Source organism: Azohydromonas lata (assembly GCF_034427735.1).
GTDB classification, from domain to species: Bacteria; Pseudomonadota; Gammaproteobacteria; order Burkholderiales; family Burkholderiaceae_C; genus Azohydromonas; species Azohydromonas lata.
Genome location: NZ_JAXOJX010000016.1, coordinates 55902 through 108730, shown reverse-complemented (window position 1 = coordinate 108730; position 52829 = coordinate 55902). Strand labels below are relative to the sequence as shown.

Below are 52829 nucleotides of genomic sequence, written 5' to 3'. Positions count from 1 at the left end.
ACTGCGCCGTCTGCGCCGCCGCCGGGCCGTTGTTCTGCACCCGCACCAGGAAGTCGAAGCCTTCCAGCGGCTGCGCCGTGGCCTGCGCCGTGGCCGTGCCCGTGGCCACCGCCGCCTTGCTCAGCACCTGCACGTCGGCCGCGGACGCGGCGCCGACGGTGATGCTGCCGCTGCTGAAGTTGTTGCCCGCGGCCGGGTTGCTGCCGCCGTCGGTGTCCGGCGTGCCGGTGGTGACGATGCTGGCCGTGTTGTTGAACGCCGTGCCCGCCGCCGGGCTGCCCGTCAGCCGCACCGGAATGCGCACCGAAGCCGTGCCATTGGCCGGCATGGTGGTGATGGCGCAGGTGAACGCGGTGGCGCCGGCCGTGCCCGTGCACGTGGGCGCCGCCGGCACGAAGGTGCCCGCCGTCACCGTGAACACCGGCGTGCCGGTGAGCTCCATGCCCACGGGCAGCGCGTCGGCGAACTGCACCGTCTGCGCCGCCGCCGGGCCGTTGTTCTTCACCTGCACCAGGAAGTCAAAGCCCGCCAGCGGCTGCGCCGTGGCCTGCGCCGTGGACGTGCCCGTGGCCACCGCCGCCTTGCTCAGCACCTGCACGTCGGCCTGGTTACCCACGGTGATGCTGCCGCTGCTGAAGTTGTTGCCCGCGGCCGGGTTGCTGCCGCCGTTGGTGTCGGGCGTGACGGAGGTGACCAGGCTGGCCGTGTTGGTGATCACGGTTCCACCGGCCGGGCTGCCGCTGAGCGTCACCGGAATGCGCACGCTGGCAGTGGCGCCACTGGGCATGAGCGCGATGGTGCAGCTCACGGAGGTGCCGCCCGCCGCGCCCGTGCACGTGGGCGCCGCAGGCGTGAACGTGCCACCGAGCACGGTGAACACCGCAGGGCCGCTGAGCACCAGGTTGCCGGGCAGGTTGTCGGTGAAGACTGCCGTGTCGGCGTCCGACGGGCCGTTGTTGCGCAACTGCACCAGCCAGTCAAAGCGCTGGGAGGCGGGGACCGTGGTGATGGCGGTGGCGGTGTCGGTGGACACCGCCGTCTTGCTCACCACCTCGAGGTCCGAGCGCAGGCGAACCTTGGTGCTTTCGCTGACGCTGTTGTTGCCCGTCTGGGTTTCGTAGGCGTTGAGCGCGGCGTCGCTGAAACTGACGGCGGCCTGGTTGACGTAATCGCCCTGGGCCGCGGCGCGCAGCTTCACGCGCACCGTGGCGGTGACGGTTTCACCGGTTGCCAGCGCACCTGCCGTGCCCAGCGACGGGATGTTGCAGGTGATGGTGCCGCCGGCCTGGCCCACCGCGACGCCGGCGAGCGTGCAAGTCACGTTGGAGGGCGACTTGGACACGATTTCCACGAAGGTCGGCGACCCCACGGCGCTGGGCAGCGTGTCCACGAGCCGGACGTTTTCCACCGCGGAGGCGCCGTTGTTGGTCACCGTCACCGTGTACGTGATGTTGTCGCCGGGAACGGCCGGGTCGATGTCGTCGCTCTTGTTGACCAGCAGGTCGTAGCTGGGCAGCAGGATGGGCGTGTCGCGGTTGAACGTGTTGTCGGCGGGGTTGGTGTCCGGCAGCGAGCTGGTCACCGTGGCGGTGTTCCTGATGGTGCTGCCGCGCAGGGTGGCCGTCGGCCGCACGGTGAGCGTGACCGTCTGCGTGACGCCCCGGCCCATCGAAGTCCACGTGCACGTCACTTGGCGCGCGGAGGCCGCCCCGCTGGTGGCCACGCCAATCGTGGCCGTGGTGGTGCAACTGCCCGTCGTGGACGGGACACCGGGAGAGTCGAAGATCGTGGGCACGGCCAGCAGCACCACGCCCTCGGGCAAGGTGTCCGTCATCACCACGTTGCTTGCGACGCTGGTGCTCGCAACGGCGTTGGTGACCGTGATGGTGTAGGTCAGCAACTGCCCCGCCGCCACGGACGCGGGGTTGGCCGCCTTGCTCACGCTCAGGTCCACGCCGCCGGACATGTAGGCCGGCGTCGAGGCCACGGTGTTGTTGGTCTTGGCGGGATCGGCGTTGTCCGGCGCCCACGCGGACAAGTTCGAGTTTTGAACCGTGAATTGGGCGGAGGCGTCGGTCTTGTAGTGATAGATCGACACCTGAATGCGCGGACAGGTGCTGCCGGCGGTGCACACGGGCAGCGACGTGATGGTGCAGGCCAGGTTCACGTTGGGGCTGGACGCGAACGGACGCGCCAGCGTGCAGCTGCCCACCGTGGCATTGCCGGCAATGACGTTGACCGTTGCCGGCGCCTCGGCAAACATGGCCGCCTCGAAGGTGTCGGCCACGGCCACGTTGGTGGCCGTGGACGGCCCGGCGTTGGTGACCTCGATCTCCCACAGGATGGGCTTGCCGGCGTCCTGGCGGTTGCCGGTGGTGGCGCCCGCGCCCACGACCTTCTTGGTCACGCCCACGTCGGCCTGGTTCGACGTGTCCTGCGAGGCCACGCCCACGCCGGCGCAGTTGTTGCCGGCCACGGGATCGGCAATCGCGCCGTCCAGCTCCACGCACATGGTGTTCGTGAGCGTGGGGTTGGCGAGGGTGGCCCCGGCGAGCAGCGTGATGGCCGGCGTATCCGCGCCCATGGCGATGGCCGGGGCGGACGCGGTGGACGTGCAGGTGATGACGACGGGGCCCGCGGTCGCGTCCACCGGCGCGGTCTTGTCGCACGTCATGAGCAAGGCGTTGCTGGCGTTGCGCGGCAACTGGATCTGGTCCACGCGCATGCCCATGGGCACCGTGTCCACCAGCCTGAACGTGCTGCCCGCCGGGATGGCTTGCGGGCCCAGGTTCTTGGCCTTGATGTTGTACTGGATGGTCTGGGTGTTGAGGGTCGTGCCGGACCCGTTGGTGGTGATCAGGGGAATGGCACCCTGCTTCTGGCCAACGGTGCCCTTGACGGCCTGGAGATCGGCGCCGGTGTTGCCGGTCACGTTGGCCGTGGCCGTGCCTTCCGCGCTCGCTGCGCCGGTGGCGCTCAGGGTGGCCCGGTTGGTGACGCCGCCCGTCACCGCGATGGCCTTCACCGGCAGCGTGATCGTGCCCAGCAACTGGTTGGCCGTGGTGGTGCCCGACGGCGCCACGTTGTTGCGGGTGCAACTCATGGTGGCGCCCGCCGCGCCGGCGGCGCCGCAAAGGGGCATGGCGCTGCAGGTCCAGCCGCTGGAGGGCGTGGGCTGGCTGACGGCGCAAAAGGTCGACGGCAGCGGGTCCACCAGGGTGGCGTTGAGCGGGAAATCGCCGCTGTAGCGGGCGGTGAAGGTATAGGTGAACTGGTCGTTGAGCTGCAGCGAATTCGTCAGGGGCGTCTTGGCCAGCGAGAGCGTCGTGCCGGGGAGGACATCGACGTTGGTGCTGGCCAGGTTGTTGTCCGTGTAGCCGTCGGCGACGCTGCCTCCGGCGGCCACGTCGGCGGTGTGCGCGATGGAAGAGCCGCCGGCGGCGATGACCAGGCCGGTGATCGTGAACCGGTAGGAGGCCCCGGAAGCCAGTGTTCCGCGCGTGCAGGTCAGCGAGCCGCCTGCCTGCGTGCAGCCCGAGGGCAAGGTGCTGACCACGAAGCGGGGGTGCACGGTGAAGGTCACCGTGGACGACTGGGACGCATCGGGGCCGTTGTTGGTGACGACCACTTCAACGGCTTGCGTGGTGCCGGACGTGACCGTGCTGCCGGCGAGCACTTGCAGGCCCAGGTCCGCCCCGGCGTTGACGGTGGTGAGCTGGCTCACCGCCGTGGTCGGGTCGGAGAGGTCGGTCTGGGCCTGGACCGTCGTGGTGCCCTGCGCCAGCGGCCGCACGTAAAGCTGCAGCGAAGCCACGGTATCGGCGGCGATGTCGAACCCGCTGCAGCTCAGCGTGCCCGGTCCGGCCTGGCCCACCGTCATGCCGCTGCAGCTCGTGTTGGCCGGCACGGAGCCCATGCCCCCATAGGTGGCGCCCGCCGGAATCACGAAGTACACGCCGACGTTGGTGCGCGCCACGCCGGGAAGCGCTTCGGCTACGCGCGCCGTGTAGGTGATGCGCCCGTTGGCCGACGCAGGGTCCGGCGAATCCGTCAGGCCCGCGATGTACAGCGCCGCCTGTGCCGCACCGGTAAACAGCACCCCCACCGTAAACAGCCACAACGCGCGAACCAGGCGGGTGAACGACGTCAAATCGAAGCGGTGCAGAAAACGGCGGGCGAACGGCATCGTGCTATTTCTTCAGGCCAAGACCCTCCCTGCACTCGGAAGAAAGCATTTCAAAAACACAGTTTTGGGAGTGCCTCGGCACACGGCCGTCGCGCGGCCGCGTGATTTCAGTGCAACAAGTTTTTCAAGACAAAACTTTGCACACACGACACAACTTTATGGCCCGGAGGATTAACGCCCGGTGGCACGAAAGGGAAAACTTTCGGACATGCTGCCAAACCTCACGAATTTGCTTCGAAAGTGTTGGGGGCAGGACAAAGCTCTGTTGCGCGCCAGCCGCAAAAAGTTAATAGCCCACGGCTGCGCCGTCGCGGCGCGTATCGCTGGCCGCGACATAGCCGTCGACTGACGGGTCGCCCAAGCGCCAGATGAACTGTCCGGCGCCGAAATCCTGGTAGCTGTCTTCGATGAGCTCGATGCGGTGGCCCCGCGCGACGAGGCCCTGCACGGTGCCCATCGGCATCGAGGACTCGATGTTGAGAGACAGGCCCGAAAAAATTCGCCAGCGCGGCGCGTCGCAGGCGGTTTGGGGGTTCTGGCCGTGGTCGAGCATGCGCACCAGCGTCTGCAACTGGCCCTGCGGCTGCATGTTGGCGCCCATGACGCCAAAGCTCATCACGGGCTGGCCGTCGCGGGTGAGGAAGCCGGGGATGATGGTGTGGAAGGGCCGCTTGCCCGGGGCCACGGCGTTTGGGCTGGCCTCGTCCAGGCTGAAGGCGTGGCCGCGGTTTTGCAGGCTCAAGCCCCACTGCGGCAGCACCACGCCGGAGCCGAAGCCCAGGTAGTTGCTCTGGATGAAGCTGACCATCATCCCCTGCTCGTCCGCGGCCGTGAGGTAGATGGTGCCGCCGCGCATGGGATGGCCGGCGCCGAAGTCCTGCGCGCGCGCCGGATCGATGAGCCGGCTGCGTTCGGCCAGGTAGGCCGGGTCGAGCAGGTGCTCGGCCGTGCACTCCATGCAGTCGGCTTCGGCCACGAAGCGGTAGACGTCGGCGAAGGCCAGCTTCATGGCCTCGATCTGCAGGTGGTGGCCTTCGGCGCTGTCCGCTCCGAGGGCGCGCAGGTCGAAGCGCTGCAGCATGCCCAGCGCCATGAGCGCGGCCAGGCCCTGGCCGTTGGGCGGGATCTGGTGCAGGCGGTGGCCGCGGTAGTCCTGGCCCACCGGCTCCACCCATTGCGGCGCGTAGGCCGCGAGGTCTTGCACCGTCAGCGCGCCGCCGCCCTCGCGCGCCGCGGCGGCCAGGGCCTGCGCGATCTCGCCGCCATAGAGCGCCTGGCCGCCGGTGTCGGCGATGGCGCGCAGCGCGCGCGCGGCGCCGGGCATGGCAAAGCGCTCGCCCACGTTGGGCGCCCTGCCCTGCGGCAGGAAGGTGGCGGCAAAGCCCGGCTGGGAGGTGAGCTCCGGCAATGCCGCGGCGGCCTGCCACTTTTGCTGGACGACCACGGGCACGGCGTAGCCGCGCTCGGCGATGTTCACGGCCGGTGCCAGCACGCGCGAGAGCGGCAGCCGGCCAAAGCGCTGCGACAGCGCCACCCAGGCCGAGACGGCGCCGGGCACGGTGACGCTGTCCCAGCCGCGGCGTGGCGGCGTGGTGGCGTCGGCGCCGTAGCGGGCCTTGAAATAGTCCGGCGTCCAGGCCGCGGGGGCGCGGCCGGAGGCGTTGAGGCCATGAAGCCGCGTGCCGTCCCAGAGGATGCAAAAGGCGTCCGACCCCAGCCCGTTGCTGCAGGGCTCCAGCACCGTCATGGCCGCGGCGGCGGCCACGGCCGCGTCCACCGCGTTGCCGCCGGCGGCCAGCATGCGCAAGCCCGCCTGCGCGGCCAGCGGGTGCGAGGTGGCCACGACGTTGCGCGCGAACACGGGCAGCCGCGGCGTGAGGTAAGGGTTGGCGTAGTCGAACATGGCGCGGCTCCGTCTCTTGGTGGGACTGCAGCGATGGTGGGCAGCGCGCATGCCTTGCCCGGCATGCCCCTTCCCCGGTGTGCAGCGCACAAGCAAAAAGGGCCGCACAAGGCGGCCCGCAAGGGAGAGAAAGAGGAACAGAAGCCGGGTCAGTCGGCGTCCTGGAACGCCACTTCGCGCTTGTTCTTGATGGAGGGCAGCATCACCACCACCACCATCGCCAGCGCGGCCAGCAGCAGGCCGGCGGACAGCGGGCGGGTCATGAAGGTGCCCCACTCGCCGCGCGACAGCAGCAGCGCGCGGCGCAGGTTCTCTTCCATCATGGGGCCCAGGATGAAGCCCAGCAGCAGCGGCGCGGGTTCGCAGCCGAGCTTGTAGAACAGGTAGCCCACCACGCCGAAGATGGCGGCGATGTACACGTCGAAGTTGTTGTTGTTGAGCGTGTACAGGCCGATGGCGCAGAAGGTCATGATGGCCGGGAACAGGAAGCGGTAAGGCACGGTCAGCAGCTTGATCCAGATGCCGATGAGCGGCAGGTTCAGGATCACCAGCAGCAGGTTGCCGATCCACATCGAGGCGATCAGGCCCCAGAACAGCTCGGGGTTGCTGGTCATGACCTGGGGGCCGGGCTGGATGCCCTTGATGGTCATGGCTCCCACCATCAACGCCATCACGGCGTTGGGCGGGATGCCCAGCGTCAGCATGGGGATGAAGCTGGTCTGCGCGCCGGCGTTGTTGGCGGCCTCGGGGCCCGCCACGCCGCGGATGTTGCCTTGGCCAAAGGGCACTTCGCCCTTGCGGCCGCGGGTCTTCTTTTCCACCGTGTAGGCGGCAAAGGAGGCCAGCAGCGCGCCGCCGCCGGGCAGCACGCCCAGGATGGAGCCCAGCGCGGTGCCGCGCAGCACGGCGGGAGCGGCGTCCTTGAAGTCCTGCTTGGTCGGCCACAGGCCGCTCACGCTCTTGGTGAAGACCTCGCGGTGCTCGGCCGGGCGGCCGAGGTTGGAGATGATCTCGCCGAAGCCGAACACGCCCATGGCGATGGCCACGAAGCCGATGCCGTCGGTGAGCTCAGGGATGTCGAAGCTGTAGCGCGGCACGCCCGAGATCACGTCGGTGTTGATCTGGCCCAGCAGCAGGCCCAGCAGGATCATGGCGATGGCCTTGACCAGCGAGCCGGAAGCCAGCACCACGGCGCCGATGAGGCCCAGCACCATGAGCGAGAAGTACTCGGCCGGGCCGAACTTGAAGGCCAGCTCGGTCAGCGGCGGCGCGAAGGCCGCGATGATGATGGTGCCCACGCAACCGGCGAAGAAGGAACCCAGGCCGGCGGCGGCCAGCGCGGGGCCGGCGCGGCCCTTGCGCGCCATGGTGTAGCCGTCGATGGCCGTCACCACGGAGCTGGATTCGCCGGGCACGTTGATCAGGATGGCGGTGGTGGAGCCGCCGTACTGCGCGCCGTAGTAGATGCCGGCCAGCATGATCAGCGCCGGCGTGGCGTCCAGCGAGTAGATGCTGGGCAGCAGCATGGCGATGGTCGCCACGGGGCCCAGGCCCGGCAGCACGCCGATGAGCGTGCCCAGGATGGCGCCGCCCAGCGCCCACATGATGTTGGTGAAGGTGAAGGCGACCTGGAAACCCAGGCCCAAGTTGTTGAGCAGATCCATGTGATCAGCCTCCGGTGGCCGCGCCGAACGTCGGCCACAGCGGGATGGTGAGGTTCAGGCCGTAGATGAAGATGGCCCAGCTGCCCACGGTCAGGATCACCGCGTTGAGCAGCGCCTCCTTGAGCTTGAACTCGTCGCTGGCACTGGCCGACATCACGACCAGGATGGGCAGCGAGATGAACATGCCCAGGCGCGGCAGCAGCACGCCGAACAGCGCCACGGAGCCGATGATGATGAGCAGCGGCCGCCAGGAGAAGGCGCCGATGGGCTCGCCGTCCTCGGTGTCCTTGGTCAACGACTTGAACAGCACCATGCCGCCGAGCACGGCCATGAGCAGGCCCAGGCCGAAGGGGAAATAGCCCGGACCCGGGCGTGCGGACTGGCCGAAGCTGTAATTCGTTGCGCCCCAGGCGAAGCCCAGGCCTACGGCGACGAACATCAGTCCGGACCAGAAGTCCTTCTGACTTTTTATCTTCACGGGTTGTCTCCTGTACCGAAGTGCGGCGGATTCTAGGAATCGCCCCCTGGGTCTTCGCTGTGGATTCCACGTAAGCGCGAGCACGGACGGTGCGCGCCGCGCCGCCACCCCGGTGGAGGCCGTGAAAAATTGCCGCGGCCCTTGCCGCCGCGGCTCAGCCGGGCAGGCGCAGCGGCCGCACCAGGCGCAGCCACTTCGGCGCAGGCAGGCCGAACCGCTCCCGTATGTGCTCGGCGCGCGCGATGAGGGTGTCGCGGTCGGGCACCTCCACGCCGCGCGCGGCCACGACGATGGTGTTGCCCTCCTTGGTGGGCGCCAGGTGCCACACCTGCTCCAGGCCAAAGGCGGCGGCGATGCGCGCGGCGCTGGCGTCGAAGCTGGCGTCGCGGCCGAAGAGGTTGACGGTCATGAGCCCGCCGTCGGCCAGCACGCCGCGGCAGTGGGCGTAGAAGGCCTCGTCGTCGAGCACGGGGGCGGCGGCCTCGTGGTCGTAGAGGTCCACGTTGAGCACCTGCACGGTGCCCAGGTTTTGCGGGTCGGCCACCCAGCGCGCGGCGTCCTCGTGCAGCACGGTCAGCCTCGCGTCGTTGTCGGGCAGGTGGAACCACAGGCGGCAGGCGTCTATGACGGTGGCGTTGAGCTCCACGGCGGTGGTGGGCATCTTGAGCGCCTGGTGGCAAAAGCGCGTGATGGCGCCCGCGCCCAGGCCCAGTTGCACGGCGCTGCCTTCGGTGAGCTCCTGCGTTGGGCGCCAGAGCATCCAGGCCATCATGCGCTGCACGTATTCGAGCTCTATCTGCTGGGGCTTGCGCACGCGCATGGCGCCCTGCACCCACTCCGTGCCCAGGTGCAGGTAACGCACGCCGGCGTATTCGGAGATGGTGGCGCCGGCTTGCGCCTGTCGAGCCGGGGATTTCTTGCTGGCCATGGATCAATGCGCCGGGTCTGCGCCGTTCTGGTGTATGCGGGCCGCGAGTGTGCCCCGGCCGGCCGGGGGCGGCGGCGCCGGCGCGGGCTCAGGCCAACAAATCCGCCAGCCGCGGCAAGGCGGCGCGGGCATTGGCGGCCGTGGCGGCGGCGGTCTCGGCGGCGTCCCAGCCGCGCAGCCCGCCCAACGTGAGCGCGATGCGCGGCAGCTCGGCGGGCTCGTTGCGCGCGCCTGTGGGCTCGCCTTCAGCCCGTCCGTCGGCGCGGCGGTACAGCCACTGCGGCGGGATGTCGGGCGCGTCGGTCTCCAGCACCAGCGCGTCGGCCGGCAGCCCGGCGGCCAGGCGGCGTATCTGCAAGGCGCGCTCGTAGGTCATGGCGCCGCCAAAGCCCAGGCGCACGTCCAGGTCCAGGAAGGCATGGGCCTGCTGCGCGCTGCCGTTGAAGGCGTGGGCGATGCCGCCGCGCACGCCCGCGCGGCGCAGGTGCATCAGCACCCGGTCCACCGAGCGGCGGCTGTGCAGCAGCACGGGCAGCGAAAGCTCGCGCGCCAGCGCCAGTTGCGCGGCGAGCAGGTCCTCCTGCAGCGCGCGGTCCAGCCCGGGGACGAAGAAATCCAGGCCGATCTCGCCCACGGCCACCAGGCGCGCATCGTCGCGGTGGCGGTACAGGCTGTCCCGCAGCGCCTGCACCGCATTCGCGCCGGCGTCGTGCACGTACAGCGGGTGGATACCCAAGGCGTAGGACAAGCCGTGGCGATGTGCCAATTCGCGCACGGTTTCGAAGTTGCCGGGCGCCACGGCCGGGAGCACGATTTGCTTCAGACAAGCATCGCGTGCGCGCTGCACCACCGCGTCGCGATCGGCTTCGAACTCGGCGGCATCCAGATGGCAGTGGGTGTCTATCCACGGCAAAACAGCGTTGGCCATGCGCCGATGATGCCTGAGCGAGGATCGTGCTACTGTGGGGCCGCATTGCTGCACGCAGGGGGCGCAGATGAACGGGCGCAGGTCGAACCGGACACCGCTTTACAGCCACTCCAGCCGGGTTCGCCCGCCTGCAGCGGATTCCCCTCAACCCGCACCGGCCGCCGGGCCCGCCGCCAAGCCGGCACTGGCTGCGCACGGCGCCGCCGCAGCCGGCCGTTCCACCGCCGCCGCATCCACCACGTCTGCCGCTGTGCCGCCCAAGCGCCGCCTGGCGCTGCCGGCCTGGGGCTGGGCGCTGGCAGGCGCGCTGTTCGTGGGCGGCCCGCTGCTGGCCTGGGAAGCCTCGCGGCCCGCGCCGCAGGTGATCACGCAAAAGCACATCGACCTCGCGGTGAAGAAGGCGCTGGAAACCCAGCCGCTGCCCTCCCCGGCGGCCAAGGCCTACGAGAAGATCCGCGGCTCCGTGGTGCGCGTGGTCGGCCTGGATGACGACGGCCCCGTGGCCGACGCTTCCGGCCCGGGAAGCAGCAACGGCAACGGCAACAACGGCGTGGTGAAGCCGGACGCCGGCGGCAAGAAGGCCGTGGCCGGCGACGCGCCCGCGCACGGCGGCCACGAGGTGGGCGTGGGCAGCGGCGTGGTCATCGTGGACAGCGGGCTGATCCTGACCAACCTGCACGTGGTCAGCGGCGCGCGCCGCGTGCAGGTGGTGTTCTCCGACGGCTTGGAGTCCGAGGCCACGGTGGTCAACGTCATGCCGGAAAACGACCTGGCCGTGCTGCGCGCGCAGCGCATCCCCGACGACCTGCAGGCCGCCACGCTGCGCTCCACGGCCGACCTGCATCCGGGCGAGCGCGTGACGGCGGTGGGCTTCCCCTTCGGCATCGGCCCCACGGTGTCCTCCGGCGTGGTGTCGGGGCTCAAGCGCGAGTTCCGCTCGCCGGAAGGCAAGCAGGTGCTGTCCAACCTCATCCAGTTCGACGCCATGGCCAACCCGGGCAGCTCCGGCGGGCCGCTGGTGACGGACGACGGCGAGGTGGTGGGCATCGTCACCGCCATCCTCAACCCGGTGCAGCAGCGCTTCTTCGTGGGCATAGGCTTCGCCGTGCCCATAGAGAACGCCGCCGGCGGCGCGGGGCTGCCACCTTTCTGACGGCAAGAACGCCCGGCCTCGCGCCGGGCGTTTGCCTTTCGTTCACACCAACGTTTCCTCGATTCTTTTTTCCACGGGAGGATTCCGATGCTCGGCAGCAACAGCGAAACCGCAGCCCTGATGGAGCGCGTGCTCTACGAAGTCAAGCGTGTCGTGGTCGGCCAGGACCGCTTCCTGGAGCGCGTGCTGGTGGCCATGCTCTCGCAGGGCCACCTGCTGGTCGAAGGCGTGCCGGGCCTGGCCAAGACGCTCACCATCAAGACGCTGGCGCAGACGCTGCGCGGGCAGTTCAAGCGCATCCAGTTCACGCCGGACCTGGTGCCGGCCGACCTGGTGGGCACGCGCATCTACAACCAGAAGACGGGCGACTTCAGCACCACGCTGGGCCCGGTGTTCACCAACTTGCTGCTGGCCGACGAGATCAACCGCGCGCCGGCCAAGGTACAGAGCGCACTGCTGGAGGTGATGCAGGAGCGGCAGGTCACCATTGCCGGCACCACGCACCGCGTCCCGGAACCCTTCCTGGTGATGGCCACGCAGAACCCGATCGAGACCGAGGGCACCTATCCGCTGCCGGAGGCGCAGGTGGACCGCTTCATGATGAAGGTGCTGGTGGATTACCCGACGGAAGAGGAGGAGTTCGTCATCGTCGAGCGCGTCACCGGCGCGCCGGTGGAGGTGCAGCCGGTGGCCACCACGCTGCAACTGGCGCAACTGCAGCAGGCCTGCCGCGGCTTGTACGTGGACCCGTCGCTGATGCAGTACGCCGTCAAGCTCGTCTCGGCCACGCGCGACCCGGCCCGCGCGGGCCTCTCCGACCTGGGCCGCTACATCACCTTCGGCGCCAGCCCCCGCGCGACCATCAACCTCGTGGAAGGCGCCCGCGCCCTGGCCTTCCTGCGCGGGCGCACCTACGTGCTGCCGGACGACATGGTGGACATCGCCGCCGACGTGCTGCGCCACCGCCTGACGCTGAGCTACGAGGCACTGGCCGAGGGCATCAGCGCCGACGCCATCATCGGCAAGGTCATGCAGAAGCTGCCCGCGCCGGACAAGCCGCTGGAAGCCCGCGCCCAGCTCGCCGCCAATGGCTGATCGCGCGCCTTCAGCCAACAAGGCGCCGGCCGCGGCCCAAGCCGCGCCCGCCCTGCCTGGCGACAACGCCGAGGCGCTGCTGCGCCGCCTGGAGTGGAGCACCATCCGCCGCCTGGACGGCTGGCTGCAGGGCGACTACCGCACGCTCTTCCGCGGCGAGGGGCTGGACCTCGCGGACCTGCGCGAGTACCAGCACCACGACGACGTGCGCCGCATCGACTGGAACGTCACCGCGCGGCTGCAGCAGCCCTACGTGCGCGAGTACACCGAGGACCGCGACATCGCCGCGTGGTTCCTGCTGGACCTGAGCCCCTCGGTGCACTTCGGCTCGCGCCGGCGCAGCAAGGCGCAGGTGGGGATCGAGTTCACCGGCGTGATCGCGCGGCTGCTGGCGCGCCGGGGCAACCGCGTGGGCGCCCTGCTCTACGGCAGCCGCGTGGACACCGTGCTGCCCGCGCGCGGCGGGCGGCTGCAGGTGCTGGAGCTGCTGCAGCGGCTCATGAACCGTCCCGCCCCCGTGGCCATGCCCGGGGGCACGCGGCTGCAGGAGCTGCTGCAAGGCGCGCTGCAGCAGTTGCGCCGGCGCTCGCTGGTGTTCGTGCTGTCCGACTTCTTCAGCGAGCCGGGCTGGAGCGAGCCGCTGGCGTCGCTGGCCATGCGCCACGAGGTCGTCGCGGTGCGCCTCTATGACCCGCTGGAGCTGGATTTGCCCGATATCGGGATGGTTTATATCCAGGACGCCGAGACGGGCGAGCAACTGATGGTGGACACGCATGCCAAAGGCTTTCGCCAGCGCTTTGCCACCGCGGCGCGGCGGCGCGAGGCCGAGCTGCGCACGGGGCTGGCGCAGGCGGGCGTGGACACGCTGGAAATGGCCACCGACGAGGACCTGGCCGAGGCCATCGTCCGCTTCGTTCACCTGCGGCGCCAGCGCAGCCGACTGGCCGCCGGCAGCGTCAAGCCGCGGGCGCATTACTGAATACGACAGGGATAGCCGGGAGTAGCGATGATGAATTTCCTGTGGCCCTCGCTGCTGTGGACGCTGCTGCTGCTGCCGCTGCTGGTGCTGCTGTACCTGTGGCTGCTGCGTCGGCGAAAGCAGGCCGTGCTGCCCTATGCCGACCTGGGGCTGGTGAAGCAGGCGCTTGGGCGCGGCAGCGCCTGGAAGCGCCACGTGCCGCCGCTGCTGCTGCTCGTGTCGCTGGCGGCGCTGCTGCTGGCCTCGGCGCGGCCCACGGCGGTGATGACGCTGCCGCTGGCGGAGCAGACCATTATCCTGGCCATGGACGTTTCCGGCAGCATGCGCGCCGCCGACGTGCAGCCCACGCGGCTGGCGGCGGCGCAAAACGCTGCCAAGGCCTTCCTCACCGACCTGCCGCGCGACGTGCGCGTGGGCGTGGTGGCCTTTGCCGGCACGGCCGCGGTGGTGCAGGCGCCGACCTTCAGCCGCGAGGACGTGGTGGCCGCGATTGACCGCTTCCAGCTCCAGCGCGCCACGGCCATAGGCAGCGGCATCGTGCTGTCGCTGGCCACCATCTTCCCGGACGCGGGCATAGACCTGAGCCAGGTCACCGGGCAGCGGCCCATGCCGCAGGCGCTGGGCGAGAACAACGGCAATGAAGCCAAGCCGCGCGACTTCAAGCCGGTGGAGCCGGGCAGCTACGCGTCGGCCGCCGTCATCCTGCTCACCGACGGGCAGCGCACCACGGGGCCGGACCCGGTGGAGTCCGCCCGCATGGCCGCCGAGCGCGGCGTGCGCGTCTACACCGTGGGCATTGGCACCAAGGAGGGCGACACCATTGGCTTCGAGGGCTGGAGCATGCGGGTGCGGCTGGACGAGGAAACGCTCAAGACCATCGCCGACCTCACCCGCGCCGAGTACTTCTATGCCGGCACCGCGGCCGACCTGAAGAAGGTGTACGAGACGCTGTCCTCGCGCCTGGTGATGGAGAAGAAGGAAACGGAGATCACCGCCCTCTTCGCCGCGCTGGGCGCTGCGCTGGCGCTGGCCGCGGCGGCGCTGTCGCTGTGGTGGTTCGGCCGGGTGATGTAGGCCCGGTTGCGGTTGGCGATCCGTGCGCGGCCGCTCAGCGCGGCAGCCGCTCCCTGTACGCCCTGGCCGCGTCGAAGTAGCGCTGCAGGTAAGTGCGCGTCTGCTCGTCCGACAGCGGCGTGGCGCAGCTCAGCAACTGGCGGCAGTAGTTGCGCCACTCGGGGCCTTGCAGCACTTGCGCCAGCGCCTGGCGCAGCGCCTGCACGCGCTGCGCCGGCATGGCGGCGTGCGCCACCAGGGCGCGAAAGCTCGTGAAGGGCCGCAGGTCAAAACCGAATTCCTGCGCCGCGGGCACCTCCGGGAAGGCCGGGTCGCGCTGCGCGGCCAGCACGGCCAGCGGGCGCAGGCGCCCCTCCTCCAGCAGCTCGGCCACGTCGCCCGGCTCCTCGAACAGCAGCTCCACGCGCTTGTCCAGCACGGCGGCCACGCGCTCGTCGTGCCGCGACACCGGCACGTTGAGCAGCCTCGCCCCGTTCACGCCCAACGCGCGCAAAGCCAGCTCGTCGCGCCCGCCGGCACCGGAGGTGGCCACGCGCAGCCGGTCGGGGTTCTGCTTCGCGTGGTCGAGCACGTCCTGAAGCGTCCGGAAGGGACTGTCGGCCGGGGCGAACAGGAAGGACTCAAAGGTGGACACCACACCCAGCGTCTGGAAGAGCTGCGGACCCACCGTGCCCGTGCCGCCAGCCCACACCCAGACCGTGTTGCCGGCGATGACGGCCAGCGCGTTGGCCGGGTCGGCCGCGGCCAGCAGCCGGGTGAGGCCCGTGTTGCCGGAGGCCCCGGGCACGTTGGCCAGCTCCAGGCTCTGGCCCAGCAGCGGCTCCAGTTGCCGCGCCAGCAGCCGCGCGATGCCGTCGGGGCCGGAGCCGATGCCGTAGGGCACGGTCAGCTCGACGGCGCGGCGCGCATCCGGCGCCCCCGCGGGCGGGCCGAAGAACAGCGCCATCACGTAGCTGATGCTGTCGCGGTAGGCCAGCGGCGCGTTGTCGCGCCAGTTGCGCAGGTAGTCGCTGAAGCTGCCGCCCGGGGCGTCGAGATTGAGGTAGCCCAGCGCTTCCCAGAGCTGCGGGTTCTCCTCGAACAGCGACAGCAGTTGCGTGGCGACGACCTCGTTGCGGTCGCGGTCGTAGGGGCCCTTGCGCAGCACGGGCTCGTTGGCGGCGAACCAGGCGGTCAGGGTCTGGCCCGCCGCCAGGCGGCGGTGCTTCTCGGCCAGGAAGCGGTCAGCGCTGGCCTGCAGCTCCTGGGCGTAGCCCTGCAGCCGCGGGCTGGGCGGCGCGATCTGCCACTCGGCGGCAAAGCGCTGCAGGGTGTAGAGCGAGGCCACCTCGCACAGCGCCTCCTCGAACCACTGGTGGGCACCGGCGGCCTGGAAGTGCGGGTGGCGCTCGTAGTTGGCCATGACGTGGCAGAACTCGTGCGCGAACTCGTAGACGTAGCCGGCCCAGCGGTCGTCGCGCGCGGTGAGCTGCACCTGGTACTCGCCGCGCGGGCCGCGCTCGTAGAGCGAGATGGGCGAGCGCGCGGTGTGCGACACCACGATGGGCGCCAGCGGCCGCCCCGGGATGCGCTGCTGCAGCTCGCGCGCCACGGCCACCAGCACGTCGCGGATGTCGCGCGTGTTGGCGTTGCCCCAGCCGCCTTCGCGCACGGTGATGCGCACGCGCGCGTCCGGCAGCTCGCCGCCGCCGCGCGCGGGCAGCGGCATCACGCGGCCCACGGGCACGGACAGGCCGCGCTCGCGCAGCACGGCCTGCGCGGGCTCGGCCTGCAGCGCCAGCGGCGCCAGGGTGTCCGAGGGCACCTGCCCCGCCTCGTGCAGGTAGGCCATGGTGCCGGCGATGAGGCGGCGTGCGGTGTCGTCGAAGACGAAAGGGAAGGTCATGCGCGGCACGTCCGCCGCGTCCGGCGACGGCACGCCTTGCACGCCCGCCGGGGCGGTGGCGGGCGACGCGGCGGCCACGGGCGCCGGTGCGGGCGTGGGCGCAGGAGCAAGCGCAGGTGCGGAGGCGGCGGCGGAGGCCGGCGCAGCGACGGCCGCGGGTGCCGCGTACAGCGCGTTCCACAGCGTGGCGCCATCAAAACCGGCGGTCTGGGCCTGGGCCATGCGCACCACGTCGGCGGCGTTGGCGGGGTCGGCCAGGAAGCGCTGCGCGTCCAGCTCCGCGCGCAGCCAGGCCTGGGCGACGTCCGGCCGGCGTTGCAGCAAATCGGCGCGCATGAGCAAAAAACCGCCGTCCTCCAGGCCCAGGTCGCGGCCGCTGGCGATGCGCCGCGCCACGCCCTCCTGCACCAGCCGCGTCGCCACGGGCTCCCACACGGCGGCGGCGTCGATGCGGCCCGCGCGCAGGTTGCTGCTGATGATCTCGATGTTCTGGCCCAGGTAGGCCGCGGGCGCCACCTGGCGGGTGCTGAGCAGCTCGCGGGCGAAGCGGTCGGCGCAACTGTCGCGCGGCGCGGCCAGTTGCGCGCCCTGCAGCGCCTGCGGCGTGGCGGGCCCGTCCACGCGCGCCACCAGCACGTTGCACTGGTCCTGGCCCATGCCCAGCGCGGCCACGAGCTGCAGCGCGTCGGCCGTGCCCTCGGTGCGCGTGGCCGCCACCAGGGCCGACACCGGCCCCATGTAGCCGATGTGCTGCACGCCGGCCTGCAGGGCCGCGGCGATCTTGCGGCCCTGCAGCGCGGGTTCGAACTCCACGGTCGAGCCCTTGGGTAAATAGCGCTCGTAAAAACGCTTGCCGCGCATGACCAGCGCGGACCAGGCGGCGGTGAAGTAAGGCTGGTAGCCCACCACCAGCGCCACGGGCTCGCCGGGACTGCCCAGGCCGGGCCCCGGCGACGGCTTGACGGCGGCGGTGCCGGACGGGAACGCGGGCGGCGGCGCGGACTGCAGTGCCGGCAGCGGCTGCGCGGCAGCGGCGCCCAGGCCGGCCAGCCACAGCAGCCAGCCCGCCAGCAAGCGGGCGGGAAAGCGGGACAGGACGGAAACCGGCGGGCGTGGGCCCGGATGGGGCCAGGCGGCGGACGGGCGGCGCGCGGCGCGCCGGGTGCGCGGGTACTGCTTCACGCCCGCATTGTGAAACCCCGCCGGGAGGCGGGGTGGGTCGGGTGGTAACGGTCCCGACAGCGAACCGGCGCGGCGCCCTGCGGTGGCGCCGCGCCGGTGTCGGCTTCACTTGGGCCGGCCCGCTTCACAAGCCGCGGGCCGGCTCAGGCGTTGGGCGCTCAGTAGGCCGAGGCGTCGGCCGGGCCCTTGTAGACGCGGCCTGCGTGGCTGTTCTCGCCCGGGTCGAGGCGGCGCAGGCCGTCGAGGTCGTTGAAGATCCAGCGGTCGCTGCGCATGGCGGCGTCGCGGTCGGCGGCGACTTGGGCACGGGTGGCCGGGCCGCTGGCGGTGCTGCCGTCATAGCTGCGGCCCGCGGCGCCCTGCGACGAGGAGGTGTCGAAGGTGGACGTCGTCCCGACGGCCGTGCCGTAGGCCGGCGCCTGCGCGCCGGTGCCGGAGGAGGACATGTCGCTGCCCATGCCCGTGGTGCTGGAGGACGAGCCCGTGCCCATGGCGCCGGCGGTGGAGGACGCGTCGCTGCCCGTGCCGGTGGTGCCGGAAGTCGTGCCGGCCGCGCCCATGGCGCCCGCGGTGGACGAGGCGTCGCCGCCCATGCCCGTCGTCCCGGAGGACGAGCCGGTGGTGCCCATGGCGCCCGCGCTGGTGGCGGCGTCGCTGCCTGTGCCGGTGGTGCCAGAGGACGCGCCGCTGCCCATGCCGGCAGCCGTGGACGAGGTGTCGGCGCCCATGGTGCCGGCGCTGGTGGCGGCGGCGGGCTCGTTCATGCTGCCGGTGCCTTCATAGCTGCGGCCGGCCGCGCCGCTGTCCGAGGACATGGACGGGCTGCCCGCGGCGACGCCGGAACCGCTGTACGAGGACGACGTGCCGCTGGAAGACGAGCCGTCAGCCACGCTGCTGGTGCTGTCGCTGGTGCCGGCCGGCGGGCCGCTGTAGTTCTTGTCGAAATTCTTGGACGTGGGCGAGCTGGCCCACCAGGTGCCGTAGCTCTGGTCGGTGCGCTCGATCTCGCCGGCGGCCTGGGCGCGTGCCAGCTCGGCCTTGACTTCCGCGCGGGTGAGCGGCTGCTGCGTTTGGGCCATGGCGGAAGTGGCGCCCAAGGCGGCGACGATCAAGGAAGTGAGTACGGAAAGCTTCACGGTTGGACTCCTTGACGGGCCCGCACTGATTGGGGGCCCGCATCTGCACTTTAGGTTTCCCCACTCCCGCTGCCGACCAAGCGGCTGCTGTGAATGGGGGCTAATCCCTAAGGGCAAACTCCGGGCCCGCCGGCCGCAGCCGGCTCGAAGCACCGTGTCAGGAGGGCTGCAGCACGCCTTGCAGCAGCCGCAGCGTGCGGTCGCAGCGCGCGGCCAGGCGCTCGTCGTGCGTGACCAGGACAAAGGCGGTGCCGCGCTCGCGCGCGAGCTCCAGCATGAGGGCGAAGACGGCGTCAGCCGTGTCGCGGTCGAGGTTGCCGGTGGGCTCGTCGGCCAGCACGCAGGCCGGCTGCGACACCAGTGCGCGGGCGATGGCCACGCGCTGGCGCTCGCCGCCGGAGAGCTCGCTGGGCCGGTGCTCCACGCGCGTGGACAGGCCCACGCGGCCCAGCATCTCGCGGGCTTGGGTGCGTGCAACTTCCAGCGCCACGCGGCGCACGCGCAGCGGCATGGCCACGTTGTCCAGCGCGCTGAACTCCGGCAGCAGGTGGTGGAACTGGTAGATGAAGCCCAGGTGCTGGTTGCGCCAGCGGCCCTGCTCGGCGGCGCTCATGGCGGCGAAGTCGCGGCCCAGGAGCTGCACGCGGCCGGCGGTGGGCGCGTCCAGGCCGCCCAACAGGTGCAGCAGCGTGCTCTTGCCGGAGCCCGACGCGCCGACGATGGCCAGGGTGCGCGCGCGCTGGACCTGCAAAGTCACGTCGCGCAGCACCTGCACGTCCAGCGTGCCGTCGTGAAAGCGCTTGGACAGCCCGGTGCAGGAGAGCACCGGCTCGCCGGCATCGCCGAGAGCCGCGGCCGCCGCAGCGTTGGGACGGGAAAGCTCACTCATAGCGCAGCGCCTCCGCCGGGTTGACGCGGCTGGCGCGCCAGCTCGGGTACAGCGTGGCCAGCAGCGCCAGCACCAGCGAGATGAGGACGATGGGCACGATGTCGCCGCGCTGCGGGTCGCTGGGCATGTGGTTGATCACGTAGATGCTGCCGGGCAGGAAATTGACGTTGAGCACCCGCTCGATGGCCGGGACGATGGTGCCCACGTTGAAGGCCACCAGCAGCCCAAGCGCCGTGCCGGCGAAGGTGCCGATGATTCCGGAGGCCGCGCCCTGCACCACGAAGATGCCCATGATGGAGCGCGGGCTTGCGCCCAGGGTGCGCAGGATGGCGATGTCGGCACGCTTGTCCGTGACCGTCATCACCAGCGTGGAGACGAGGTTGAAGGCGGCCACGGCGACGATGAGCGTGAGGATGATGAACATCAGCCGCTTTTCGATCTGCACCGCGTCGAACCAGGCGGCGTTGGTGCGCGTCCAGTCGCGCACGAGCAGGTTGGGCAGGGCGCCGCCGAGCTGCTGCGCCACGTTGCGGGCCTCGTTCACGTCGGCCAGGCGCAGTTGCACGCCGGTAGGGCCCTCCACGCGGAAGAGCTTGGCGGCGTCCTCCACGTGGACCAGGGCCAGCGAGCTGTCGTACTCGTAGTGGCCGGAGGAGAAGACGCCGGCCACCGTGAAGGCGCGAAAGCGCGGCACCACGCCCGCGGGCGTCACCTGCCCGCCCGGGGCCACCAGCGTCACCGTGTCGCCCGGGCCCACGCCCAACTGGCGCGAGAGCTCCAGGCCCAGCACGATCTGCCAGGCGCCGGGCTGCAGCTTGGCCAGCACCGTGTCGCGCAACTGCGCGGCCAGCGGGGTGACGGCGGCCTCCTCGGCCGGGTCTATGCCGCGCACCAGCACGCCGCGCATGGTGTCGCCGCGCGCCAGCAGGGCCTGCGTGGCGATGAAGGGCGCGGCGCCCTGCACCTGCGCGTTGCGCCGCGCCTGGTTGGCCACGGCGCGCCAGTCGGGCAGCGCCGCGCCCGTGGGCTCCAGGATTTCCACGTGCGAGATCACGCTGAGCATGCGTTCGCGCACTTCCTTCTGAAAGCCGTTCATCACCGACAGCACGATGATCAGCGCCGCCACGCCCAGGGCGATGCCCAGCATGGACACGCCGGAAATGAAGGATATGAAGCGGTTTCGCCGCCCGGCCCGGCCCGCGCGCGTGTAGCGCCAGCCGATCTGCCATTCGTAAGGCATTTGCATGGGCCGGCATCGTAGCGGGCGGCATGGGCGGCTCCGGCGCGGCGCGCGGCGGCCCGGATAATTCGGCGCCATGCAACTGCTGATTCCCTTTGCCGCCCCCTTGTCCGACGCCGGGGCGCAAGCCCTGAAGTCGCTGCAGCTGCCTCACCTGGACGCGCTGCTGTCGCACTGGCGCGAGGCCGAACGCGACGCGGGCGACGAAAGCTCCCTCTCCCCGCCGCACGAACGCGCCCTGGCCCGCGCGCTGGGCTGGAGCGTCACCGACGGCTTGATCCCCTGGGCCGCGCGCGACGCCGCGGCGGCCGGGCTGGACGCGAGCCTGCCCTGGGGACGCCTCACGCCCGCGCACCTGCTGCTGGGCAGCGACCACATCGGCCTGACCGACCCGGGCGCCCTGGCCCTGGAGCCCTGGGAGTCGCGCCGCTTCTTCGACGCGCTGCACGAGCTCTTCGCCTCCGAAGGCTTCACCTTGCACTGGGTGAGCGACCTGAACTGGCTGGTGTCGCACCCGCTGTTGAAAGACCTGCCCACGCTGGCGGCCGACCGCGCCATTGGGCACGCGCTGCACAGCGACATGCCGGCGCAGCCGCGGCTGGTGCGGCGGCTGCTCAACGAGGTGCAGATGCTGCTGTTCAACCACCCGCTCAACGAGTCGCGCGAGGCGCGCGGCGAACTGCCCATCAACGCGCTGTGGCTCAGCGGCTGCGGCGCGGCCCAGGCCGAGCGCACCACAGGCGCGCCGCGCGTGGACGAGCGGCTGCGCACGCCCGCGCTCCACGAGGACTGGGACGCCTGGCGCGCCGCCTGGACGGCGCTGGACGAAGCATGCATCGCCCCCCTGGCCACCTACCCCGAAGGCCGCCTGGTGCTGTGCGGCGAGCGCGGCGCGGTGACCCTGGAGGCCCAACCCAAGCGCTGGTGGCAGCGCCTGTCCGGCGGCGCGCGCGCCGGGCGCGCCGCCGCGCTGCTGGAGACGCTATGACCACCCCCATGCTGGAAATGCGCGACGTGCCCCCGCGCGCGGTGCACGCGCTGGAACAGGCGGGCGTGCACCCGCTGCTGGCGCGGCTGTTCGCCGCGCGCGGCGTGAGCTCGCCGCAGGAGCTGGACGACGGGCTCAACCGCCTGCTGCCCCCCGCCTCGCTGCACGGCAGCGCCGAGGCCGCGCGGCTGCTGGCCGACATGATCGACGCGGGCAAGCGCATCTGCGTGGTGGCCGACTACGACTGCGACGGCGCCACCGCCTGCGCCGTGGCGCTGCGCGGGCTGCGCATGTTGGGCGCGGCGCCGCAGGCCGTCTGCTACGTCGTCCCCGACCGCGCCGTGCACGGCTACGGGCTGAGCCCCACCATCGTGGACCTAGCGCTGCCGCTCAGGCCGGACCTGCTGGTCACCGTGGACAACGGCATCGCCAGCATGGCGGGCGTGGCCCATGCGCGCGCGCTGGGCATGGCGGTGCTGGTGACGGACCACCACCTGCCCGCCGTGGAGGACGGTCAGGTGCAGCTGCCGGCGGCCGACGTCATCGTCAACCCCAGCCAGCCGGGCTGCGCCTTCGAAAGCAAGTCGCTGGCGGGCGTGGGCGTGATGTTCTACGTGCTGCTGGCGCTGCGCGCGGAGCTGCGCGCGCGCGGGCGCTTCGACCAAGCCACGCAACCGCGGCTGGACGCGCTGCTGGACCTCGTGGCCCTGGGCACGGTGGCCGACGTGGTCAAGCTGGACGCCAACAACCGCCGCCTGGTCGCCCAGGGCTTGAAGCGCATACGCGCCGGGCGCATGCAGCCGGGCGTGCAGGCGCTGTTCACCGCGGCCGGGCGCGACCCGCAACGCGCCAGCGCCTTCGACTTCGGCTTCGCGCTGGGCCCGCGCGTCAACGCCGCCGGGCGCCTGGCGGACATGACGCTGGGCATCGAATGCCTGCTCACCGACGATCCGGCGCGCGCGCGGGACCTCGCGCAGAAGCTGGACGCCATCAACCGCGAGCGCCGCGAGGTCGAGGCCGGCATGCGCGAGCAGGCCGAGCACCTGCTGGTGCAGCTCGCCCCCGAGGGCGAGGAAGTGGACGCCCCCGCCGCCGTGGCGCTGTACGACCCCGACTTCCACGAGGGCGTGGTGGGCATCGTGGCCGGGCGGCTCAAGGAGCGGCTGAACCGCCCGACCTTCGTGTTCGCGCGCGGGCAGGACGGCCTGCTCAAGGGGTCGGGCCGCTCCATCCCCGGCTTTCACCTGCGCGACGCGCTGGACCTGGTGAGCAAGCGCGCGCCGGGGCTGCTAGTGAAGTTCGGCGGCCACGCCATGGCCGCGGGCTGCACGCTGGCCGAGGCCGACTTCCCCCGCTTTGCCGCGCTGCTGGTGGCCGTGGCGCAGGAGCAGCTCGACGCCGCCGCGCTGCAGCGCCGGCTGCCCGTGGACGGATCGCTGCCGCCGCAGTACTTCGACGCGCCCACCGTCATGGCGCTGGAGGAGCAGGTCTGGGGCCAGGCCTTCGACGCGCCGCTGTTCTGCGACGAGGTGGAGGTCATCGCGCAGCGCCTGGTGGGCGAGCGCCACACCAAGCTGCGCCTGAAGCTGCACGGCGTGCTGCGCGACGCCATCTGGTTCAACCACGTGGACCCGCTGCCCGCCACGGCGCGGCTGGCCTACCGCGTGGCGCTGGAAACCTGGCAGGGCCAGCAGCGGCTGCAAATGGTGGTGCAGGCGCAGGCCTGACGCTTCGAAAGCGCGCAGCGTCGCTGCACAGCCGCAATTGCGCGGCGTACACCAGCGCCACACACGTAAGAGCCTTTGCAAGGCATTGCGCACTCCCGCACAAGCGGGGGTGTTGCCGGGCACACGCCCCATGCTGGGCACATCAACTGCTGAAAACGCATGTCGCCATGCCGCCACAAGAGCGGCCCAAAGGCGATGCAGTTTTTCGAAAAGAACGTCGTTGAGGTGCTTATGCGTGAACAGCAGTGCGCGGGCGAGCCCGCGCGCGCCGCGAATTTGTCGCGGCGCGGGGCCCTAGGCCGGCTGGCCGGCTGGGGTGGTGTGGCGGGCCTGGGTGGCGCGTCGGCGCTGCTGGCGGGCTGCGGCGGGGGCGACGGCGGCATGGCCGAATCGCCCGCGGCGCTGGAGAGCGCGGCGCAAGTGGCCGATACGGCCGCCAGCGCCGAGGCCGCGGCGCTGCCTGCGGCGCGCGTGGTACGCGCGGGGCTCAACCACCCGTGGGGGCTGGACTTCCTGGGCGACGGCAGCCTGCTCGTGACCGAGCGCGCCGGGCGGCTGCGCCGCATCAGCGCCGACGGCAGCAGCATGAGCAGCATCAGCGGGCTGCCGCCGCGCATCTTCGTGGGCGGCCAGGGCGGGCTGCTGGACGTGATCGTGGAGCACTTGGGCGGCGACACCTGGGTGTACCTGAGCTACACCGAGCGCGGCACGGGGCCGCAATACAACACCGCGGGCCTTGCCGTGGCGCGTGCGCGGCTGGTGGCCGGCGCCTTGCGCGACCTGGCCGTGATCTTCCGCGCCAGCCCCAAGGTGGCGGTCAGCAACATGTCCAACTACGGCGGGCGCATGGCGCTGGCCGGCACCAAGCTGTTCGTGTCGTTGGGCGACCACTTCACTGACGCGGAGCGCATCAGGGCGCAGTGGTTGGGCGCGCACCACGGCAAGATCGTCCGCATCAACCGCAACGGCAGCGTGCCGGCGGACAACCCCTTCGTGGGCCAGCCCGGCGCACTGCCGGAGATCTGGAGCCGCGGGCACCGCAACCCGCAGGGGCTGACCTTCAACCCGTTCACGGGCGAGCTGTGGTCCTCGGAGCACGGGCCGCAGGGCGGCGACGAGATCAACGTGATCGAGCGCGGGCAGAACTACGGCTGGCCGCGCATTTCCTACGGCTGCGAGTACGGCACGACGGTAGGCGCGTGCACGGTGGTGGGTGGCAAGCGCGAGCTGACCGGAATGGAGCAGCCGCAGACCTGGTGGGTGCCGACCTCCATCGCGCCCAGCGGCATCAGCTTCTACGACGGCGCCATGTTCCCCGAGTGGCGCGGCAACCTGTTCGTGGCCGCGCTCAAGGACACCTCGCTGTGGCGGCTCACGCTCAGCGGACGCAAGGTGGTGTCGCGCAGCGCCCTCTACCGGGGCCTGGGCAGGCGCATGCGCCACGTGCGCCAGGCGCCTGACGGAGCCCTGCTGGTACTGACCGACGAAGACAACGGGCGCATCTTGCGCATCGCCCGCTGAAAGACGAGGAGCCCACGCCGTGAAACGACGCATTGAAGCCTTGTCCTGCCCGGCCACCCCCGAGGACCGCCCGGCCGGCGCGACCGAAGCCCCCCTTCCTTCATCCCTGCCCCGGCGCCTGCAATGGCTGTGGGGCGCCGCCGTGGCGCTGAGCGTGGCCGTTTCCGGCTGCGGCGGCGGTGGCGGCAGTGGCGCCACCGAGGTGCCGGCCCCAGCGCCCACGCCGGCGCCGGCCCCCAGGCCCGTGCCCTCGCCCAACCCGCCGGCCCCGGCCCCGGCACCCGTGCCTGCCCCGGCTCCGACGCCGGTGCCCGCGCCAGCCCCGACACCGGCGCCAGCCCCTGCTCCGACGCCGGCCCCCGCGCCCGCACCGACGCCGGCGCCAGCCCCCGGCCCGGCGGTCGTTGAGAGCTTCCGCGACGGCCTGGTGCGGCCGTGGGCGCTGGCCTTCCTGCCGGACGGCAGCATGCTGGTGACGGAGCGGCCGGGCCGGCTGCGCCGGCTCAGCGCCGACGGGCTCACGCTGTCGGTGCCCATCACGGGGCTGCCCGCGATCAAGGTCAGCACGCTCGCCGCCGAACCGCCGCTGCAGGCCGGCCTGTTCGACGTGGTGCTGGACCCGGGCTTTGCGACGAACCGCCTCGTCTACCTGAGCTACGTCGAGGCCGGCAGCGGCGACACCGACGGCGTGGCCGTGTGGCGCGCGCAGCTCTCGGCGGACTACACCACGCTCACGGGCGGCACCGTCATCTACCGCCAACTGCCCAAGATAGCCGGCGAGCGCAACTACGGCGGCAAGCTGCTCTTCGACCGCAGCGGGCAGCTGCTGCTGACCTTGGGCGACCGCTTCGATGCCGCCACGCGCGACCAGGCGCAGATCCCGTCCAGCGGACTGGGCAAGATCGTGCGCATCACCACCAGCGGCACCGCCGCGCCGGGCGACCCGGTGGTGGCGGGCGCCGTTGCGGGGCTGTGGAGCTGGGGCCACCGCAACCCGCAGGGCCTGGCCATACACCCCGTCACGGGCGCCCTGTGGGAGGCCGAGCACGGGCCGCAGGGGGGCGACGAGATCAACATCGTGCTGCCCGCCCACAACTACGGCTGGCCGCTGATCTCCTACGGCTGCGAGTACGGCGCCACGCCCGTGGACAGTTGTCCCAAGGTGGGCGGCGCCAGCGCGGCGCCGGGGCTGGACCAGCCGCTGACGTGGTGGGGGCCCACCTCCATCGCGCCCGGGGGCATCAGCTTCTACACGGGCGCCGGCTTCCCGGAATGGCAGGGCAACCTGTTCGTGGCCGCGCTGGCGGACAAGGCGCTGTGGCGTCTTACCGTCAGCACCACCGGCGTGCTGAGCCGCGAGCGGCTGTTCGGCGACCTGGGCAAGCGCATCCGCGACGTGCGCCAGGGCCCCGACGGCTGGCTCTACCTGCTCACCGACGAGGACGCCGGCCAGATCCTGCGCGTGCGGCGCTGAGCGCTGGCGACGCCGGCCTGCCCGCCCACGCGGGCGGGCAGGCGGGCAGGATGGCGGCGTGATGGTCCCGCGTAGGGCATCGATCACGCCGCCATCCTGCGCGAAGGGCCGTTCAAGCTCGGGAAAACCCCCGGCTCCCTACAATTCAGGGGTGATTGATCCCCTTGCACTCAACGCCGACCTGCACTGCCACTCCGACGTGTCCGACGGCACGCTGACCCCGGAGGGCGTCGCGGCCCGCGCCCACGCCAACGGCGTGCAACTGTGGTCGCTGACCGACCACGACGAAACCGGCGGCCAGCACCGCGCCCGCCGGGCCGCGCTGGAGCTGGGCATGCCCTTTCTCAGCGGCGTGGAAATCTCCGTGACCTTCGCGGGCAAGACGGTGCACATCGTCGGCCTGGGCTTTGACATCGACGACGCGGCGCTGCGCTACGGCCTGGCAGCCACGCGCGGCGGGCGCAGCGATCGCGCGCGCGAGATGGGGCAGTCGCTGGAGGCCGCGGGCATTGCCGGCGCCTACGAGGGTGCGCTCAAGTACGCCTCCAACCCCGACCTGGTGTCGCGCACGCACTTCGCGCGCTTCCTGGTGGAAAGCGGCGTGTGCGCCAGCACGCCGGAGGTGTTCCGCCACTACCTGGCCGAGGGCAAGCCGGGCTTCGTCCCGCACCGCTGGGCCACGCTGTCGGACGCGGTGCGCTGGATACGCGGCGCGGGCGGCATGGCCGTCATCGCCCACCCGGGCCGCTACAACTTCTCGCCGGTGGAGGAGTTCGCCTTCTTCACCGAGTTCAAGCAGCTGGGTGGCGAGGGCGTGGAAGTGGTCACCGGCAGCCACCGCCCCGACGAGTACCCCAAGTACGCCGGGCTGGCGCGCGAGTTCGGCTTCTACGCCTCGCGCGGCAGCGACTTTCACAGCCCCGACGAAAGCCACACCGACCTGGGCACGCTGGCGCCGCTGCCGGGCGGTTTGATCCCTGTTTGGGAGCTGCTGGCCGAGCGCGTGCACACGCCCTGAGTGCGGCCCCGGCGCCGCATGGCGCGGGCGGGGTTCTTGCTTTGAACTTGGCATCCGACACGGGGGCGCTTCCCCGAAGGGGGATGCATGCACTGCCTGACCTTGCCCTGGCTGCCGCCCGTGTGGCGTCCGAAGCGGACAATCCTGCCCATGTCCCAGTACTTCGAACTCCATCCCGACGATCCGCAGCCGCGCCTGCTCAAGCAGGCTGCGCAAATCCTGCACGGCGGCGGCATCTGCGCACTACCCACGGACTCCAGCTACGCGCTGGTGTGCCACCTGGACGACAAGTCCGCGGCCGAGAAGCTGCGCCGCATCCGGCAGGTGGATGAAAAACACCACCTGACGCTGCTGTGCCGCGACCTGTCCGAGCTGGCGAGCTACGCCCGCGTGGACAACCAGCAATACCGGCTGCTCAAGCTGGCCACGCCGGGGCCCTTCACCTTCATCCTGGAGGCGACCAAGGAAGTGCCGCGCCGGCTGTCGCACCCCTCGCGCCGCACCATCGGATTGCGCGTGCCCGAGCACCGCGTGGCGCAGGCGCTGCTGGAGCAGTTGGGCCAGCCGCTGCTGGCCACCACGCTGATCCTGCCCGGCGACGACGACCCGCTCAACGACCCGCACGAGATTCGCGAGCGGCTGGAAAAGCAGATCCAGGTGGTGCTGGACGCGGGCGCCTGCCCCATGGAGCCCACCACCGTGCTGGACCTCTCCGGCGACGAGCCGGTGCTGGTGCGCCAGGGGCGCGGGGATGCGTCGGCGCTGGGCCTGGACCTTTAAAGCCATCAGCCGCGGCTTGGGACGCCCCAAACCGGCGCCCGCACGCCGCCCTATCCGGAAGCAAAACGGCCGCCCAACCATGCGTTGGGCGGCCGTTTCACTGTGCACTGCAGCTTTTACAAGGCCGCCGTCGCCACGATTTCCAGCTTCCAGTCCGGGTTGGCCAGGGCGGCCTGCACGGTGGCGCGCGGGGGCGCCTGGATGTCGGCGACCCAGCGGTCCCAGACGGCGTTCATGGCCGGGAACTCGGCCAGGTCCTTGATGAAGATCTGCACCATCAGCAGCCGGCTCTTGTCGGTGTGGGCGCGCGCCAGCAGCGCATCGATCTGGTCCAGCACCTGCTGCGTCTGCCCGGCCATGTCGGCCGTGGCGTCGCTGGGCACCTGGCCGGCCAGGTACACGGTGCCGTTGTGCACGGCCATCTCCGACAGGCGCGCGCCGACGTCAAATCGCTGAACCATTACTTCGCTCCTTTGTGCTTGCGGTGTTGCTTGTGCCCTGCGTGGCTGCCGGCCGCCTGCTTGTGCGCCGCCGCCGCACCACTGTTGGGCGTCGCGGCGGCCGCCTTCTGGCCGATGCGGCTCTCGGTGCCGGCCAGCAGCTTCTTGATGTTGGCGCTGTGGCGCCACACCAGCAGCAGGCCCATGACGGCCACGGCCAGCGCCGCGGGGCTGGCGCCCCAGATCAGCAGCTCATAAAAGGGCGCGAACAGCGCGGCCACGATGGCGGCCAGCGAGGAGTAGCGGAAGAAGTAGGCGATGGCCAGCCAGGTGGCCAGCGTGGCCAGCGCCAGCAGCGGGTTCAGGCCCAGCAGCACGCCCAGCGCCGTGGCCACGCCCTTGCCGCCCTGGAAGCGGAAGAACACCGGCCACAGGTGGCCCAGGAAAGCGGCCAGGCCGACGAAGGCGATGGTGGTGTCCGAGAGGCCCAGGCGCGGCGCCAGGGCTTGGGCGATGAGCACGGCGGCCGTGCCCTTGAAGGCGTCGAAGGCCAGCGTGAGCGCCGCGGCCTTGCGGTTGCCCGACCGCAGGACGTTGGTGGCGCCTGGATTCTTGGAGCCGTAGCTGCGCGGATCGGCCAGGCCCATGAAGCGGCTCACGATCACCGCAAAGGACAGCGACCCCAGCAGGTACGCCCCCAGCAACGCCAGCAGGCCAAACAGCAGCTCCATGTCCCTTGTTCGCGGATCGCAGGCAGTTAGACAGCCCGCCAGTGTAAGCGGCGGGCCAGGTTGTTCCTATTGACAGCCTCGTGCAAGGCGCCGTTACACGCGCCCATTACAGTGTCAACCCTTGGAGGTTTGACGCAGCGCATGAACACCCTCACCGACGACGCCCCGCACGCGGCCGCACCCGCCGTCCCCGTGGCCTGGCTGCCGCGCAGCCACACCGAGCTGCACGGCGAGCTGCACGCCCGCCCGGCGCTGCCGGTACGCACGCCCAGCGTGGTGTCGTCCTGGGCACAGTGGGGCATGAGCGCGGCGCAGGCGGAAAGCGCCTTGACCGAGCTGTGCCGCGCCAGCGGCGAGCCCGAGCCCCCGCCCGGCGCGCGCCACCACGTGCTGCACACGCCGCGCTTCGAGATGCGCTTCGAGCGCCACGGCGAGTTCGTGAGCTGGCAGGTCAACCGCCCGCTGCACCTGCCCGGCGGCACGCCCGCGGACGGCGCGCTGGACGAGCTGCTGGAGCATGCCTCGGCCACCGAGCTGCTGCCCTCGGCGTTCGTGCGCGCCCTGGCGCCGCCGGAAGGCGCGCCCATGATCGCCGCCACCCACGTGCTGCTGCTGCAGGCCGACGAGGACAGCCTGCCGCTGCTGCGCCGGCGCATCTCCACCGCGCTGGGCAGTTGCAGCGGCCACCTGTGCGAGGACGGCGCGCCGCTGCTGGGCGCCGTCATCGCCGACGGCCAGGGCGTGGTCTTCACGGACCTGCGCCTGCGCGGCGACGGTTTCACCCGCTTCGTCCTGCTGGACATGGGGCTGCCAACCGACCAGGCCGCGCGCGAGGCGCAGCGCCTGTGCGAGATAGAGACCTACCGCATGCTGGCCATGCTGGGCTTCCCGGTGGCGCAGAAGGAGGCGCAGTCCCTGGCGCATCTGGAGCGCACGCTGCAGCGCACGGTGGACGCCATGGCCAACGACGACTCGCTCGACGACGCCGCGGCCTTCGAGACGCTGACCAAGCTGGCCGCCGAGATCGAGCACGGCGCCGCGCGCACGCGCTACCGCTTCTCGGCCACGCGGGCCTATCACCAGATCGTCCAGCGCCGCCTCTCGGACCTGCGCGAGCGCCGCATCGAGGGTGTGCAGACGCTGTCGGGCTTCTTCGGCCGCCGCTTCGCGCCGGCCATGGCGCTGTGCGAGAGCACGGACGCGCGGCTCACCGACGTGGCCGACCGCATCAACCGCGCCGTGAGCCTGGCCCGCGTGCGCGTGGAGGTGCAGCGCGAGGCGGGCAACCAGGAGGTGTTCAAGCTCCTGGCCCACCGCCAGCAGCAGCAGCTCCGGCTGCAGCAGACGGTGGAAGGCTTGTCCGTGGTCGCCATCAGCTACTACGCGCTTGGGCTGGTGGGCTACCTGGCCAAGGCGGCCAAGGGCGTGCCGGCACTGGCCGCGGTGATGCCGCCGGCCGACGTGGTGGTGGGCCTGGCCGTGGCGCCGGTGGTGGGCTCGGTGTGGTGGTTCCTCAAGCAACTGCACCGGCGTCTGGGTAACCACTGATTCAAGCGGGCATCACGCATGCTCGGAGGGTTGACATGGTGAAAACAGCCGCCAGCGGAGGCTTGCATCCATGTTCGCTCCCTTGCACAAACGCGCCGGACAGCCATCCGGCACCGCCGCGCTGCGGCGCAACCTGCTGCACCCGGCCTGTGGGCTGACGGTGCTGCTTGGGCTGGTGGTCTCAGGCCTTCAGCCCTACAGCCGCCTGGGCTGGCTGGCCGAGGCCGCGCCCGTGCTGCTGGTGGGCGCGGCGCTGGTGCTGACCTACCGCCGCTACCCCTTGAGCACGCTGACCTACGTGCTGCTGTCGCTGTTCGCGCTGGTGGTGCTGACCGGGGCGGCCTACAGCTTCCAGCGCGTGCCGCTGGGCTTCTGGCTGGAGGACGTGTTCGACCTCTCGCGCAACCCGTATGACCGCGTGGGCCACTTCCTGCAGGGCGTGGTGCCGGCCATGGTGGTGCGCGAGCTGCTGCTGCGCCGCGGCTGGGTGACGCAGCGATTCGTGGCCGGGGTGCTCTCGGCCTGCGTGGCGCTGGCGCTGAGCGCGGGCTACGAAATCCTGCAGTGGCGCCTCACGGTGTTTTTCGACCGCTCGCCGCAGGACTTCCTGGGCTGGCAGGGCGACGTATGGGACAGCCAGGCCGACATGCTGTGCGCGCTGGCGGGCGCGGTGCTGGCGCTGCTGGCCTTGTCGGCCCTGCAGGACCGGCAGATGGCGCGGCTGCGCTGGCCGGTGCGGCGCTGAGCGTGACGGGGTGCCGCGCCGGCGGGCGTGGCGGCTTCACCCCCGCCGCCTGGGGCATGGCCGGCAGGCGGCTTGCCCCATAGGCTGGCCGCGCCGCCGGCGCCTGCACTCGCAGGGCCGCCGCTCATCAACTCCCGCGGCCAGGAGAACAACGATGTCCCAACACGTCTACAAGCTCATCGAGCTGGTGGGTTCGTCCACCACCGGCACCGACGACGCCATACGCAACGCCATCGAGACCGCCGCGCTCACCGTGCGCCACATCGACTGGTTCGAGGTCGTGGAAACGCGAGGCCACGTGGTGGATGGCCGCGTCGGCCACTACCAGGTCACGCTCAAGGTCGGCTTCAGGCTGGCGCCGGATACGCCGGCGGGCGATGGGGACGGCGGCGGCACGCAGTCCGGCGGCGTGAGCGGGATTGGGACGGCCTGACGCCCCGGCGCACACCCCGCGCGAAATGGAAAAAGGCGGTCCGCGGGACCGCCTTTTCCATGGCCGGCACGCGCTCTCAGAGCGCGCAGTGCACCGGCTTGGCATCCACCAGCGTGCTCAGCAGCTTGGGATCGATGCCCACCAAAAACCCGCGCTTGCCGCCGTTGATGCAAATCTTCTCCAGCGCCAGCACCGTCTCCTCCACATACACCGGCATGGCCTTCTTGGTGCCGAACGGGGACGTGCCGCCCACGAGGTAGCCGCTGTGGCGCTGGGCCACTTCCGGCTTGCAGGGCTCCACGCTTTTCACGCCGATCGCGCGCGCCAGCGCCTTGGTGCTGACCTGGCGGTCACCGTGCATGAGGACGATCAGGGGCTGCGCGCGCTCGTCCTGCATCACCAGCGTCTTGACGACCTGGTGCTCGTCCACCCCGAGCTGGCGCGAGGACTCGGCCGTGCCGCCGTGGTCCACGTAGTCGTAAGAGTGCTCGGTGAAAACCACGCCCGCGTGGCGCAGGAACTGGGTGGCGGGCGTCTCGCTGACGTGCTTGTCCTTCTTGGCCATGTCTTTCTTGTTGTCGTGCGGCTTACTGCGCCGGGTCGCGGTGCGTCCAGCGGATGTCGTCGATGACCTTGAGCAGGTTGGGCGAAAGCTCGGTGTCCCAGGCGTCCAGGTTCTCGTCGAGCTGCTCGACGCTGGTGACGCCGATGATGGTGCTGGCCACGCGCCAGTTGCGGTAGCACCAGGCCAGCGCCATGCGCGTGGGCGTGAGGCCGTTGGCGCGCGCCAGGGCGTTGTAGTGGCGCGCGGCCTGCAGCGCCTCCATGCGGCCCCAGCGCTGCTGCTTCATGGACTCGAACTGCGCTAGGCGCCCGGGGTTGTCCACGTCGCCGAAGCCACGCTGGTCGTACTTGCCGGTGAGCAGGCCAAAACCCAGCGGCGAGTAGGCCAGCAGCGACACCTGCGCGTGGTACAGCGCCTCGTCCAGCCCGTTGTCCACCACGCGGTTGACCAGGCAGTACGGGTTCTGCACGGTGGCGATGCGCGGCAGGCCCATCTGCTCGGCAATGCGGACGAACTCGGCCACGCCCCAAGGGGTTTCGTTGGACAGGCCGATGGCGCGCACCTTGCCGTCGCGCACCAGCCGCTCCAGCGCCTGGAGCTGCGACTCGATGCTGCTCACGGGCGCGAGCTTGTTCGGGTCGAAGTACACGCCGCCGAAGGCGGGCACGTGGCGGGCGGGCCAGTGGATCTGGAAGAGGTCGATGCACTCCACGCCCAAGCGCTGCAGGCTGTCGTTGCAGGCCTGGACGATGCGCTCGGGGCGCAGGTCCGGCACGCCGCCGCCGATCCAGTCGTAGCGCGAGGGGCCGGCGACCTTGGAGGCCAGCACCACCTTGTTGCGCGCGCCGGGGCGGGCCTTGAGCCAGGAGCCCAGGATGCGCTCCGTGTCGCCGTAGCGCTCCGCGCTCGGCGGCACGGGGTACATCTCCGCGGTGTCCAGGAAATTGACGCCGCGCTCCAGCGCGCGGTCCAGGATGCGGTGGCTGGTGGCTTCGTCCACCTGCTCGCCGAAGGTCATGGTGCCCAGGCAGATGGGCGTGACGCGCAGCTCGCTGCGGCCCAGGGTGATGGTGTCAAGCATGGACGCAAGTTTGCATCACCACGGGTTCGTGGGGAAAACCACCGGCCTGGGCGACGCGCTCATGAGCCGGCTTCGCTGCCCGCACCGGCGCTGCCCGCCGTCCCGCCGCTCATGCCGCCACCCGGCGCGCCGTCCTGGATGGGAATCTGCCGGCTGCGGTTGTGGCGCACGGGCATGTCGAAGCTCACATCCAGCACGCCGTTGTGGAAGCTGGCCTGCGCCGTGTCGGGGTTGACGCCCTCGGGCAACGGCAGGGCGCGCTTGAAGTGCCCGTAGCTGCGCTCGCTGCGGTAGTAGCCGCCGGGCTGGGCCGAGGTGCTGGTGGTGCGGCGCTCGCCCTGGACGACAAGCTGCCCGTGGTCGAAGTGGACCTGCAGGTCGTCGCGGTGCAGGCCGGGCAGGTCCATGCTGATGTGCAGCCGCCCGCCGCGCTCGCACAGCTCCACCTGCGGCAGCCAGCCGGCGCCCGGCGAGCTGCCCATGGCGGAGGAGGAAGACGCGCCGCCCGGCGCCTCGGCCATGGCGTCGTCCACACCGCCGCTGCTGCCCGCGCCGGAAGAAGGCATGCCCGCCGTGGCGTCCGAGCCGCGGTCGCGCAGCCGGCCGCGCAGCAGCTCGCGGCCGCCGCCTATGAACTGGTGGAAGAGGCGGTCCACGTCCTCGTCCAGCCGCTTCAGCAGCTCCAGGGGACTGCCGCCGCGGCCGCTCAGGAAATCGGTGTAGCGGCCGCCGCCGCGCGGGCCCTGGGGCGATTCGGCGCCGCCGCCGGGCTGCGCGCCCTGCCCGCCCATGCCCTGGCCGCTGCCGCCGCCCTGCTGGCCGGCGTTGGCGCTGAACTGCGATTGCTGGGAGCCGCCCTGTTGGGCCGAGGGGCCGCCCTGCTGCTGGCCTGGCTGCTGGCCTTGCTGCATCTGCGCGCCCTGCGGGGTGGATGGCTGGCCTGGTGCTCCGGAGTGCTGCTGTTGCTCGTCCATGGTGAAACCCTCCGCATCGGAAAAACGCCGGCCGCGCCAGATGCACCCAGGTGCGGCCGGCCGGCATGACGCACCCGGGCAGACGCCATGCCCAAGGGCACGGCGGCCTGTGCCATTCGTTCCCAGCAAGACCTTTGAGTTCTGTGCCGCGCCCGGCTTTACAAACCGCGTCGCCCTTGCCGGACGACGTCAATGCGGTTTCACCGGGGTGCGCGCGGGCGCCGAAGCCGCCCCTTGAGCCGCCCTTTAGAGTGCCGGCCATGACCTCCCCCGCCTACCAGCCGCGCCGTCCCGCCGCCAGCCGGTTCCTCGACCTCCGCAACGTCCGCTACCACCTCCACACCTGGGGCGACGCGTCGCAGGCTACCGATGAGCGCCCGCCTCTCGTGCTGCTGCACGGCTGGATGGACGTGGGCGCCTCCTTCCAGTTCCTGGTGGACGAATTGACTGCGCCGCGCTGGGTGATCGCCCCCGACTGGCGCGGCTTCGGCCGCAGCACCGTCCCCGGCGCGGACGCCTACTGGTTCCCCGACTACCTGGGCGACCTGGACGCGCTGCTGGATGCGCTGAGCCCCGATACGCCAGTGGACCTCGTGGGCCACTCCATGGGCGGCAACGTCGCCATGGCCTATGCCGGCGTGCGCCCGGCGCGGGTGCGGCGCCTGGTGAACCTGGAAGGTTTCGGGATGCCGGACAGCCGCGCCGCGCAGGCGCCTTCGCGGCTGGAGAAGTGGCTGGACGAGCTGAAGAAGCCGGCGCGGCTGATGACTTACGACAGCCTGCAGGCCGTCGCCGTCCGGCTGCAGGCCAACGACCCGTTTCTTGCCGCCGACAAGGCCGCCTGGCTGGCCGCGCATTGGGCCGAACCCGACGGCGACGGCCGCTGGCGGCTGCTGGCCGACCCGGCACACAAGCGCGTCAACCCGGTGCTCTACCGCAAGGAGGAGGCGCTGGCGGCCTGGCAGCGCATCCAGGCGCCGCTGCTGTGGGTGGAGGGCGAGGACACCGAGGTGCTGCGCCGCTGGGGCGCGGCCTACCCGCGCGAGGACTTCGAGGCCCGCATGGCGACGCTGCCGCCCCACCGCCGCGCGGTGCTGCCGCGCTGCGGCCACATGCTGCACCACGACCAGCCCGCGGCCGTGGCGGCTTTGATGGAAGCGTTTCTGGCCGCTTGAGCACCGGGCCGGGCCGCGGCGCGCGGCAAGGAAAGCCGGGAGCGCCGGGAAAGAAGCGTGGCCGCCTTACAGCAAGGCGCTGAACAAAGCCGGCACGCCGATCACCACCAGGCTCACCAGCAGCAGCTCGGCACCGCCCAACCTGTCCACGACCTTGCCCAGCTTCTGCATCGCCGTCTCCAACTGCTTTGTGGCCCTGTTGCCGCACAGCGTAGGCAGCCCCCCGGATGCGGGACTTGATCAATCTCAAGTGCGCCGGGGTCCTTCAGCTCGGTGTTTTCCCGGGGTGGCGCCAGTCGGAGAGCGCGGCCTGCGTCTGCGCCGAGGGTGGCGGCGTCAGCAGGCTCACCACGACGATGGCGACGACGCCCACCGGCACGCCCAACACGCCGGCCGACACCGGGTGCAGCCCCCACCACAGCTCCACCGGCGACTGGATGTGGAAGACGCCGCGCAGCCAGGGCTGCGTCAACACCATGTAGGTGCCGGCGGTGAGCACGCCCGCCACCATGCCGGCGCAGGCGCCCGCGCGCGTGGCGCGCTTCCAGAAGATGCCCAGCACCAGCGCCGGGAAGAAGGCCGAGCCCGCCAGCGAGAAGGTGGCCGACACCAGGAACAGGATGTCCGCCGGCTTGTGCGCCGCCACCGCCGCCGCCGCCAGCGCCACCACCAGCAGCAGCGTCTTGGAGATGGTCACGCGCCGCGCCGTGGAGGAGCCCGGCCGCATGACGCGGTAGTAGGTGTCGTGGCCCAGGGCGTTGGAGATGGTCAGCAGCAGCCCGTCGGCCGTGGACAGCGCCGCGGCCAGGCCGCCGGCGGCCACCATGCCGGCAACGACGTAGGGCAGCCCGGCGATCTCCGGCGTGGCCAGCATGATGATGTCGCCGCCGATCTTCATCTCGCCGAGCTGGAAGATGCCGTCGCCGTTGACGTCCTGCACCGACAGCAGCGCCGGATCGACCTTGGACCAGTTCGAGATCCACGCCGGCAGCCGGTCGAAGGGCGTGCCCACCAGCACGTTGAAAATCTCGTACTTCACCAGCACCGCCAGCGCGGGCGCCGTGACGTAGAGCAGCAGGATGAAGAACAGCGTCCACGCCACCGAGGCGCGCGCCTCGCGCACGTTGGGCGTCGTGTAGTAGCGCGTGAGCACGTGCGGCAGCGCCGCGGAGCCCACCATCAGGCAGAACACCAGCGCCATGAAGTTGCGCCGCGACACCTCGGGGTTGCTGCGCGAGAGCGGGTCGCCGTCGGGCTCCCCGGCAAAGGGCACGGCGTGCTCGGGCATGCCCGCCAGCGGACGGGCGCGCGCCTCGTTGGCCGCCTTCTCGGCCTGCCACGCGCGCCGCGCCTCCTCCTCGTTGTTGGGCAACTGCGCCAGCGCGCGCTCGGCGGCGTGGATTTCGCTTTGCGGCGCGTTGGTGTGCTTCAAACGCGCCACGCGCGCCTTGGCGGCATCGACTTCAGCCTCCAGCGCCGCGGCCACGTTCTCCAGGCGGCGCTCGTAGGCGTCGGCACGGCCCTGGAAGGTGGAGATCACCTCCTTCTCGCGCGGGTCGGCCTTGAGCTGCTGCTCGCGCTCGCTGACCTTTTCAAGCTGCACGCCGTACACCACCAGCGGCAGCGGCACGCCCGTCTGCTTGGCCGCCAGCCAGCACACGGGCACCAGGTAGGCCAGGATCAGCACGATGTACTGCGCCACCTGCGTCCACGTCACCGCGCGCATGCCGCCCAGGAACGAGCACACCAGCACGCCGCCCAGGCCCACGAACACGCCCACCTCGAAGGGCAGCCCGGTCAACCGCGCCGTGATCAGGCCCACGCCGTAAATCTGCGCCACGAGGTAGGTGAAACTGACCAGGATGGCGCAGCCCGCGCCGATGAGCCGTGGCGCGTGGCCCTCGTAGCGCGCGCCCAGGAAGTCGGGAATCGTGTACTGGCCGAACTTGCGCAGGTAGGGCGCCAGCAGCAGCGCCACCAGGCAGTAGCCGCCCGTCCAGCCCATGACGTAGGCCAGGCCGCCGAAACCGCTCAGGTACAGCGTGCCGGCCATGCCGATGAAGGAGGCTGCGCTCATCCAGTCCGCCGCCGTGGCCATGCCGTTGTAGAAGGCCGGCACGCGGCGCCCGGCCACGTAGTACTCGGCCGGGTCGGTGGTGCGGCTGAGGATGCCTATGCCGGCGTACAGCGTGACCGTCAGCAGCAGGAAGGCAAAGCCGATCCAGCGCTTGGACAGCCCCGCCACCTCCTCGGCCACGCCCAGCAGCACCACGAAGACGATGAAGCCCAGCGCAAAGGCCAGGTAGATGCGGTGCAGCCGGCTGCGGAAGTGCCGGTCGGCCGACGGGGAGGCGCCGGGCGCGGTCACCTCAGGGCTCCTCCGCCAGGCCGGCGGCGTCGTCCAGCCGGCCCATGGCCCAGGCGTAGACCACCACCACCGCCAGGAACACCAGCAGCGCCCCCTGGGACGCCATCCAGAAGCCCAGCGGCCAGCCGAAGAAGCGCTGCCGCAGGTCGGCCGCGAAGTAGACGCCCACGAAACCGGCCAGGAACCACACCAGCAGCAGCACCGCGGTGAGCCAGCACGTGCGCCGCCAATGCACGGCCAGCGCCGCCGCGGATGCGGGCGCGGGCGCGGCCTCGGACGGCAGCGCCGTGCCGCGCGGCGGTGCGGCGGCGGGCGATGGGGGGGTGTCGGCCTGTTGTTCTCGGCGGCCTTTGGGCTGCATGTCGTCTCCACGGCACGGCCGGTTTGGACGGCGGCCGCCGGGCGGCATTCTCTTACAACGCCCGCACGCTCCTGAACGGCGCGGTGCGCGTGCGAAAATCCACCCCTTTCACGCATCACAACCGCGGGTCCCCACACATGGACATCGAACGCATCAACGCCATCGGCAGCCTGCTGACCGACCTGAGCGAGCGCACCAGTGCGCTAAGGGGGTATCTTTGACTACGACCGCAAAGCCCTGCGCCTGAACGAAGTCAACGCCGCGCTGGAGAACCCCAGCGTCTGGAACGAACCCAAGCGCGCCCAGGAGCTGGGCCGCGAAAAGAAGACGCTGGAGGTGGTGGTCGACACCATCAACCACCTTGAGCGCAACCTCGGCGACAACCTCGAGCTCTGGGAAATGAGCAAGGCCGACGAGGACGTGGACGCCCTCGAAACCATAGAGGCCGAAGCCCAGCAACTGCAGGCGACGGTGGAACAACTGGAGTTCCGCCGCATGTTCAACAACCCTGCCGACCCCAGCAACTGCTTCATCGACATCCAGGCCGGCGCCGGCGGCACCGAGGCTTGCGACTGGGCCAGCATGCTGCTGCGCCAGTACCTCAAGTACTGCGAGCGCAAGGGCTTCAAGCCCGAGGTCATGGAAGAGACCGAGGGCGACGTCGCGGGCATCCGCAGCGCGACGATCAAGGTGGAAGGCGACTACGCCTTCGGCCACCTGCGCACCGAGACCGGCGTGCACCGCCTGGTGCGCAAGAGCCCGTTCGACAGCTCAGGCGGTCGCCACACCAGCTTCGCGTCGCTGTTCGTCTACCCGGAAGTCGATGACTCCATCGAGATCGACATCAACCCGGCCGACGTGCGCACCGACACCTTCCGCGCCTCCGGCGCGGGCGGCCAGCACATCAACAAGACCGACTCGGCCGTGCGCCTGACGCACATCCCCACCGGCATCGTCGTGCAGTGCCAGAACGACCGTTCGCAGCACCGCAACCGCGACGAGGCCTGGCAGATGCTGCGCTCGCGCCTGTACGAGCACGAGATGCGCAAGAAAATGGCCGAGCAACAGAAGCTCGAAGACGCCAAGACCGACGTGGGCTGGGGACACCAGATCCGCTCCTACGTGCTGGACCAGAGCCGCATCAAGGACTTGCGGACCAACGTCGAAATCTCCAACACCCAGAAGGTGCTGGACGGCGACCTCGACGCCTTCATCGCCGCCAGCCTGAAGCAGGGTTTGTAAAACCCACCGCCGCGAACGGGCCCCGCCGCACTCGGCAAGGGGGCGGGCCCGTTCGTGCCACCACCCAGACACGCCACGGGAGCAGCAATGCGCGAAGGCACCGTCACCCTGGTCCGCCGCGAGGATTACCTCGCGCCGGCCTACCGCATCCGCAGCGTCGAGCTGTGCTTCGACCTCGAACCGGCCAAGACGCTGGTGAGCTCCAAGCTCGCCATCGAACGCAACCCGCAGGCCGCGCCCCAGCCGCTGCGGCTGCACGGCGAGGGCCTCACGCTGCTGCGCGTGCTGGCCAACGGCGAGAGCGTCAGCTTCCGGCACGAGGACGGCCAGCTCGTCATCGACCACCCGCCCGCGGACGAAAGCTTCACGCTGGAAATCCGCAACAGCTGCTGCCCCGAGAAGAACACCGAGCTCTCCGGCCTCTACACCAGCGGCAGCGGCTTCTTCACCCAGTGCGAGGCCGAGGGCTTCCGGCGCATCACCTACTTCCTGGACCGCCCGGACGTGATGGCCGTCTACACGGTGACGCTGCGCGCGGACAAGGCCAAGTACCCGGTGCTGCTGTCGAACGGCAACCTGGTGGAACAGGGCGAGCTGCCCGGCGGCCGGCACTTCGCCAAGTGGCACGACCCCTTCCCCAAACCCAGCTACCTGTTCGCCCTGGTGGCGGCGGACCTGGTGGCGCGTGAACAGAAAATCCGCACCCGCTCCGGCAAGGAGCACCTGCTGCAGGTGTTCGTCCGCCGCGGCGACCTCGACAAGACCGAGCACGCGATGAACTCGCTGGTCGCCTCGGTGGTGTGGGACGAGGCGCGCTTCAAGCTGCCCCTGGACCTCGAACGCTTCATGATCGTGGCGGTCGAGGACTTCAACATGGGGGCCATGGAGAACAAGGGCCTCAACATCTTCAACACCAAGTTCGTCCTGGCCAGCCCCGCCACGGCGACCGACGTGGACTTTTTCGGCGTGGAAAGCGTGGTGGCCCACGAGTACTTCCACAACTGGACGGGCAACCGCATCACCTGCCGCGACTGGTTCCAGCTCAGCCTCAAGGAAGGCCTCACCGTCTACCGCGACCAGGAGTTCTCGATGGACATGAGCGGCGGCGCCAGCGCCCGCGCCGTGCGCCGCATCGAGGACGTGCGCCAGCTGCGCGCGGCCCAGTTCCCGGAAGACGCGGGCCCCATGGCCCACCCGGTGCGCCCGGACAGCTACGCCGAGATCAACAACTTCTACACCGCCACCGTCTACGACAAGGGCGCGGAAGTCGTGCGCATGATGGCCACGCTGGTGGGCCGCGAGGGCTTTGCCAACGGCATGAGCCTGTACTTCGAGCGGCACGACGGGCAGGCAGTCACTTGCGACGACTTCGCGCAGGCCATCGCCGACGCCAACCCGGGCAGCGCGCTGTCGGTGCGGCTGGACGCCTTCAAGCGCTGGTACGCCCAGGCCGGCACGCCCACGGTCACCGCCCGCGGCACCTACGACGCCGAGAACCGCCGCTACACGCTCACGCTGGAGCAGTTCTGCGGCCCCTCGCCCGGCCAGCCTTTCAAATTCCCCTTCGTGATCCCGGTGGCCATGGGGCTGGTGGCGCAGGACGGCAGCTCCTTGCCGCTGCAACTGGCGGGCGAGGAGGCTCCCGGCGGCACCAGCCGCGTGCTGGTGCTGGAGCACCCGCAGCAGCAGTGGGTGTTCGAGAACGTGGACGCCGCCCCCGTGCCCTCGCTGCTGCGCGGCTTCTCCGCGCCCGTGAACCTGGACGACGGCCTGTCCGACGCCGAGCGCATGGTGCTGCTGGCCCACGACAGCGACGCCTTCAACCGCTGGGAATCGGCGCAAAAGCTCGCCCTCTCCCGCCTGTGCGCTGCCGCCCAGGGCCTGGGCCCGGCCGCCCTGGACGCGCCGCTGGTGGAAGCCCTGCGCGCCGTGCTGCGCCACCCGGCGCTGGACGCCTCTTTCAAGGAGCTCGTCCTGCAACTGCCCAGCGAGGGCTACGTCGCCGAACACCTGCCGGTGGTGGACCCGCAGCGCGTGCACGAAGTCCGCGAGGCGATGCGCGCGCAACTGGCCGAGCAGCTCCATGCCGACTGGATCGAAGCCTTCGAGCGCAACGCCACGAACGAGGCCTACGCGCCCACCGTGGCCCAGGCCGGCAAGCGCGCCCTGGTCAACATGGCGCTGTCCATGCTGTGCCTGCAGTCCCAGCGCAGCGGCGACCCGGTGTGGCCCGGCCGCGCGTATCAACGCTTCAAGGACGCGACCAACATGACGGAGCGCTTGGGCGCCCTCTCCGCGCTGGTCGAGTCGCATGCCGGGCTGGCCGAGCCGGCGCTCTCGCGCTTCCACGAGCTGTTCAAGGACGACGCGCTGGTGCTGGACAAGTGGTTCGCCCTGCAGGCCCGCGCGCCTGAGCTGGACGGCCGCGTCTTCGCCCGCGTCAAGGCGCTGCTCAAGCACCCCGACTTCTCTTTGCGCAACCCCAACCGCGCGCGCAGCCTGCTGTTCTCGTTGACCATGTTCAACCCGGCGGCCTTCCACCGCGCCGATGCGGCGGGCTACGTGTTTTGGGCCGACCGCGTCATGGACATCGACGCCATGAACCCGCAGCTCGCCGCCCGCCTGGCGCGCGTGATGGACCGCTGGCGCAAGCTGGCCGAGCCCTACCGCGGCGCGGCGCGCGAGGCCATCGCCCGCGTGGCGGCCAAGCCGGACCTGTCGGGCGACGTGCGCGAGATCGTCACGCGCGCGCTGGCCGAGGACGAGGCCAATGCCAACGCCCAGGCCGCCGCGGCCCAATGAACATTCGATCACCACTGGAGGCAGCACCATGAGCAGCAAGCGAGTCAGTCTCACCCAATACCTGGTCGAGCAGCAGCGCGAGCACGACAACATCCCGGCGCAGCTGCGGCTGCTCATCGAGGTGGTGGCGCGCGCCTGCAAGCGCATCGCCATCGCGGTCAACAAGGGCGCGCTGGGCGAGGTGCTGGGCACGGCCGGCAGCGAGAACGTGCAGGGCGAGGTCCAGAAGAAGCTGGACATCATCTCCAACGAGGTGCTGATCGAGGCCAACGAGTGGGGCGGCCACCTCGCGGCCATGGCCAGCGAGGAGATGGATGAGATCCACATCATCCCCAACCGCTACCCGCAGGGCGAATTCCTGCTGCTGTTCGATCCGCTGGACGGCTCCTCCAACATCGACGTCAACGTCAGCATCGGCACCATCTTCTCGGTGCTCAAGAAGGGCGCCGACCACGAGGGCGTGAGCGAAGCCGACTTCCTGCAGCCCGGCAAGTCGCAGGTGGCCGCGGGCTACTGCGTCTACGGCCCGCAGACCACGCTGGTGCTGACGGTGGGCGCGGGCGTGGTGATGTTCACGTTGGACCGCGAGCTGGGCGGCTGGTTCCTCATCGAGGAGAACGTGCAGATCCCGGCCGACACCAAGGAATTCGCGATCAACATGAGCAACATGCGCCACTGGGACGCGCCGGTGAAGCGCTACATCGACGAATGCCTGGCCGGCACCACCGGCCCCCGCGGCAAGGACTTCAACATGCGCTGGATCGCCTCCATGGTGGCCGACGTGCATCGCATCCTGTGCCGCGGCGGCATCTTCATGTACCCGTGGGACGCGCGCGAGCCGGCCAAGCCCGGCAAGCTGCGCCTGATGTACGAGGCCAACCCGATGGCCTTCCTGGTCGAGCAGGCCGGCGGCGCCGCCACCAACGGCCAGCAGCGCATCATGGACATCCAGCCCTCCAAGCTGCACGAGCGCGTGAGCGTGATCCTGGGCTCCAAGAACGAGGTGGACGTCGTCACGGGCTACCACCTGGAAGCGGCCAAGAAGTAAGGCCCTTTCGTTGAGGCCCGGGCCGGCGGCGACGGACTGATCGCCATCGGCACGGGGCTTGCCGCGATGTGCGCCAACACCAACGCGCACACCGCCCTGCCCCGTGACTTCCCCCCGCCGCCAGCCTCGCAAAAACGGGTTTGAAAAATTTCAAGCGAAACGCTTGCATTCCCCCTTAAACCCGTGCCACAATAGCTGTCTTGACACCGCCGGTGTAGCTCAGTTGGTAGAGCAGCGCATTCGTAATGCGAAGGTCGGGAGTTCGACTCTCTTCACCGGCACCAAACACGAAGGCCCTGGTTTCTTACGGAACCAGGGCCTTTTCGTTGCGCGCTCGCCTTTGGCGTTGCACAACGGTGCGGCGGCGTCTTCGCCCTCCTTGCCGCATGCGATGCTGCGCACCCCTCAAGACTTGATGAGGCCCCGCCATGCAGCCCGCACCTGACACCCTGCGCCTCGTGGGCGACGTGGGCGGCACCAACGCCCGCTTCGCGCTGCTGGACGACTTCGGCCACCTGCAGGCCGCCAGCACCCTCTCCACCACGGGCCACGCCGACCTTGCCGCCGCCGTGCGCGCCTACCTCGCGCCGCTGGGCTCGCCCGTGCTGCGCGAGGCGGCCGTGGCCATCGCCAACCCCATCAGCGGCGACCGGTTGCGCATGACCAACAGCCACTGGTCCTTCTCCATAGAAGCCACGCGCCAGGCGCTGGGCCTCACCCGCCTGTGCATGCTCAACGACTTCGAGGCGCTGGCACTGGCCGTGCCGGGCCTGGCGGGCGAGCAGCTCGACGCCGTGGGCGGCGGCCAGGCCGTCGAGGGCGCACCCAAGGTCGTCATAGGCCCCGGCACGGGGCTGGGCATGGCCGCCATCGTCCGCGAGCGCGACGGCCGCTGGCGCGCCCTGCCCGGCGAGGGCGGCCACGCCTCCATGGCGCCCTGCTGCGAGCGCGAGGCCGACATCCTGCGCGTGCTCTGGCGCGAGTTCGGCCACGTCTCGGCCGAGCGCGTCATCTCCGGCATGGGCCTGGAGAACCTCTATCGCGCCATCGCCACGCTGGACGGCGCTCCGGCGCAGCCGCTGCAAGCCGCCGACATCAGCCACCAGGCGCTGGCCGGCGGCAACGCGCAATGCGTGGAGGCGCTGCAGCGCTTTTGCGCGCTGCTGGGCGGCGCCGCGGGCAACCTGGCGCTCACGCTGGGCGCGCGCGGCGGGGTGTACGTGGGCGGCGGCATCGTCCCCAAGCTGGGCGACTGGTTCGCGTCCTCGCCATTCCGCGCCGCCTTCGAGGCCAAGGGGCGCTTTCGCGACTACTTGGGCGCCATCCCCACTTTCGTCATACGCGCCGAGGAGCCGGCGCTGCTGGGCGCGGCGCGGGCGCTGGAACAGGGCTGAAGGCGCCACCGGAGGTGCGGCATGGGCAGCAAGCTCAACATCCTCGTCGGCACCGCGTCCTGGACGGACAAGTCGCTCATAGACAGCGGCCGCTTCTATCCCAAGGAGGCGACCACCGCCGAGGCCCGGCTGCGCTTTTACGCCTCGCGCTTCGCGCTGGTGGAGGTGGATTCCTCCTACTACGCCATGCCCTCGCCCGCCACGGCGCAACTGTGGGCCGAGCGCACGCCGACGGACTTCACCATGAACGTGAAGGCCTTCCGCCTCTTCACCGGCCACCAGACGCAACCCAAGGTGCTGCACGAAGACCTGCGACGCGCCCTGAACTGGCCGGAAGGCCGCAACCTCTACTGGAAGCACGTGCCGCCTGAGATCCAGGCCGAGTTCTGGCGCCGCTTCCAGCACGCGCTGCAGCCGCTGCAGGACGCCGACCGCCTGGGCCTGGTGCACTTCCAGTTCGCGCCCTGGGTGGTGTGCAACCCGGCCGGCATCGCTCACGTGCACGACTGCGTGGCGCACATGCCGCAGCACACCCTGAGCGTCGAATTCCGCCACAAGAGCTGGTTCGACGACAAGCACCGTGCCGACACCCTGGCCATGCTGCGCGACCTGAACCTCGTCCACACCGTGGTGGACGGCCCGCAGGGCTTCAGCAACAGCGTGCCGGCGCTCTGGGAAGCCACCCACCCCGCCGTGGCGCTGCTGCGCCTGCACGGGCGCAACACCGAGAGCTGGAACGTCGCCGGGCCGACGACGGCGGCCTCCGACCGTTTCAACTACGACTACAGCGACGCGGAGTTGGGCGGCCTTGCCGAAAAACTGCGCGAGCTGGCCGCGCAGGTGGCCGCCGTGCACGTGGTGTTCAACAACAACCACGAGGACCAAGGGCAGCGCAACGCGGCCACGCTCATGCGGCTGCTCCACCTCTCGCGTTGAAGACCAGCCCGATGGACGCGCGCCGGTCCGGCCACCAGACCCCCTGTTCGCGGGCACAGCCCTTGCCGATCCCGGTGAATCCGGCCGCCTGCGCCGACCGCACCGGGGTATTTCATCGTGAGCACTGCTGTCCTCATCCCGTCGGCCGGTGGCCGGCATCCCCCCTTCGACCTGGCCCAAGGCGTCCTGCCCGCCGGGCCGCGCCAGGCGCTCACGCCGCACCGGCGCCTCACCTTCGTACCCTGCCGCGCCGACGCGCGCGAGCATGAGCTCGTCACGCAGCGCGGCATCGCGCAGCGGCTGGCCGCGCTCATGGGCTGCGAGCTGGCCGAGGGCGCCGACGGCATGGCCAGCCTGGGCTACGTCATCCCCAACGACACGCTGATGTCGCTGGCAGCGGCCCGGCGCCTGGGCATACGCGGCGAGGAGGATTTATTCGGCGGCGTCGTGCCCTACCCCTTCGTCGCCACCAAGGTCATTACCCACGGCCTGCTGCGGCCGGATGCCGCCGCGCCCGGCGGCTGGAACCCCGACTTCAACGAGCGCGTGCGCGACAGCGTGCTGCCGGGCTGGTCCGTCTTCAGCGTGGCGGATGCGCGCGAGGCCGCGCAGCGGCTGCTGCAGGGCGGCCCCGTGCGCTTCAAGCCCGCCTGCGGCATTGGCGGCGCGGGCCAGTCCGTGCTGCACGGCGAAGCCGACCTGGACGCGGCGCTGGCTGCCCTGCCGGCCGAGCAGATTGAGCAGCACGGCCTGGTGCTGGAGCGCAACCTGGCCGCCGACGTGCAGACCTACAGCATCGGTTTCCTGCGCCTGGGCTCGCTGGTGGCGAGCTATTTCGGCACGCAGCGCAACACCCTCAACCGGCTTGGGCAGGAGGTCTATGGCGGCTCTACGCTCACCGTGGTGCGCGGCGGCTTCGAGGCCTTGGAAAACCTGGCCGCGGACGACGAAGGCGCGCGCCACGCCGTGGCGCTGGCGCGCACGTATCACGAGGCCGCACGCGACTGCTTCCCGGGCTTCCTGGCCTCGCGCGCCAACTACGACGTGGTGCGCGGGCTGGATGCATCAGGAACCCTCTGCGCCGGCGTGCTGGAGCAGTCCTGGCGCATGGGCGGCGCCAGCGGCGCCGAGGTGGCCGCGCTGCAGGCCCTGTGCGACGCCCCCGCGCGCCACACCGCCCGCGCCTCCACGGTGGAGGCGCATGGCGAATTCGATCCGCTGCCTGACGGCGCCGTCCTCTACTACCGCGGCGTGGACGAGCACGTGGGCCCCATCACCAAATACGCCCTGCTGCACGAGGACTGACCCACACGCCCCCGCGCGGCGCGGCCATCCACTTCCAGGCAGGAGCAGCGCCCAAACCATGAGTACCCGAGAACAGGCCGTGGACATCGAGGTCGATGCCACGAGCATAGACGGCACCGTCATCACCCCCGGCACCGCCATGCCCGGCGTGCTTTTCGTGCACGGCTGGGGGGGCTGCCAGCGGCAGTACCTCACCCGCGCGCGGGAGATCGCCGCGCTGGGCTGCGTGGGCCTCACGTTCGACCTGCGCGGCCATGCCGACACGCAGGAGCAGCGCGAATCCGTCTCGCGCGAGAGCAACCTGCGCGACGTGCTGGCCGCCTACGACCTGCTGGCCCGCCACCCCCACGTGGACCCGGACGCCATTGCCGTGGTGGGCAGCAGCTACGGTGGCTACCTGGCCACCATCCTCACCACCAAGCGCAAGGTGCGCTGGCTGGCGCTGCGCGTGCCGGCCCTCTACATCGACAGCGGCTGGGAAGTGCCCAAGGTGCAACTGCACAAGGACCAGGACTTGAAGGCCTACCGGCGCAGCTTCATCAAGGCCAAGGACAACCTGGCGCTGCGCGCCTGCGCCGACTTCGAGGGCGACGTGCTCATCGTCGAATCCGAGCACGACGACATCGTTCCGCACCCCGTGATCACCAGCTACCGCGAAGCCTGCCTGCAGGCGCGCTCGCTGACCTACCGCTGCCTGGCCGGCGCCGACCACGGCCTGACCAGCGAGGTGTCGCAGCGCGCCTACACGGCGCTGCTGACGCAGTGGCTGGGTGAAATGCTGGCCGGCGCGCGGCGCGAGGGCGATGCGCTGGCGGCCGAGGCGGCCAAGGGTGTGGCCAGCCGGCAGGCCGCGGCCGAGACCGCCGTGAGCGAGGTGGAGCCGGAGGCGCCGCCGATGGCACGCTGAAATTTGCCGGGCACAACGAAATACCACGGAAGTTTGCAGGCCGGATATTTCCAATACTCCTGCGTTCATGCCCGGCCCAATCGGTCCCCTTTTGCACAGACACCCAAACGCTTTCGAGACCGGCTGCGCCAAATAGCCAAAACCTGTCCATCCGGACAGCGTGCTCCGCACAATCCGTGCACCCAAATCGGTGCGCAAATTACAGGGTTTGCCCTCTTGCGCACCGTCACCGGGACAGCGCAGCGAAGATTGCACCTGTTTCAGCCCGTATCCGCCGTGCGCTGCAAGGCACGCCACTTGCGTTGGCAACTCCAGAAAAAAACATTGAAGCACACTGACGCCAGGGCACCTTTTGAAGAATGTTGAGTGACGCGCACCATGGCAAATCCAATCATCGATACCGCCGCAACGAGCAAGCAGCCCATCATGGGCATTCACTCGCTCGAAGCATTGCTGGCCAATATTGATGGCATGGTTTATCGCTGCCTTGCCGACAAGGCATGGACCATGGAGTTCGTCAGCCAGGGCAGCCTGGCGCTGACCGGCCACCTGCCGGCTGAATTGCTTGGTGAAAAAGCCATTGCCTTCTATGACATCATCCACCCGGATGATCGCGACGGCGTTGAACTGGCCATCCAAACGTCGCTTGAAAACAGCCGGCGCTACGATATCGAATACCGCATCCTCCGCAAGGACGGTGATATTCGCTGGGTTTCCGACCGCGGCACTGCGGTGAAGCGAGGTGACCAGGGCATTTCCATACTTGAAGGCATCATTCAAGATATCACCAAGCGGAAAAAGGCCGACGAAGATCTGCTGGAAGCCGAACGCCGCTATCGGAGCATTTTCGAAAATGCCGTCGAAGGCATTTATCAATCCACCCTGGAGCAGGGTTACCTGGCCGTCAACCCCGCCCTGGCGCGTACGTATGGATACGACTCTCCCAGCCAGTTGATCAGCAACCTGCGCGATATAGGGTCGCAACTTTACGTGGACAACGGACGCCGGCTCGAATTCATGAAGATCATGGACGAGCACGGCATCGTTTCCAATTTCGAATCGCGCGTCTACAGAAAAGATGGGTCCGTCATCTGGATTTCTGAAAACGCCCGCGCGGTACGCAACGAGGCCGGCAATTTTTTATTTTACGAGGGCACGGTCGAAGATATTACGCAGAGAAAAGCCAACGAGGCGAAGATCCATTTCCAGGCCACCCACGATCCCTTGACGAAACTGGCGAATCGGGCGCTGTTGCAAGAGCGCCTGGACCAGTCCATCGAGCGGGCGCGGCAGGAAGGCAAATGTGTGGCGACGGTTTTCCTGGACCTGGACAAATTCAAGTACATCAACGACAGCCTGGGCCATCAGGTGGGGGACGAGCTGCTGCTCACCATTGCCGAGCGCCTCAGGCATTGCGTGCGCGAAAGCGATACCGTGGCCCGTCTCGGCGGGGATGAATTCGTGCTGGTGCTCGTCAACCAGAGCAATGACAAGTCCGTCGAGAGCACCGTGCAGCGCGTGCTGGCCGATGTGGCCAAGCCCTGGAGCGTCAACGGCATGGAAGTCCAGGTGACCTGCAGCGTGGGCATCAGCATGTTTCCCGCCCATGGCACCGACTCCACCGCGCTGCTCAAGCATGCGGACGCCGCCATGTTCGAGGCCAAGCGGCTTGGGCGCAACAACTCCCAGTATTTCTCTGAAAACTCGAACGGCGTCGTCACCGATGGCCTTGAAATGGTTTCCAGCCTGCGGCGCGCGGTCGAAAACCAGGAAATGCTGCTGCATTACCAGCCTAAGTACGATTTGCGTACCGGCCGGATGGTGGGCGCGGAGGCGCTGATACGCTGGCGCCATCCCAAGCGCGGCCTGGTGAGCCCGATTGAATTCATTCCCATGGCGGAAGAGGCTGGCCTGATAGGGGGCATAGGCGAATGGGTATTGCAGACGGCCTGCCGTCAAAGCCGTGATTGGCAAAATGCCGGATATCCGCCCATCTCGGTGGCCATCAACGTCTCCCCCATGCAGCTTGAACGGGACGATTTGGTCCATCAGGTCGCAACCGTGCTGGAACAAACCGGCTTGGCGCCCGAGCTTCTCGAAATCGAGATTACCGAGAGCGGCATGATGCGCAAGGTCGAGCATTCCATGGCGGTTCTGCAGAAACTCAAGAATATCGGAGTGCGCATCTCCATAGATGATTTTGGCACCGGCTACTCCAGCCTGAGCCATCTCAAGCGCCTGCCCTTGGACACGCTGAAGGTCGACAAGAGTTTTGTTCGCAATATATCTTCAGACCACGAGAACCATTCGATAGTCAAGGCGATTGTTCTGTTGGCAGGCTCTCTCAAGCTGAAGGTTGTGGCCGAAGGCGTTGAAACCGAGGAAGAGTACAAGGTGCTCCAGAATATCGGCTGCGATGAGATGCAGGGTTATTTCAAGGGCCGGCCCGTGCCTGCCAACTGTTTTGCGGAAAGGCATCTCGATACCGGCCATTTGTCATGGCCGGCTCAGAAGATTGCGCAATTGTGCGCTCCCAACTGCCATGGGCTGCTGCCGTGAGGCGGAAATACCGGTCCCGCCGCCAAGCGGGACGTAGGCCTATTTCCGCCAGAAAGCGGCCGTGAACAGCACCAGTATCGAAAACAATTCCAACCGCCCAAGCAGCATGGCGATGGTGCAGACCCAGACCTGGAAATCCGTCAGCGGCTGAAACGTGCCCGCCGGGCCCACCAGCCCCAGCCCGGGCCCCGTGTTGTTGAGGCTGGAGAGCACCGCGGTGAAGGCCGTCACCACCTCCAGCCCGGAGAACAGCAGCAGCAGCGTGGCGCCCACCATCACCGCGCCATAGACCAGCATGAAGGCCAGCACCGACTGCAGCACGTTGGCATCGACGGCCGCGCCGCCCAAGGTGATGGGCACCACCGCGCGCGGATGCACCAGGCGCTTGAACTCGCGCTGCGCGCTCTTCATCAGCAGCAGCGAGCGGATGAGCTTGATGCCCCCGCCCGTGGAGCCCGCGCAGCAGGTGAAGCACGAAAGGAACAGCAGCAGCAGCGGCGCGAACGGCGGCCACTGCGCGTAGTCGCGCGTGGCAAAGCCGGTGGTCGTGGCGATGGAGACGACGTGGAAGGCCGTGTGGCGCAGCGTCTGGCCCAAATCCGGGTACACGCGGTGCGCCATCAGGTACAGCGTCAACCCGGCCACCGCCGCGGCCAGCAGGGCGAAGTACACCCGCGCCTCCAGGTCGCGCCACAGCCCGCGCAGGCTGCGTCGGCGCCAGGCGACGAAGTACAGCGCGAAGTTGATGCCGGCCAGCAGCATGAAGACGGTCGCGACCAGCTCGATGGCCGGCGAGTCGAAGGCGCCGAAGCTCGCGTCGTAGGCCGCGAAGCCGCCCAGGCTCACGGTGGTGCACATGTGCATGAAGGCGTCGGCCCAGCTCATGCCGGCCAGCCGGTAGGCCAGGAAGCAGGCCAGCGCCATCACGAAGTAGATGGTCCACAGCCCGCGCGCCGTCTCGGCGATGCGCGGCGTGAGCTTCTGGTCCTTCATGGGCCCCGGCGTCTCGGCCTTGAAGAGCTGCGAGCCGCCCACTCCCAGCAGCGGCAGGATGGCCACGGCCAGCACCAGGATGCCCATGCCGCCGATGAACACCATCAGGCAGCGCCAGACGTTGATGGACAGCGGCAGCCGCTCCAGCCCGGTGAGCACCGTGGCGCCGGTGGTGGTCAGGCCGGACGCCGCCTCGAAGTAGGCATCGGTGAACGAAAGGCCCTCGATGTGGAAGAGCAGCGGCAGCGCGCCGAACACCGGCAGCACCGTCCACACCAGGCTCACGAGCAGGAAGCCGTCGCGCGGCTGCAGCTCGCGGCGGGAGCGGCGGCCGAGCAGGTACAGGGCCAGGCCGCTAGTGAACGTGATGGCGATGGCGCCGTCGTAGGCGTAGAGCGCCGCGTCGCCGCCCAGGAAGGCAAAGGCCAGTGGCACCAGCATGGTGGCGGCGAACAGCATGACGATGCCGCCGAGCACGGCCAGGACGGGCAGCAGGCTTCGCAAGGGCGCGTCCCCTGGCGCTAGATGAAGAGGGCCGAGACCTGGAACAGCCTCTGCACCTCGCGCACCTGCTTCTTGTTGGGCAGGAAGACGATGAGGTGGTCGCCGGCCTGCACCAGGGTGTCGTGGTGGGCGATGAGCACTTGGGCGCCGCCCAAGTCGGCACCGGCGGCGCGGCGTTCGCGCAGCGCCAGCATGCCGCGCCGCCCGCGCGGCGTGGCGGGCTCGGCCTCGCCGCGCGGCGGCAGGCCACGGACGATGGCGCCGATCTGCGCGCCCGCGGGCAGCGGGATCTGCTCTATGCGCCGGCCCACGAGGCGGCTGGTGGCCTGGTCGCCGCTGACCACGGCCTCCAGCACCTCGGCCGTGCCATGGCGCAGCGAATGCACCGCCTCTACGTTGCCCCAGCGCACGTGCGCCAGCAGCTCGCCGATGACGGCCTGTGCCGGCGACAGCGCGATGTCTATGGTCGTGCCCTGCACCAGGTCGGCGT

42 protein-coding genes and 1 tRNA gene (1 of these 43 only partly in view) are annotated in these 52829 nt (G+C 70.2%); 24 read left to right on the top strand and 19 right to left on the bottom strand.

Annotated elements, in window-relative coordinates; genetic code table 11:
• The 6 genes from SM757_RS12155 to SM757_RS12130 form a co-directional block, all read right to left on the bottom strand.
• A partial coding sequence (locus tag SM757_RS12155; RefSeq protein ID WP_322465646.1) for a CARDB domain-containing protein occupies positions 1–4186 on the bottom strand: 4186 nt, incomplete at its 3' end.
• A gap of 286 nt (positions 4187–4472) precedes the next feature.
• A complete protein-coding gene (locus SM757_RS12150) occupies positions 4473–6089 on the bottom strand; it encodes a gamma-glutamyltransferase family protein (protein WP_322465645.1) in 1617 nt (538 codons plus the stop codon).
• 149 nt (positions 6090–6238) lie between these two features.
• Positions 6239–7753 carry a tripartite tricarboxylate transporter permease gene (locus SM757_RS12145; RefSeq protein ID WP_322465644.1) on the bottom strand — a complete coding sequence of 505 codons (1515 nt, stop codon included), beginning with the start codon at positions 7751–7753 and terminating at the stop codon, positions 6239–6241.
• Positions 7754–7757: 4 nt separating this feature from the next.
• Positions 7758–8231, bottom strand: a complete 474-nt coding sequence (locus tag SM757_RS12140) for a tripartite tricarboxylate transporter TctB family protein (protein WP_066332736.1) — start codon at positions 8229–8231, stop codon at positions 7758–7760.
• A gap of 154 nt (positions 8232–8385) precedes the next feature.
• Entirely contained in the window at positions 8386–9159 is a 774-nt protein-coding gene (locus SM757_RS12135) for a spermine/spermidine synthase domain-containing protein (protein ID WP_322465643.1), read from the bottom strand.
• Between the two features lie 88 nt (positions 9160–9247).
• Positions 9248–10087, bottom strand: a complete 840-nt coding sequence (locus tag SM757_RS12130) for a TatD family hydrolase (RefSeq protein WP_322465642.1) — start codon at positions 10085–10087, stop codon at positions 9248–9250.
• Between the two features lie 67 nt (positions 10088–10154).
• Here SM757_RS12130 and SM757_RS12125 point away from each other — a divergent pair, with 67 nt between their 5' ends.
• The 4 genes from SM757_RS12125 (at position 10155) to SM757_RS12110 (ending at position 14388) form a co-directional block, all read left to right on the top strand.
• The gene (locus tag SM757_RS12125; RefSeq protein WP_322465641.1) at positions 10155–11240 is read left to right on the top strand and encodes a S1C family serine protease; all 1086 of its coding nucleotides are present in this window, start codon (positions 10155–10157) and stop codon (positions 11238–11240) included.
• A gap of 87 nt (positions 11241–11327) precedes the next feature.
• On the top strand, positions 11328–12335 hold the full coding sequence (locus SM757_RS12120; protein WP_066332721.1) for an AAA family ATPase: 1008 nt from the start codon (positions 11328–11330) through the stop codon (positions 12333–12335).
• Positions 12328–13314: a DUF58 domain-containing protein gene (locus tag SM757_RS12115; RefSeq protein ID WP_066332718.1), complete on the top strand. Its 987-nt coding sequence runs from the start codon at positions 12328–12330 to the stop codon at positions 13312–13314. Before SM757_RS12120 ends, SM757_RS12115 begins: the two co-directional genes overlap by 8 nt.
• Positions 13315–13344: 30 nt before the next feature.
• A complete protein-coding gene (locus SM757_RS12110; protein ID WP_066332774.1) occupies positions 13345–14388 on the top strand; it encodes a VWA domain-containing protein in 1044 nt (347 codons plus the stop codon).
• Between the two features lie 34 nt (positions 14389–14422).
• Here the strand turns inward: SM757_RS12110 and SM757_RS12105 are convergent, their stop codons facing one another.
• From SM757_RS12105 to SM757_RS12090, 4 genes are all read right to left on the bottom strand, one after another.
• Positions 14423–17455: a tripartite tricarboxylate transporter substrate-binding protein gene (locus SM757_RS12105; RefSeq protein ID WP_322465640.1), complete on the bottom strand. Its 3033-nt coding sequence runs from the start codon at positions 17453–17455 to the stop codon at positions 14423–14425.
• Between the two features lie 158 nt (positions 17456–17613).
• The gene (locus tag SM757_RS12100) at positions 17614–18591 is read right to left on the bottom strand and encodes a DUF4148 domain-containing protein (protein ID WP_322465639.1); all 978 of its coding nucleotides are present in this window, start codon (positions 18589–18591) and stop codon (positions 17614–17616) included.
• Positions 18592–18748: 157 nt separating this feature from the next.
• Entirely contained in the window at positions 18749–19480 is a 732-nt protein-coding gene (gene lolD, locus SM757_RS12095) for a lipoprotein-releasing ABC transporter ATP-binding protein LolD (RefSeq protein ID WP_066332702.1), read from the bottom strand.
• Positions 19473–20726: a lipoprotein-releasing ABC transporter permease subunit gene (locus tag SM757_RS12090; RefSeq protein WP_322465638.1), complete on the bottom strand. Its 1254-nt coding sequence runs from the start codon at positions 20724–20726 to the stop codon at positions 19473–19475. The genes lolD and SM757_RS12090 overlap by 8 nt, the downstream gene beginning before the upstream one ends.
• Before the next feature lie 70 nt (positions 20727–20796).
• Between SM757_RS12090 and SM757_RS12085 the strand changes: the two genes are divergently transcribed.
• The 6 genes from SM757_RS12085 to SM757_RS12060 all read left to right on the top strand — a co-directional run bounded on the left by SM757_RS12085 (position 20797) and on the right by SM757_RS12060 (position 28228).
• The gene (locus SM757_RS12085) at positions 20797–21708 is read left to right on the top strand and encodes a hypothetical protein (RefSeq protein WP_322465637.1); all 912 of its coding nucleotides are present in this window, start codon (positions 20797–20799) and stop codon (positions 21706–21708) included.
• Entirely contained in the window at positions 21705–23435 is a 1731-nt protein-coding gene (gene recJ, locus SM757_RS12080) for a single-stranded-DNA-specific exonuclease RecJ (protein ID WP_322465636.1), read from the top strand. The genes SM757_RS12085 and recJ overlap by 4 nt, the downstream gene beginning before the upstream one ends.
• Positions 23436–23630: 195 nt before the next feature.
• Positions 23631–24956: a PQQ-dependent sugar dehydrogenase gene (locus SM757_RS12075; RefSeq protein WP_322465635.1), complete on the top strand. Its 1326-nt coding sequence runs from the start codon at positions 23631–23633 to the stop codon at positions 24954–24956.
• Between the two features lie 19 nt (positions 24957–24975).
• Positions 24976–26430, top strand: a complete 1455-nt coding sequence (locus SM757_RS12070) for a PQQ-dependent sugar dehydrogenase (RefSeq protein WP_322465634.1) — start codon at positions 24976–24978, stop codon at positions 26428–26430.
• Positions 26431–26584: 154 nt separating this feature from the next.
• The gene (locus tag SM757_RS12065) at positions 26585–27448 is read left to right on the top strand and encodes a 3',5'-nucleoside bisphosphate phosphatase (RefSeq protein ID WP_322465647.1); all 864 of its coding nucleotides are present in this window, start codon (positions 26585–26587) and stop codon (positions 27446–27448) included.
• A gap of 150 nt (positions 27449–27598) precedes the next feature.
• The gene (locus tag SM757_RS12060; RefSeq protein ID WP_066332762.1) at positions 27599–28228 is read left to right on the top strand and encodes an L-threonylcarbamoyladenylate synthase; all 630 of its coding nucleotides are present in this window, start codon (positions 27599–27601) and stop codon (positions 28226–28228) included.
• A 116-nt stretch (positions 28229–28344) separates the two neighbouring features.
• Here SM757_RS12060 and SM757_RS12055 read toward each other — a convergent pair whose 3' ends face one another.
• Entirely contained in the window at positions 28345–28689 is a 345-nt protein-coding gene (locus SM757_RS12055) for a RidA family protein (RefSeq protein WP_322465633.1), read from the bottom strand.
• Positions 28689–29399, bottom strand: a complete 711-nt coding sequence (gene plsY / locus SM757_RS12050; RefSeq protein WP_322465632.1) for a glycerol-3-phosphate 1-O-acyltransferase PlsY — start codon at positions 29397–29399, stop codon at positions 28689–28691. Before plsY ends, SM757_RS12055 begins: the two co-directional genes overlap by 1 nt.
• A gap of 141 nt (positions 29400–29540) precedes the next feature.
• Between plsY and SM757_RS12045 the strand changes: the two genes are divergently transcribed.
• The 3 genes from SM757_RS12045 (at position 29541) to SM757_RS12035 (ending at position 32125) form a co-directional block, all read left to right on the top strand.
• A complete protein-coding gene (locus SM757_RS12045; protein WP_322465631.1) occupies positions 29541–30947 on the top strand; it encodes a DUF3422 domain-containing protein in 1407 nt (468 codons plus the stop codon).
• A 70-nt stretch (positions 30948–31017) separates the two neighbouring features.
• Positions 31018–31692 carry a DUF2238 domain-containing protein gene (locus SM757_RS12040; protein WP_322465630.1) on the top strand — a complete coding sequence of 225 codons (675 nt, stop codon included), beginning with the start codon at positions 31018–31020 and terminating at the stop codon, positions 31690–31692.
• Positions 31693–31846: 154 nt separating this feature from the next.
• The gene (locus SM757_RS12035; RefSeq protein ID WP_084267221.1) at positions 31847–32125 is read left to right on the top strand and encodes a dodecin; all 279 of its coding nucleotides are present in this window, start codon (positions 31847–31849) and stop codon (positions 32123–32125) included.
• Between the two features lie 76 nt (positions 32126–32201).
• On the opposite strand, the gene ybaK is transcribed toward SM757_RS12035, so the two are convergent.
• The 3 genes from ybaK to SM757_RS12020 are packed head-to-tail and all read right to left on the bottom strand — an operon-like array spanning position 32202 to position 34745.
• Positions 32202–32690, bottom strand: a complete 489-nt coding sequence (gene ybaK, locus SM757_RS12030; protein WP_322465629.1) for a Cys-tRNA(Pro) deacylase — start codon at positions 32688–32690, stop codon at positions 32202–32204.
• A gap of 22 nt (positions 32691–32712) precedes the next feature.
• Positions 32713–33771 carry an aldo/keto reductase gene (locus tag SM757_RS12025; RefSeq protein ID WP_322465628.1) on the bottom strand — a complete coding sequence of 353 codons (1059 nt, stop codon included), beginning with the start codon at positions 33769–33771 and terminating at the stop codon, positions 32713–32715.
• Positions 33772–33830: 59 nt separating this feature from the next.
• Positions 33831–34745, bottom strand: coding sequence for an Hsp20/alpha crystallin family protein (locus SM757_RS12020; RefSeq protein ID WP_322465627.1), 915 nt, complete (start codon positions 34743–34745; stop codon positions 33831–33833).
• Positions 34746–35005: 260 nt separating this feature from the next.
• Between SM757_RS12020 and SM757_RS12015 the strand changes: the two genes are divergently transcribed.
• The gene (locus SM757_RS12015) at positions 35006–35920 is read left to right on the top strand and encodes an alpha/beta fold hydrolase (protein WP_322465626.1); all 915 of its coding nucleotides are present in this window, start codon (positions 35006–35008) and stop codon (positions 35918–35920) included.
• Positions 35921–36185: 265 nt separating this feature from the next.
• On the opposite strand, the gene SM757_RS12010 is transcribed toward SM757_RS12015, so the two are convergent.
• On the bottom strand, positions 36186–38288 hold the full coding sequence (locus SM757_RS12010; RefSeq protein ID WP_322465625.1) for a VC_2705 family sodium/solute symporter: 2103 nt from the start codon (positions 38286–38288) through the stop codon (positions 36186–36188).
• A gap of 1 nt (position 38289) precedes the next feature.
• Entirely contained in the window at positions 38290–38649 is a 360-nt protein-coding gene (locus tag SM757_RS12005; RefSeq protein ID WP_084267219.1) for a DUF4212 domain-containing protein, read from the bottom strand.
• 23 nt (positions 38650–38672) lie between these two features.
• Between SM757_RS12005 and SM757_RS12000 the strand changes: the two genes are divergently transcribed.
• The 10 genes from SM757_RS12000 (at position 38673) to SM757_RS11955 (ending at position 50842) form a co-directional block, all read left to right on the top strand.
• The gene (locus tag SM757_RS12000; protein ID WP_322465648.1) at positions 38673–38870 is read left to right on the top strand and encodes a hypothetical protein; all 198 of its coding nucleotides are present in this window, start codon (positions 38673–38675) and stop codon (positions 38868–38870) included.
• Positions 38787–39891, top strand: a protein-coding gene (gene prfB, locus SM757_RS11995; protein WP_157118760.1) for a peptide chain release factor 2 whose coding sequence is annotated in 2 segments (ribosomal slippage) — positions 38787–38867 and positions 38869–39891 — 1104 coding nt in all. Because the reading frame shifts where the segments join, the coding sequence is not laid out codon by codon here. The genes SM757_RS12000 and prfB overlap by 84 nt, the downstream gene beginning before the upstream one ends.
• A gap of 87 nt (positions 39892–39978) precedes the next feature.
• The gene (gene pepN / locus SM757_RS11990) at positions 39979–42693 is read left to right on the top strand and encodes an aminopeptidase N (protein WP_322465624.1); all 2715 of its coding nucleotides are present in this window, start codon (positions 39979–39981) and stop codon (positions 42691–42693) included.
• Positions 42694–42721: 28 nt separating this feature from the next.
• The gene (locus SM757_RS11985; protein WP_322465623.1) at positions 42722–43741 is read left to right on the top strand and encodes a class 1 fructose-bisphosphatase; all 1020 of its coding nucleotides are present in this window, start codon (positions 42722–42724) and stop codon (positions 43739–43741) included.
• A gap of 208 nt (positions 43742–43949) precedes the next feature.
• Positions 43950–44025 (top strand) — tRNA-Thr (locus tag SM757_RS11980).
• 144 nt (positions 44026–44169) lie between these two features.
• Positions 44170–45135, top strand: a complete 966-nt coding sequence (locus tag SM757_RS11975) for a glucokinase (RefSeq protein ID WP_322465622.1) — start codon at positions 44170–44172, stop codon at positions 45133–45135.
• A gap of 21 nt (positions 45136–45156) precedes the next feature.
• Positions 45157–46071, top strand: coding sequence for a DUF72 domain-containing protein (locus SM757_RS11970; protein ID WP_322465621.1), 915 nt, complete (start codon positions 45157–45159; stop codon positions 46069–46071).
• A gap of 117 nt (positions 46072–46188) precedes the next feature.
• Complete coding sequence (locus SM757_RS11965; RefSeq protein ID WP_322465620.1) at positions 46189–47376, top strand: DUF3182 family protein; 1188 nt, start codon at positions 46189–46191, stop codon at positions 47374–47376.
• Positions 47377–47434: 58 nt separating this feature from the next.
• Entirely contained in the window at positions 47435–48283 is an 849-nt protein-coding gene (locus tag SM757_RS11960; protein WP_066332654.1) for an alpha/beta hydrolase family protein, read from the top strand.
• A gap of 366 nt (positions 48284–48649) precedes the next feature.
• A complete protein-coding gene (locus tag SM757_RS11955) occupies positions 48650–50842 on the top strand; it encodes a sensor domain-containing protein (protein WP_322465619.1) in 2193 nt (730 codons plus the stop codon).
• Between the two features lie 39 nt (positions 50843–50881).
• On the opposite strand, the gene SM757_RS11950 is transcribed toward SM757_RS11955, so the two are convergent.
• Both SM757_RS11950 and trkA read right to left on the bottom strand, forming a co-directional pair.
• Positions 50882–52339 (bottom strand): TrkH family potassium uptake protein, encoded by a 1458-nt coding sequence (locus SM757_RS11950; protein ID WP_322465618.1) that lies wholly within the window; start codon positions 52337–52339, stop codon positions 50882–50884.
• Positions 52340–52356: 17 nt separating this feature from the next.
• On the bottom strand, positions 52357–52829 hold the final stretch of the coding sequence (gene trkA / locus SM757_RS11945) for a Trk system potassium transporter TrkA (RefSeq protein ID WP_066332647.1). It continues 1009 nt past the right edge of the window; 473 of the gene's 1482 nt are visible here — the last part of the coding sequence; its start codon lies off the right edge, out of view — the gene reads right to left on this strand; its stop codon occupies positions 52357–52359.

Excerpts from the sequence above, each read along its gene's own strand:
- SM757_RS12150 (WP_322465645.1), bottom strand. The coding sequence starts at position 6,089 with ATGTTCGACTACGCCAACCCTTACCTCACGCCGCGGCTGCCCGTGTTC.
- SM757_RS12145 (WP_322465644.1), bottom strand. The coding sequence starts at position 7,753 with ATGGATCTGCTCAACAACTTGGGCCTGGGTTTCCAGGTCGCCTTCACC.
- SM757_RS12135 (WP_322465643.1), bottom strand. The coding sequence starts at position 9,159 with ATGGCCAGCAAGAAATCCCCGGCTCGACAGGCGCAAGCCGGCGCCACC.
- SM757_RS12130 (WP_322465642.1), bottom strand. The coding sequence starts at position 10,087 with ATGGCCAACGCTGTTTTGCCGTGGATAGACACCCACTGCCATCTGGAT.
- SM757_RS12125 (WP_322465641.1), top strand. The coding sequence starts at position 10,155 with ATGAACGGGCGCAGGTCGAACCGGACACCGCTTTACAGCCACTCCAGC.
- SM757_RS12120 (WP_066332721.1), top strand. The coding sequence starts at position 11,328 with ATGCTCGGCAGCAACAGCGAAACCGCAGCCCTGATGGAGCGCGTGCTC.
- SM757_RS12115 (WP_066332718.1), top strand. The coding sequence starts at position 12,328 with ATGGCTGATCGCGCGCCTTCAGCCAACAAGGCGCCGGCCGCGGCCCAA.
- SM757_RS12110 (WP_066332774.1), top strand. The coding sequence starts at position 13,345 with ATGAATTTCCTGTGGCCCTCGCTGCTGTGGACGCTGCTGCTGCTGCCG.
- lolD (WP_066332702.1), bottom strand. The coding sequence starts at position 19,480 with ATGAGTGAGCTTTCCCGTCCCAACGCTGCGGCGGCCGCGGCTCTCGGC.
- SM757_RS12090 (WP_322465638.1), bottom strand. The coding sequence starts at position 20,726 with ATGCAAATGCCTTACGAATGGCAGATCGGCTGGCGCTACACGCGCGCG.
- SM757_RS12085 (WP_322465637.1), top strand. The coding sequence starts at position 20,797 with ATGCAACTGCTGATTCCCTTTGCCGCCCCCTTGTCCGACGCCGGGGCG.
- recJ (WP_322465636.1), top strand. The coding sequence starts at position 21,705 with ATGACCACCCCCATGCTGGAAATGCGCGACGTGCCCCCGCGCGCGGTG.
- SM757_RS12075 (WP_322465635.1), top strand. The coding sequence starts at position 23,631 with ATGCAGTTTTTCGAAAAGAACGTCGTTGAGGTGCTTATGCGTGAACAG.
- SM757_RS12060 (WP_066332762.1), top strand. The coding sequence starts at position 27,599 with ATGTCCCAGTACTTCGAACTCCATCCCGACGATCCGCAGCCGCGCCTG.
- SM757_RS12055 (WP_322465633.1), bottom strand. The coding sequence starts at position 28,689 with ATGGTTCAGCGATTTGACGTCGGCGCGCGCCTGTCGGAGATGGCCGTG.
- plsY (WP_322465632.1), bottom strand. The coding sequence starts at position 29,399 with ATGGAGCTGCTGTTTGGCCTGCTGGCGTTGCTGGGGGCGTACCTGCTG.
- SM757_RS12045 (WP_322465631.1), top strand. The coding sequence starts at position 29,541 with ATGAACACCCTCACCGACGACGCCCCGCACGCGGCCGCACCCGCCGTC.
- SM757_RS12040 (WP_322465630.1), top strand. The coding sequence starts at position 31,018 with ATGTTCGCTCCCTTGCACAAACGCGCCGGACAGCCATCCGGCACCGCC.
- SM757_RS12035 (WP_084267221.1), top strand. The coding sequence starts at position 31,847 with ATGTCCCAACACGTCTACAAGCTCATCGAGCTGGTGGGTTCGTCCACC.
- ybaK (WP_322465629.1), bottom strand. The coding sequence starts at position 32,690 with ATGGCCAAGAAGGACAAGCACGTCAGCGAGACGCCCGCCACCCAGTTC.
- SM757_RS12025 (WP_322465628.1), bottom strand. The coding sequence starts at position 33,771 with ATGCTTGACACCATCACCCTGGGCCGCAGCGAGCTGCGCGTCACGCCC.
- SM757_RS12020 (WP_322465627.1), bottom strand. The coding sequence starts at position 34,745 with ATGGACGAGCAACAGCAGCACTCCGGAGCACCAGGCCAGCCATCCACC.
- SM757_RS12015 (WP_322465626.1), top strand. The coding sequence starts at position 35,006 with ATGACCTCCCCCGCCTACCAGCCGCGCCGTCCCGCCGCCAGCCGGTTC.
- SM757_RS12005 (WP_084267219.1), bottom strand. The coding sequence starts at position 38,649 with ATGCAGCCCAAAGGCCGCCGAGAACAACAGGCCGACACCCCCCCATCG.
- pepN (WP_322465624.1), top strand. The coding sequence starts at position 39,979 with ATGCGCGAAGGCACCGTCACCCTGGTCCGCCGCGAGGATTACCTCGCG.
- SM757_RS11985 (WP_322465623.1), top strand. The coding sequence starts at position 42,722 with ATGAGCAGCAAGCGAGTCAGTCTCACCCAATACCTGGTCGAGCAGCAG.
- SM757_RS11975 (WP_322465622.1), top strand. The coding sequence starts at position 44,170 with ATGCAGCCCGCACCTGACACCCTGCGCCTCGTGGGCGACGTGGGCGGC.
- SM757_RS11970 (WP_322465621.1), top strand. The coding sequence starts at position 45,157 with ATGGGCAGCAAGCTCAACATCCTCGTCGGCACCGCGTCCTGGACGGAC.
- SM757_RS11960 (WP_066332654.1), top strand. The coding sequence starts at position 47,435 with ATGAGTACCCGAGAACAGGCCGTGGACATCGAGGTCGATGCCACGAGC.